The organism is Thiomicrorhabdus heinhorstiae (assembly GCF_013391765.2).
GTDB lineage: Bacteria > Pseudomonadota > Gammaproteobacteria > Thiomicrospirales > Thiomicrospiraceae > Thiomicrorhabdus > Thiomicrorhabdus heinhorstiae.
This window is the reverse complement of record NZ_JACBGI020000002.1, coordinates 171,859-220,910: the sequence shown is the minus strand read 5'-3', so window position 1 is coordinate 220,910 and position 49,052 is coordinate 171,859. Positions and strand designations below refer to the sequence as shown.

The following is a 49,052-nucleotide window of genomic DNA, read 5'->3' as shown; positions in this document are numbered from 1 at the left end:
TTTTAAAACTCGCTTCATTGCTTATTATTAATTCCCTTTAATTTTGTTGTTTTTTAATGGTTTACTTTTGTTTAAAATCATGAATAATGAAATTGTGCAATTCGATTATTAATTTGGAGACATTCTCATGAAAAAATTAGTTGGTTTATTTTCAGTTCTAGCTCTATCAATGGCTATTTCTGCCCCTTCACAAGCAGCTCCTGCTGCGCCAGGTGCAGCTGCAGCGGGTTCTGCGGGTATTGGCGCTGGTGCGATTGCAATGGGTGCGATTGTTGTTGGTGCTGCTATTGTTGCGGCTGATAACGCTGATTCTAGTGGAACTACTGGAACAGTTGACTAAGTTTTATTAAGTTCTAAGAAAGCCGCGTCATTGCGGCTTTTTTTTTACCCGAGTGCTTTTATACTATGCTTAGATCGATATTAATTTTTTGTGCGTTAGCCCTTCCGGGCTGTACTTCTGTTGGAACTGAGGAGAGTGCATCTACTGTAATGTTTGGATCCATTGGTGAGCTGGCCAGTGGTGTCGATCTGACACAGGATGAAGCAAAGTCTTTGAAGTACGCCACCATCCTAGCATCCTTCAATAATAGTTCTGGTTTTACGATGGTAATGGGCTATTTAAATTCAAATAGTCAGGATTGGTTCAATCGGAATCTGGCAGGTTTGAGAACTTCGCACGGCAGAATGCTGCATTTACTAAATACACATGATCATTCAGATATCACAGTTACCTTTAGTGATGAATTGATGAATTGGTCGTGGAAAAAGTTTATAGCCGATAAAAAAAACGTGCATTCTGATGTAAAAATTGATTTTCTGGCCAATAATCATTTTGGCGTATCAGGAACCTTAGGTATTTCATTGGATGGCATGGAAGAACGTCAGTATTTGGACCAGACGGTTAGTCTGCTTCGCGTGAAAGAGCATTTATTGATTCCGTCGTTAAACTTTGCGTACGATAATTTTTATTGGGTGGATCCAAGCAGCGGGTTTGTGTGGCAATCGCTTCAAAAATGGGGGCCGGATACTACCGAGCTATACTATCAAGTTGCGCAGCCTTGGTTGGATGTAGAGTGGCCAAAATGATGAAAAAATTCTTGTTGTCATGTTTAGCATTGATTTCATTTTTTCCGGTAGCAACCTTTGCTCAGATTAACGTCAGCTATTCGGGTTGCGTTGAACAGCCTGGGGTTTTAGGGTTTCAAACCTCTCCGACTCTATTGCAGGCTGTCAAACAGGTAAAAATTAAGCCGTGTGCTTATCTTTACGGGGCAGCCTTAATGCGTCCCGCACTTTCTGAAAAACAGAAAGATCAGAAACAAAATTTACTTACCGCGCTCAGCGCTTCCCTTTCTCAAACAGATCTGTCGCAAGAATTACATGATTATTTGCAAAAGCTGATTTCTATTATCCGGTCGCAGCCGGTTACGGGGCGGGATATCCGTTATGGTCTGTTTCCGACGTTAGTCGAAGTGAAAAAGAACGCCAATCCAATTATCGATGAGCCGATTAGCATCCACTATCCGCAGAGACCAACGACAATCGATTTGATCGGTTTTGAGCAGAGTCGAACGCAATACAACCCCGACTTGAGTGTCGAGCAAATGGTTAATGAATTGACGCTGTTGCCTGTTTTAGAAAAAGGCTACCTCGTTGTTATTCAGGCAAACGGGCTGGCTAAAAAAATCCGAATCGGAAGTTGGTCAAACGATGTGAATTATGTTTCTCCTGGCGGTTGGTTGGTCGGCCTGCTGCCAAGCAGTGTTATGGGTAATGAGCGCCAGCAATTAAACTCTATGTTAATTTACTGGTTGTCAACGCAGGTTATTAAAGAATGAAAAAGATTGCTCTATTCATCGGACTGTTAAGCGGCTCGGTAATGAATGCTTCTGCGGAAGGATTACCGGTTTCTCAAACTGCAACTGGTGGTGTTGGCTTGATTGAAATGCCGTCGGCAAGAATGGATCAAGATGGCGAGTTCGGAGTTCATCTGTCTTCTACGGATCCGTATAGTCGCGTTGCTATTTTTGCCCAGCCGTTTCCATGGTTGGAGGCGTTGTTTAAGTATACGGATGTTTCCAATCGTGATTATGGAACGGCCGGTAGTACCCAAGGTTATAAAGATAAATCTGTTGATGTAAAACTTCGTCTATTGGAAGAGGGTTATTACTGGCCTGAAATCGCTTTAGGTATGCGTGATGTTGGCGGTACCGGATTGTTTTCTGGTGAATATATCGTTGCATCCAAGCAGTGGCATAACTTTGATTTCTCTGTGGGGATAGGCTGGGGCTACCTTGCGGGCCGTGAGCATATTGATAACCCGTTGGGTTTAATAAGTGATTCCTTTAAAGATCGTAATGAAAGTGTAACTACAGCTGGAAGTTTTGATAGTTGGCGGCCTTTTCATGGAGAAAAATCTGCGTTATTTGCCGGTTTGAGTTATCAGATAAGCGGGTTACCTTTGGTGCTTAAGTTTGAGTACGATGCAAACGACTATCAAAATGAGCCTTTAGGGAATCATTTTAATGTTGACTCACCATTTAATGCTGCGATTGTTTATCGTGTTAATCGCTTCTTTGACCTTCAGTTGGGTGCGGTAAGAGGCAACACTTTGATGGTTGGTGTAACCTTGAAGAGTAATGTGTTGGATGAGGGAAGCCCGAAATACCTGGATCCGAAACCAGAAGCAATTCAAACTGAGCCAACCTCTGCAACCTGGCCGGAAATTGCCAAGACTCTGGATGTTGACGCCGGTTATGATGTTGAATCGATTTATGCTTCCGAGAATAAGGTTTCAGTGATTGCAACTCAGCGAGATTATCTTCAGGATGCGAAGGGGATCGGACGTGCCGGGCGGGTGTTGAATAACCGTTTACCTGAATCGGTTGATAAAATTTCAATTGTTGAAAGCGTTGGCGGTATGCCTGTACAGAGCGCGGAGCTTGACCGGGCGGCGTTTGTCGATGCGGCTAGTCTAAAGTTAAGCGCCAAGCCTGTGCTTGAAACAACCCATCTATCCCCGGATCCTGACTTAAGTGAACAGCAATTGGTTTACCAAAGAGAGTCGGATTTTGGTTATAGAATTACTCCGGAACTTTCCGGAAGTTATGGCGGGCCGGATGCATTCTTGCTATACCAGCTTTCCCTGGCAGCTAATGCCACTTACCGCTTTCGTCCGAATACTTGGCTTTCGGGAGGGCTGGAACTAGGCTTGCTGGATAACTACGATAGCTTTAATTATGTGTCTCCTGCGTCTGCTCTTCCTCGGGTTCGAACTGATATTAAAGAGTACTTGAAAACTTCGAGGTTGCGTTTAAACAATTTGCAGCTTGTTGATGCGGAAAAGCTCGCTTCGGATTGGTTTGCAATGGGATACATTGGCTATTTGGAATCGATGTATGGCGGTATTGGTGCCGAAATTCTCTATCGACCATTCGGTGAAGATTGGGCTTTGGGCGTTGATGCCAATTACGTTAAGCAAAGAGATTTTGATCAGCGTTTTGGTTTCCGTGATTACAGTGTGCTAACCGGGCATATGACGGCGTATTACGAAGGTTTCAAAGATATTGCCATTAAGTTAAGCGCCGGACGATATCTCGCTAAAGACCGGGGTGTGACTCTGGATATGAGTCGCAAGTTCCAGAATGGAGCTAAAATGGGCTTCTGGGCGACGAAAACCAACGTTTCGGCAGAGCAGTTTGGTGAAGGCAGTTTTGATAAGGGGTTGTATATTACTTTCCCATTCGATTTGTTTACCTTTAAGTCGACCAAGCAAACGGCCGATATGCGTTGGCAATTCTTGACGCGCGATGGAGGTCAGAAGTTGAATCGCCGCTACAACCTCTTCGATATGACGGAAGGGCATGATTTGAAAAATACCGAACAGAGCTTCGAGCATGTTTTAGATTAGCAACGATGCTTGTAGTTTTTTCAGTTGTCGTTAGCTCTGTATTGAATAATTTCAAGCTTCAATAGTCTTCCTCTGATCCTTAAGTGCTTCAAGTTAAGTGTTTAAGGATCAGCATTTCTTTTGATTTATCTCTTGGTCGTTTATTTACAGGAATTCAAATCATTTCAAAAGGCTTTCTAAATCGGTTTTACGATAACACTTAGTAGAGTTTGGTTAGAACAGGATGGATGGAAGTAAGCCGCCAGCAGGGGATTGAGAAATTTTTGAGTTGCTTTGTCGGCTAGCGGATTGAAAAATAAAATTTTTAGTGTGTTAAGGGCTATTTCATATGTCATTTCATAAATTAGGTTTAAAGCAAGCGTTTTATCTACTTGTGTTTAGCATGGTTTGGAGCTCTCCGAGCCTGTCTAAAGCTTCAGAATTGTACGATAGCCCCGAGTGGAAGGCATTAATTCATTATGAAAATGGAGGCTTCTTATTTCTGGACAATCGTTTCTTGTTGAGCATGCCAAATCCAAGCCCAAAGGCAGAGCTTGAACAAACTCTTGCGGGGATGTCGAGCAACGGAAATTTGGATGATTCACATGCCATGTGCCGTTTTCCGGCACGCGCCAGATGGTTAGCGGAAAAACTGCAGCTTGATTTATCAGCTCTACCTAAACCGGAATGTAAAGCCTATCAAGAGACCATTGGGAAAATTCCGACCGGTAAAATTGAGTTGATGGTTCCTGAGGCGAATACGGCTCGATTTGACGAAGCCTTCAGTCACGCCGCTATCATTTTTAGAGAAGATGATGGGAGTGACGACAATGCTTATATGACTTATTTGAAGATTATTCCGGATGACGATACTCGAGTCGATCACACGTTTGATTTTTTAGCCAGTTCGACCGTGATTGATGTTTTACCCTATTCTGAATATGTCAGTTTTTATCTCAATGAGCGTAGTCGGAATGTTTACTTGTATGACATCAAATCTTCCACCCAAGATCGTTTGATTATCCGAGATCACCTCTGGGAATTAAACGACATTTATAAACGATACAGTCCCTATACATGGAATTGCTCTAATTCCGTTCGAACCTTGTTGGCTATTAAGAACCCGCAATTACTGAACTATTCGGGGATATGGGATACGCCTGCGGATTTGGCTAGAGACGTTAGTCGTGATGGCATGGTTTCGAAAATAGATGCCGTTCAATCATTGGATTGGAGAATTGAGTTGGCGGCTGAGAAAATTCCGGATAGCGAGTTAGACAAAATTGAACAGTATGATAGTGATTATTCTTTACTTCCTCTGGAAGGCTTCAACGCTGACGAGGTAGAGTTATTGCAAGCTTTAAATGAACGGAAACATGCAGATAAAACTCTGTCCGATTCGGAGTTTGAAGTGAATCTGAATTGGTTGAAACATCAAGCCACTTACCAAGAACAGAGCTCAAAAACATTGGATGATTTCGAATTGCCGAGCAACGATTCTCAAATTAGTTTGGGATGGCGCTCAGATCCGAGTCAGTATACCCTCAGTTTTTTGGCGGCAGGTCACAGAGTGCGAGATAGTCTAGGGTCTTATTTATCACAGCAAATAACTCAGCTGATGGACTTGAAGCTGAATTATGATGTTGATAGTCAAAAACTGAATATTGAACATTTCACCGCTTATCAATATCAAACATTCGTCCCTTGGAATCGATTTACTCAGCGCTACTCCGAACAGTTGGCATTTGGAATTAAAAAGCTTTATACCAATGTGCCTCTGACTCAAAAAGCGATGTATGCTGAAGCGGCTAGAGGGATCACTGTTCAGTTAAAAGATCGTGTGGCAGCATTTGGTTTTTTGAAGGTTGGTGCCGGCTGGGAGTCAAACCAGAGGCATTTTGAAGCTTATTTGACTCCACAAATCGGCTTGATCTTGGATCAAGGCAATGGCTGGAGAACCAATGTGCTAGTTGAATATACGGCCTTCTACGACCATGATGAATCTTTAGTGAAAGCGAAGTTGACGCAAGGTATTCGTTTGGGCGCTGACTACTCGGCATTTGTTGAATTGAGTCATGAAGAACAAGGTAATGCCGAAGACCAGAGCGTCGAACTGAGCCTTACCCGCTATTTTTAAAAGGTTAGGTGAATTCTAGGGGTGGAGCTCGAAAAAACTTGCCTGAATTAAATCAGGTTCTATTGGTTGGATTTGAGTAGGCTAGGACAGCATTTGAATTAATGTATCGTGCCATTCCTCTAAGGGTATTGAACCCGTTTTATCTTTTAAACGCTTTTTATCAACGGTACGCACTTGGTCTAAAAGAATTCGGCCTTTCTTTCCTTTAAAAACGACTTCTGGACGACAGCCAAGTGGCTGGCCTTTTGATGTGATTGGCGCAATAATCACCCGAGGCAAAACTCCATTCATATCATCGGGTGAGATTATTAAGCAAGGGCGTGTTTTTCTTATCTCTGTGCCAACGGTAGGGTCGAGTTCCACCCAATACACATCGCCTCTCTTCACCATTCCCAATCCTCTTGCTCGCTCTCTAAATCGGTCATCTCTGATAAAGGTTCAACATCGTCATTAGAATTATAGTTATCAAACCATCCTTTTCTAAGCGTATTGGATGGCTTTAAAACTAAAGTACCATCTTTGATATTCATGTCGACTTCATTTTCAATATTAAGCTGTTCTATGATCGAGGATGGAATAATGATCCCACGGGAATTCCCTATTTTTCTAAGCATTGTTTGCATTCTCATTACCTGCAAGTAATAACATTGTTAAAACATATCTTATTTTAATTCTGATAATTAAGCAATGATGTTTTCCTTCTCCAACCAACTTTTGCACATCTCGCCAGACAATACTGCGATATCTTTTCCTTAACTTTCTCATAAAATTATCTGTCAGATGTTTTTGCAGTCATTCCAGCAATTACAGTGAATTATCTCCTTTCTCGGTACTCCTGTTTTTTCTCAGATCCTTCTCTTGATTAAGTTTCAAACTACCTAATCTTTATTTGTAATGTTTGGTGATAAGCAATTCTTATTTTACCTTTCATTTCTTTATCTGGTATATTTTGTTACGTATTAATGCTTATAATTTCTGTAACGCATTTGAAGAGGATCGTACTATGAGATACATGATATTGTGTTTTTCCATATTGGGAGTTTTGGCCTGTAATAGTGTCTATGCTGCGCCGGTTAATGTAAACAAAGCCGCTGCTCAAGAAATTGCGGATTCCTTAAATGGGATTGGACTGAGCAAAGGGAAGGCTATTGCAGACTATTGCCACAAAATGATCTGTAAAACCCCTCAGGACTTATTACAGGTAAAAGGAATCGGCTCGAAAACTCTGCAGAAAATTGAAGCTGACCTGCGTTTTGCTGACGATTAGGTCATGCTCTTATGAAAAGAGTTAGTGCTATTTGCCTGATATTTCTGTCAGGCTTTTTTATTTCTTTAAGCCATGCCGCAGATTCAGCTTCCGAGAAGGAAATACAAGGATTGATGCTCTTGGATAACTATCAGCCGGGTCAATCTTTGATCGGTTGGTTAATGAGTGAAAAGCTGGATGGTGTCAGAGCCTATTGGAATGGAAAGCAATTGCTGAGTCGTAATGGAAACGCCTTTGCTGCGCCAGAGTGGTTTACGGCCGATTTTCCGGATTTTCCGTTAGACGGTGAATTGTGGATGGATCGTAACCGTTTCTCTGAGACGGTTTCTGTCGTTAAGCAAAAGACGCCGCATATGGGCTGGATAAAGATTGGCTATTATATTTTTGATGCACCTTCTCAAGAGGGAGGTTTGATTAAACGTTTGTCGCAGGTCCATCGCTTTTTAGGCGGGCATTACAGCTCTTATCTGCATGTTATTCCGCAAACGAAAATTTTGTCCGAAGAACATTTTAAGGGGCGTTTGAATCTGGTACTGGCTCAGGGTGGAGAAGGGCTGGTTGTCCGGCGAGGTGATTTGCCATATCAAGATGGTAGAAGTTCAGCGGCATTGAAGGTCAAGGCCAAACAGGATGCTGAATGTATCGTTAAAGGTTATAAACCGGGGCAGGGACGTTTTCAGGGAATGGTTGGCAGCTTGCGTTGCGAGTTGTTGCCAGATCAGCAAAAACGCTTGTTTCCGCAGTTAAAAGATGAACCGGTCCAAATATATATCGGAAGCGGGTTGAATGATGAGCAAAGAAAGATTCCTCCCCAAGTGGGATTGGTAATCACGTTTCAATATATGGGGACCACCCGCAATGGTTTACCGAGATTTCCGGTTTTTTTAAGAGTGCGCGATCAATAATAGAATCTAGAAGGAAGGTAATAAAAAAGCCTCCGTGGCAGAGAATCTGGCGGAAGCTTTTATCGTTTTTTGCGATTAAAAAAGGACTTAGAACTTACTGCATAAACTCTTCGACACGATCCAACGCGGCGGTTAAAGCTTCCATGCTGGTAGCAAAAGAGAATCGCAAGTGGTTATCGCTTCCAAATCCGGAACCAGGAACGGCTGCAACCAGTTTTTCTTCTAACAGTGCGCCGGCAAACTCGGTATCGGTCGCATAACCTTTTATTTTTATAGCTTCTTCAATGTTCATAAACGCGTAGAAAGCACCGTCTGCGTGCAGGCATTTGAAGCCTGGAATCTTATTGATGCGCTCAACCACATATTCGTGACGCTTTTTAAATTCGGCCAGCATGATCTGGATACACTCTTGCGAGCCGTTCAAGGCTTCGGTCGCAGCGACTTGGGAGATAGAACATGGATTCGAGGTGCTTTGCGATTGAACTTTGCGCATACCGGCAATAATCTCAACCGGCCCACCGGCATAGCCGATGCGCCATCCCGTCATGGAATAAGCTTTGGAAACGCCGTTCAATACGATGGTGCGTTCGTAAAGATCCGGGCAAACTTCCAGAATGTTGGTGAACTTCATATCACTCAGCATAATGTGTTCGTACATATCGTCTGAAGCGATCAATACCTGTGGATGTTTACGCAATACTTCACCCAAGGCTTCAAGTTCTTCGGCACTGTAAACTGCCCCAGTCGGGTTGGATGGGCTATTCAATACCAGCATTTTGGTTTTCGGCGTAATGGCGTCTTCAAGCTGCTGCGGAGTAATTTTGAAGCCCTGCTCGATACCTGCTTCGATAATGACCGGCTCGCCACCGGCAAGCAGTGCCATATCCGGATAGGAAACCCAGTAAGGCGCCGGAATGATCACTTCATCACCATCGTTCAACACGGCCTGGCATAAATTATAAAAACTCTGTTTGCCACCCGATGAAACCAGAATCTGGTTCATGCCGTATTCCAGGCTGTTGTCGCGTTTAAATTTGGCGATAATAGCTTCTTTTAATTCGGGAATGCCATCCACTGCGGTATAGCGTGTTTGACCGTTGCGTATCGCGTTAATCCCTGCATTTTTAATATGCTCAGGCGTGTCGAAATCAGGTTCGCCAGCACCTAGACTGATAATATCTTTTCCGGCACGTTTCAGTTCGGCGGCTTTGGCTGTAATGACAAGCGTTAAGGACGGTTTTACTCGGTTGACACGGTCTGATAGGGGGCTCATCGATAGTTTTTCTCCGCATGTAAATGAGCTTGTATAATACGCTATGGCATCAAAGCGGATACCACGGTGGACGCAAATTTTGCTCTGAATTCGAGAAGACGCTGAAGGTGATTCAGCATTGATATAGAACATGTATATCAATATAGGCTTTAGTTGCATTTTACTGGATTTTAGCCGTTGATTTAAAGGAATTATTCAAGGAATTATCGTGTCGGTTAACGCAAAGAAATTCGATTTGGTTTCACAATACGCGCCGAATGGCGACCAGCCGATTGCTATTGGCGAGTTAGTCGAGGGCTTGGAAGACGGCGAAGCCTTTCAAACTCTGCTTGGCGTGACCGGTTCCGGTAAGACATTTACAATTGCCAATGTCATTCAGCAAGTACAGCGTCCGACGATCATTATGGCGCATAATAAAACGCTGGCCGCCCAGTTGTACGGCGAGATGAAGGGATTCTTCCCAAACAATGCCGTCGAATATTTCGTTTCCTACTACGATTATTATCAGCCTGAAGCCTATGTACCAGCATCGGATACCTATATTGCCAAGGATTCTTCAGTTAACGAGCAGATCGAACAGCTGCGGCTTTCCGCAACCAAAGCGCTGATGGAACGAGAAGACGTAATTCTGATCGCTACCGTTTCGGCGATTTACGGTTTGGGTGATCCGGAAATGTATCTGAAAATGATTTTGCAGGTACGTTTAGGCGATCGAATCTCGCAAAGGGATATTCTGACGCGTTTGACCTCCATGCAGTATACGCGCAATGATATTGAACTCTGGCGTGGAACCTTCCGTGTCCGGGGCGATGTGATCGACATTTTCCCGGCGGAGGCCGAAGAGTATGCGGTGCGCATCGAACTGTTCGACGACGAAGTGGAATCGATCGCCTGGTTTGATCCATTAAGCGGCGAAGTGTTAAGCCGCCCGACGCGAGTAACGGTTTATCCGAAGTCGCATTATGTCACTCCGCGAGAACGGATTATGGAGATGATCGAGCAGGTCAAAGTCGAGCTTAAACAGCGGCTTGAAGAATTGCGTTCAATGAATAAGCTGGTAGAAGCGCAACGTCTGGAAGAACGGACCAAGCTCGATATTGAAATGATGATGGAACTCGGATATTGCCAGGGAATCGAGAACTATTCTCGCTACCTTTCCGGTCGAGATGCCGGCCAGCCTCCACCGACCTTAATGGATTATTTTCCGAAAAATGCGCTTCTAGTCATTGATGAAAGCCATGTCACTATTCCACAGATCGGCGGCATGTACAAAGGTGACCGCTCACGCAAAGAGAATCTGGTTTCTTATGGTTTTCGTCTGCCGTCGGCTCTGGATAACCGGCCTTTGATGTTCAACGAATTCGAGCAGCTGATTCCGCAAACGATCTTTGTATCCGCGACTCCTGGAAATTATGAAGCCGATCACGCATCGAAAATCGTCGAACAGGTGGTTCGTCCGACTGGTCTGGTGGATCCGGAATTGGAAGTGCGACCGGCTCTGACCCAGGTAGACGATTTGCTTGGTGAAATTAAATGGCGTGCCGAGGAAGGTCAACGAATTTTGGTAACCACTCTGACTAAGAGAATGGCGGAAAACCTGACCGAGTATTTAGAGGATCATCAGGTTCGCGTCCGCTATATGCACTCGGATATCGATACCGTCGAGCGAATTGAAATTATCCGCGATTTACGTCTGGGTGAATTTGATGTCTTGGTCGGGATCAACCTGCTGCGGGAAGGATTGGATATCCCGGAAGTTGCTCTGGTTGCCATTCTCGACGCAGATAAGGAAGGCTTTTTGCGTTCCGAGCGTTCTTTGATTCAGACCATCGGGCGTGCGGCGCGAAACGTTCACGGTAAGGCAATCCTGTATGCCGACAAGATTACACGCTCGATGCAGGCGGCGATCGATGAAACCGAACGGCGCCGCGCTAAACAGATTGCCTATAACGAGGCTAAAGGTATCGTTCCGCAACCGTTGAATAAGAAGGTCAGTGATATTTTAGAAGATTCGCCTTATGCCTCCAAAGGAAGACGGGGTGCAAGTAACCTGAAAGCGGCTGAACAAGGTGCCGAATACACGGCAATGGAAACTCTTAGTCCGGCTGAATTAGCGCAAAAAATGAAGCAGGTTGAAAAACAGATGTATCAAGCTGCGAAAGAATTGGATTTTGAACGTGCTGCACAGCTGCGGGATCAGCTAAAAACACTGAAAAGCGGCATGGTTGGTATCGGCGATTTACGTTAGAATAGACGTACTTACAATAATTTACGGCTTTTACGAGATTAGATAAGGCTTATGCAGGCTCATTTTTCATTCAATTTTCAGCATTCCATTTTTTCCAAGACTTCTTTTCGCATGTTTTCTGCAGCAGCTTTTCTGGGGGTGTGTCTTTCTTTGGCTACCCCGGTCTCCGCTTCCGATGTGAAGGGGCTTTCACCGCAAAAACAGCAGCAGCAATTTGAATACGGTTTGGATGCAGCCAAGCGTGGAGCCTTGGATAAAGCTTATAAAATTTGGATGGATTTGAAACGTAACCCGACTAATTCGCTTGAGTTGCAACGTGCATTGCAGAATAACCTGGCGGTGATCCTGATGCAGCAACGAAAATATGATGAAGCCGAAAGAATTCTCGATCAATCGTTGCAGTCCGATAAACAGATCGCGACGACTTTGGATAACTTAAACCAGATTTACGCCTATCAAGCTCAAAAGGCCTATAAAAGTGTATTTAGCAAGAGTAAACTGGTCGAACCAAAAGGGGAGTGGTTGAGTTATGCTGCCCCGCAAGGCTCTGATATTGCAACACAAATTGCTCAAACTAAGCCGGTGGCAAAACCGATAGTGAAGCCGGACAGCAAAGAGCCTGAAGCAAATAAAGAGTTGGTTATCGCGATAGCCGGAGACCAGAAAAGAAGCGAATCGGAACCTGAGATCAGTAAGCCTAAGTTTAATTTAGCCGATTCGATTAATGCATTGGAAATGACCGGTTTGGTTGAATCCTGGCGTCAGGCTTGGGCATCACAGGATGTTGATCGTTACCTGAGTTTTTATGATAGCGAGGAGTTTGTGCCTAAGAGTGGCATGAGCTATTCTGAGTGGGAGCGTTCACGTCAGCGAATTCTGAAAAGACCGAAGTTTATCCGCATCTATCTGGATGATATTCATGTTGAGGAAATTTCTTCCGACGAACGCAAGGTAATGTTTACCCAGCGTTATCAATCGGATCGTTTTAAAGACAGCATGCATAAGACTTTGGTGTGGAAAGCAAAGCAAGGTGATTGGAAAATCATAAAGGAGCAGGCAAGCGATGAAGAATAAACTCGGGAAGCGTTTTCGCTTAAGAGCCGGTCTTTTGTCGATGGCGATTTCTTCGCTATTGCATAGTGTTCCCGCTTCGGCTGACGATGTGGCTGCTGCCGAGCAGAATCTGTTATCCGGTCTGGAGTCCATTCAAGGGCTGGCTTTGGATAAAGCCTTATCGCATTTTGAAGAGTTAAGTGACCAATATCCGAAGTATAAACTGGCGCAGTTGATGAAGGCTGACCTGCTGGCGTTAAAGGCCGGTGATACTCAATTAATGGACGAGATTCGCAAGCGTTATGCTAACGAAGTTGCCAAGTTAGAAGATGAGGCCCGTGTTCGTTGGGACTTTGCCCAGTCTGCGATGCGCGAAGCTCCGGGATTGGATAAGTATGTTTTGAAAAGTGCCGGCCAGTCGCATTTGCTGATTGTCAGTTTGAATGAGAGCCGTCTTTACCTTTATGAACGTAATGCGAAAACCGGACATATGCAGCGTGTTGCTGACTATTATGTGACCATTGGTCGCAAAGGCAGCGGCAAGCAAAAAGAGGGTGACCTGCGCACGCCGCTTGGTGTATACCACGTTGTCGATCTGTTGCCGGGAGCGATGCTCCCCGATTTGTATGGCGTTGGAGCGCTGCCGCTAAACTATCCGAACAAGTGGGATCGCAGTCAGGGGAAAACCGGCTCCGGTATCTGGCTGCATGGTGTCCCGAGTGATACATATACTCGGGCGCCGCGTGCCAGTCGCGGCTGCGTGGTATTGAATAACAATGCCATGCAGAAATTGCTCAGTGACTATAAGCTCTCTTATGCGACACCGGTTGTTATTGTTGATGAAGATAAGCAAGCCTTCAGTTTCAGCGATGACAAGAAAGTGGTTTTGAAAGAAGTGAAGGCATGGTTAAGCGATCATTATGCAAAAGTGCCGTGGAAATCGGTCAGCGTGTATCGTTATCCGAATGAAAAGAATCTGTTCTACGTGACTTTTCCGTCACACAATAAAACCGAGTTGGTACACCAGTTCTGGCAAAGGGATCCGGAAGGTGACTGGCGTATGGTATTGCAGTCTGAAGAGCCGGTACAGGTAAAAACTCGAGTCTGATTTGCAAATCTAATTCATATCAGCGTCAAGTTGTGCGAGGAATATTTCTCATGCTCGGCTTGGCGTTTTGATATCTGCCAAGCGCTTATTTTGCCTAAGCTTTCCAGAACCTCAGCTTTCTTTACGGCTGTGGTGAATTTGCCTGATCCGGTTTGGCATTAAGGGCCGTTGTTCCTTCAGGAGATCGTCGTGCTCGTAAAGTCGGCATCTGTTTTTGAACCCAATTCTCTATGTCCTGCCACATCTGAACGATTTCCGCCTCACCCGGCATAGAATTGGCAGCTCTTAGTTCCAGAGTCAATACCGGTATTTCCAGATACTCTCCGGCATAGCGTCCTAAAGACCCAGGAAAGGTGCCTAGCTCACGATGTTTTAAAATCCCGATTTTATTTGGAGTGGCATACTCAGGCCCATCGTAATCCAGCAGGCCATAAGGAGCATGCACCGAAATAATGGCATCCGGCCGGAATTTTTTGATTACTTCGACCATCCATTTGGTTTCATTTTCCGAAGCGGCACTCGGGCCAGGATAACGGCGAGGGTTTTTCGCATAACGGTGTTTCCAGTATTTCAGTGCCCAACGATCCCAGTCAGGTGAAGGAAAGTTGCGGTTTAGATCAACGCCATTGGCATTCATACGAGTGGCGGGATTTTTACCCAATAAACCGTCGGGATTGGCTAATGGCATAAACAGCCAGTGCTGGCTGCTTCGGTATTGGTGTTTTAGCATCGCCTGCATCCACAGATAGGTGATACTGATCGCTGTGTACTCGTCGCCGTGTATGCCGCTGATAAATAGAATACGTCCGTTATGCGCCGGATTGCTTGGATCGTCCGGTTTAAACTCACGGTAGGTAAGAAGGCGGTTTTCCTTGCTGCGCAGTTCGGCTGTTTTCAGGTCGAAATTCATGCAGCCCTGATATTTTACCGTACGCAACTTTTTGGAAAATTCCTGACAGAATTCGGAAACGGTTGGTTTCGAAACGGTGTCAGCATGAGACACACCTGGAAAAAGTATGCTTAGCCCGATCAGGGAAGAAGTCAAAAGAAAGTGATAACAGGTTTTCATTGATATGAGTTTAGAGCAAACCACGCGGACTGAAAAGCCCCATTATCGCAGAAAAGGCCTATCCGCGGTTAATGAAGTTTTAGAGAAAATACCATTATTAGAAAGAAGCGAATGATTTACTAACCGGTTTAAAAACCGATTTTGTGAACGGTTGGCTGTATGCCATGCTGCTTATAAGCCTTCCAGCGCTCCCGTCCCATTTGAATCAGGTACTCCGATTGATCCAAAACTTCGATGGTTCGGCGATAAAGCTTAAAGTTATCAAAAAACTGTGGGTGAAGGTTGATCAGGACATCGCCGCGAGATTCGGCGATGTTCCCGTCATACAAGCGGATTGATGAGTGGTGCTTGCCGATTCCATGCGGAATAAAGCTCTGCGGTTTGAAATCCCATAATGCAAGATCATAGCGTCTGGCATCATCCAACGTTTCAAAACGAACATCGCATTGGCGGCGTTCCTGCCATATTTTATTGACCAGTTTATGCAGGAATGCTTCGCGTTCCTGCGGCAAATGGCTGTTTAAAACATAAAATAGAACATCTTGTTGTCCACTCATTTTTTTACAGCCGTCTCTTTTAGGCTTGCGCCATCAAAAACTCGACCAGCGCCGGTACAGGTCGGCCGGTAGCACCTTTATTGTCGCCACTGACCCAAACGGTTCCGGCAATATCCAAATGCGCCCATGGCAGGTCTTTGGTGAAGCGAGCCAGGAATTGGCCCGCAGTAATCGTACCTGCCGTGCGCCCGCCGATGTTGGCCATGTCGGCAAAGTTGGACTTCAATTGTTCATCCCACTCTTCGCCGAGAGGTAATTGCCAGAAACGATCATAGGTATTCTGCCCCGCTTGCAACAGATCGTCGGCAAGAGCCTGGTCGTTCGCCATTAAACCGGAAACGTGGTGACCTAGAGCGATAATACAGGCACCGGTCAGAGTTGCCATATTGATAATTTTGGCCGGCTGGAATTTTTGTTGAGCGTAAGTCAAGGCATCGCACAGGATTAGGCGCCCTTCGGCATCGGTGTTAAGGATTTCAATGGTTTGTCCGGATAAAGAGGTGACGACATCGCCCGGCTTGATTGCATTGCCGGAAGGCATGTTTTCCGTTGCCGGAATAACGCCGACTACATTGATTGCTGGTTTAAGTTGCCCAAGGGCTTTAAAAACACCCAGGACGGTTGCGGCACCACCCATGTCATATTTCATTTCATCCATCGCAGCCCCCGGTTTCAGGGAGATGCCGCCGGTATCGAAAGTTACCCCTTTTCCGACCAAAGCGATTGGCGCTTCGTCCCCGCCACCGTGGTAACTGAGAGAAATCATTTTAGGAGGGGTGTCGGTGCCTTGGGCAACGGCCATAAAAGAACCCATGCCCATTTCGATCATCTGTTCACGCTCAAGCACTTCCAACTCGAAGCCGTATTCCTCGGCAAGCTGCTGTGCCGTTTCAGCCAGATAGCTTGGAGTACAGAAGTTACTCGGCATATTGGCCAAATCCTGAGTTAATGCCATTCCGAATGCGGTTGCCTGACCCTGCTCGACAACACTTTGCTTTTCCTCGCAAGGAAAGCTCATGCTCTCCAGTTTCGGATCTTTTGGGGTATGTTCGCCACGACTTTCATGGCTATAGTCGTAGAAGCTGCGTTGGAATTCTTGGGTGTTTTGTGTTAGAGACCAGTTCAGGTCGCGATCAGCCGGGTAGACTAGCGGCAAGGCATTCAGCACCGATAAGGCTCCACAGTGATCCAAGGCCGAAGCCGCGGATTTTATGCAGCTCAAATAGGTTTTTGCAGAAAGTTTTTCGGCGTCGCCAATTCCGACCAGAATCAGACGGCGAGCATCGATCCCCGCTGGAGCAATAAGCAGCTGTGTTTTGCCGGCCTTGCCGGAAAAATCGCTGTTTTCGAACAGTTCAGAACTGATGGCTTGAATCGCGGCAAAGTCCGGCAGCGCTTTTAGGCTTTCTGAAAGCTGACCTTGTTGGTCAACCGGAATCAGGAGTGTATCGATATTTTGTAAATTGGTTTGGAATTGAAATTGAATGGATTTCATGCAGTGTGTACCTGAACTCTAGTCGGTTATGTCATAATTTCGTCTTGAGCGCGTGACCGGAAGTAATAAAAAGCTGGCAGGCGGCTATGAACAGCAAGAACGATCAGCTTTGTTTGTATAATGGGCATTTGAGAAATCAGGTTAAAAACCTTACCCATTTCCGATTCACAAGGTTCGACGGTTTAAAGTATTTTAAGAAAGTTACCTTTATTCTAACGCGGAGAGACCCGATTTGCGAATTCTCGATAAGACTTTAATGAAAGAATTAAGCGCGACCTTTTTGGCGGTCTTAATCGTGTTGTTACTGATCGCATTTGGTACCGAAGCGACCAAACTGCTGGCGATGGCGGTGGAAGGGAAGTTGCCGGCATCGGTGGTATTGCAGGTCTTATTCTTAAAAATTCCGGCAGCTTTGGAAATCCTGCTACCTCTGGTGGCTTTAATCAGCGTATTGCTGGTATTTGGAAGAATGTATCAAGACCAGGAGATGGTGGTCTTGCAAAGTTGTGGGATATCCAGCGGGTATTTCAAGAAGCTGGTTGCTTGGTTTTTCATCCCTTTGGTGATTTTTACGGCGTGGATCACATTATATGTGACACCTTGGAGCTATCAAACCGAACGAGAACTAATTCGAGAAGCCCAAGAGATTTCTCCTGTTGCCGGTTTAATTCCCGGAAAATTTAATGTGCTGCCGAATGCAGCCGGGGTGCTGTACGCAAAAACCATCGATGCGAAAGGGGGGATGAAGGGCGTCTGGATCCAATATGGTGACGAAGAAATTCCTTGGGTTTTGGTGGCAGAGAAAGGACGTTTTATTCAGCAGCAGAACCAGATTATTTTGCGTTTGGAATCCGGTTGGAGTTACCGCGGTCTGGGAAGTGATACTGATGAACTGCAAGTTCAGACCTTCAGTCGTTTTGAAAGCGTGCTGCCGGCACTGTCGATCGCAGCTGCCAAACCGAGTAAATTTGAAGCGGCGACAAGTGAATTGTGGCATTCGGATCACTTACAGGATCAGGCGACTTTACAATGGCGTCTGGTGACTCCGGTTGGTTTACTGGTATTTGGACTTCTTGGACTAAAGTTGAGTAAATCCAATCCGCGTGAAGGGCGTTTTGCCAAGTTATTTGTCGCGCTGGTTGCTTATATTGTCTATAACCAATTGCTGGTGTACGGTCAGGATTTGATGAAGGAAGGTGCTTGGCCTAACTGGATTGGACTGTGGCCGATTCCCGCACTCTATCTTGTTTGGGCTTTATGGCAGAAGACCATTCCGATGCCCGAGGTTTCTGCTTTACAGAGAAAGGGACTGAGCTTCGGAGGTAGCAGCAAATGATGAATCGAATCGAACGCTATCTAGGGCAAACGGTTCTGCTGCATACCATTCTGGTCATGTTGGTTTTGCTGGTCATTCTGTCTTTTTTTGAGTTTATGAACCAACTAGGCAAACTTTCCGATGGTTATACCCTGTCAAAGGGAGTGTTATATACCCTGCTCAAAGTGCCTGTCTACGGCTATGAAATTTTTCCGATTGCACTTCTAATCGGTACTTTGATGGGGCTAGGGGGGCTTGCAAATCGTTCCGAATTAACGGTTTTACGTGTGACAGGTTGGTCTATTAAACGTATTTTGTGGGCGGTGTTGAAAACCGCGTTGCTGATGTGGCTGGTGATTGCGTCTTTAGGAGAGTGGTTGGCACCGCAAAGTGAGGCTTATGCGGTGAAAATGCGTGCGGAAGCGTTAAATAAGGATATTGCCGTCGGTAGTGGTCAGGGGTTCTGGGTACGTCAGGATAGTGAGTACATCCATATCGGACAGGTCATCTCGCAAAATGAATTACGCGATTTAACTTTCTATCGCCTACAGGGAAATCAGATAAGCGGGTTTGAAAAAGTTGCCAAGGCACGTTTTCGTAATGGTTCCTGGGCTTTTTACGATACCAAGAATAGTGAGTTAAAGTGGACGGATTCTCCGGTAAAAGATTTTCCGCCACGTTTGAGTTTGCAGCAGAGTTTGTTTGATGAATCGAGCGGGAGTTTGCCTTTGGGGCCGGAGGATTTCGTTAAGCTTGATTTGGAAACTCGCTATCTTGGAGTTTGGGATCTCTATCAATATATTAATTTTTTGAAGGAAAACGATTTGGATGCCGGTGACTATGAATTGGCTTTCTGGAAAAAAGCCGCCATGCCGTTGGTGGTGGTAGCCATGATTTCTATCGTCTTCCCGCTAATTTTCGGTTCGATGCGCCAGGTCAGTATGGGACAGAGGGTCTTTTTCGGTGTATTGATTGGAATGGGGTTTCATTTACTCAATCAATTACTTGGAAATTTAAGCGTGGTTTATCACTGGCCGGTTATGTTGGGGGCTTTTTCGCCAGCGCTGGTCTTACTGTTGATCGCCATTTTCTGGATGCAAAGAACGCGTTAATATGGCGTTATCGGTGAAATTAGTGCAATAAAAAGCCGGTAAATAGGAAATCTATTTACCGGCTTTTTGTTAAGAGCGGTTAGTCTGAAATTTTAAGCGTTGATCATGCTTTCAATTTCTTCAACCTTAGCCCATACCAAATCTTTTTCGCCGCGAGATTCGACATTCAGTCTTAAAAGCGGTTCTGTATTGGAAAGACGGATATTCATGCGCCAGGTCGGAAATTCCATACTTAATCCGTCGGTACGGTCAATCTGCGGATCCTGCGTTGCATAGAATTCTTCCACGCGAGCAATGATTGCCGCACTGTCTTTCACCCGATAATTGATCTCGCCGCTGCATGGATAGGCCGCCGCTCGTTCTTCAATTAATTCATTCAGTGTTTTACCGCTTTTGCTCATGAGTTCGGCAATCAACAACCATGGAATCATTCCGCTGTCACAATAGGCGAAATCGCGGAAGTAATGGTGTGCCGACATTTCGCCGCCATAAATCGCATCTTCAATGCGCATACGCTCTTTGATAAAAGCGTGTCCGGTTTTTGACAGAATCGGTACACCTCCGGCTTGTTCCACTTGCTCGATGGTGTTCCAAGTCAAACGCGGGTCATGTACGATTTTCCCGCCGGGATGTTTTGCCAGTAGTGTTTCAGCCAGTAGGCCGACCAGGTAGTAACCTTCGATGAAGTTACCTTGATTGTCAAAAAGGAAGCAGCGGTCGAAATCGCCGTCCCAAGCAATTCCCATATCGGCGTTTTCTTCAATAACGGCATCCGAAGTGGCAGTACGATTTTCGATGATCATCGGGTTCGGAATACCATTAGGGAAGTTGCCGTCAGCCTGATGGTGAACTTTAATGATTTTGAAAGGGAGGTGTTTTTCAATTTCATCAAAAGTCGGACCTGCAGCACCGTTTCCAGCGTTGACAACAAATTTAAACGGCTTTAATGCATCTAGTTCGACATAGCCGAGTAGATGCTCGACATAAGCCGTTTTGTCATGCTTCTCGGAAAATTGACCTTTCCGGTCGGTGAGTGGTGCGAAGTTATCTTCAATAATTCGCTGTTCCATTTCTTTCAGACCTGAGTCGCCGCTAATCGGTGCCGACCCTTTGCTGACCAGCTTCATGCCGTTGTTCCCTTTCGGGTTATGGCTGGCAGTGATCATAATGCCGCCATCGGTTTGATAGTGGCTGGTTGCGAAGTAAACCTCTTCGGTTCCGCATAGTCCCAGGTGAAAAATATCCACACCACTATCCATTAAGCCGCTGCACAGGGCATCGGATAATCCAGGGCTTTCCAAGCGGATGTCGTGACCGACTACGACAGTTTTCGGGTTGAATTCACTAGCATAGGCTCGGCCGATTTTGTAAGCAAGTTCTTCGTTTAAATCATCCGGAACTTGACCGCGAATATCGTAGGCTTTAAAAGCGGAAAGTTTTTTGTTTGACATGAAAATAGTTACCTAAAAATTAAAAAATATTCAAAGAACAAAAAGAACTACTAACGACCGACGCCATAGTAAATCATGCCTTCTTCTTCCATCCATTGCTTGTCGTAAATATTACGTCCATCAAGGATCATTGGTACATTCATGTTTTCCTTCAGGCGTTTTAAATCAGGTGACCAGAATAGTTTTGCTTCCGTCGTAACACACAGTGCATCGGTGTTACGAATCGCTTCATACATATCCAGATGAATATGAATACGCGCTTGTTGCGCAGCATCAAAAGTCTTGTTAACCCAATTGTGGAAGCTGCTGCCAAGGTTCGGATCGTAAAGATGCAGGTGACAGCCCTGATGTATGAAGGCTTCAATTAGCGTCAGACTTGGTGCTTCTTTAATAACACTTGAGTTCGGTTTATAGGTAACCCCCCACATAGCGATATGCCGACCGTCCAATTCGCAGCGGTAATGTTGCCATGCCTTGCGGAACAACAGTTCTTTTTGCTGTTGGTTGATATCGTAAACGGTTTTTAATAAGCCTTGTTGTGAACCGGACTTATCAAGCAATTTTTGCATTCTCTGCAGATCGCGTGAGAGGTGTACACCGCCGAAGCCGATTCCAGGATAGAGGTAGGTAAAGCCGATTCGTTTGTCACTTCCCAGCCCCTGACGGATTTCTTCGATATCTGCGTGGGTACTTTCGGCAACGCGGGCAAGTTCATTCATAAGGCTGATTCGAGTTGCGATCAGCACGTTAGTGGCATATTTGGTCAAAACCGCTGCCTGCGGTGTCATCTGAATAAAGATATCGCGGTTTCGGTTGAATGGTGCAAATAGCAATTTAAAACGTTTTAGCGCTTTCTCGTCGTCAGAGCCGACAATAATACGATCCGGTTTTTGGAACCCGCTGATTGCCTGCCCTTCGGCCGTGAAATCAGGGTTAACAATCACCGGCATATTGGCTTTACGCTCGATTTCTTGAATGGTTTTTAAATCCAAATTAGAACGAATAATCAGGCAATGGTCGGGATTAGCTGAATCGGATAGTCGCTCGGCGATTTCCAGAGCTTTTTTATCTTTGTCGGCACTAAGAGACAGGATGTGAACATCTGCTTCCAGATCGTAATCCGAAGAGATGTTTAAGCGCCCGCTGGCCGTCTGTTCGCCGATTAACTTGGATAATCCCGGTTCCGGGCTGCCCGTTTTAGGTTGGCCGACAAGGGTGACTTGGTTACCGGTTTCGGCCAGGCACGCCGCACAGACCATCGCGCTGATATTGGAGCCGAATACATTAACATTCATTGTTGTCTTTCCAAATGGTTTTTAGAATACCGACGGTTGAACTATCCAGACCTTCGGAATCGCAAGTTTGAATACGGTTAAGGATGTCGAGAGCGATTTTTTTACCCAATTCAACACCCCATTGGTCAAATGGGTTGATGTCCCACATCACCGATTGTACAAACACTTTATGTTCGTACAGTGCTACCAGCATTCCCAGTTGATAGGCATCTACTTCATTCAATAGAATCGTGTTCGAAACCTGATCACCAGGATAGACTTTATTAGGGTCTTCGCTATCCTGACCAACCATCATTGCCCGGCTTTGAGCCAGACAGTTGGCGATGTTTAGGTTATGGTGGAACTGGCCGCGTTCGTTTTTAGTTTGGCCGTGGATAAACAGGATAAAATCGGCCATGACTCTTTCCGTGCCTTGGTGAAGCAATTGATAGAAAGCGTGCTGCGCATTCGGTCCAACTTCACCCCACAGGATCGGGCAGGTTCGGTAACTGGTTTTTTCTCCGTTACGTCGTACGTGTTTACCGTTACTTTCCATCTCTAGCTGCTCAAGGTAGCTGGCGAAATATTTCAAGCGAGAGTCGTAAGGAAGAATCGCTTGTCCGGAAAGGTCAAGGAAATTGGTATTCCATACGCCAATTAGCCCAACCATTACCGGAATATTTTCTTTGAACGGCGCTGTACGGAAGTGAGTGTCCATCGCATAGGCACCCGCCAGCAATGATTTGAAACCTTCCATGCCTAGTTCAAGCGCAATAGTCAAGCCGATGGATGACCACATGGAATAGCGGCCGCCAACCCAGTCCCAGAAGTTGAGTTGCAGATTTTCGGCGATACCCCATTCGGTCATCTTGGCAGGATTAGCCGAAATGCCGATAAAGTGGTGTTGTAAAGCCCTCGGACAATCGGTACTTTGTTGTATCCAGAATTTTGCCGTGTCTGCCAAGGAAAGGGTGTCGATGGTTGTGAAGGACTTCGAAGCAACCACAAAAATCGTTGTAGCAGGGTTTAATTCTACTAACAGCTGTTCAAGTTGTCGGGCGTCCAAAGTGGATACGAAATGGAGATGAGGAGCCTTAGGGTGTTTTTGCATTTCCAATGCATGCGTCACCATCAGTGGCCCAAGGTCGCTACCACCGACACCGATGTTTACAACATCCGTGATTGGACTGCCTTCGTAACCTCTTAACTGTCTATTGTGTAGTTCGTTAACGATGGTTTCCATCTTTGTCCACTGTTCGGACACTTCAGGAAGTGGGTTTTCGATGTCTCTTAAGGCGGTGTGCCAGGCGGCACGGCCTTCGGAGGTATTGATTTTTTCACCTTTGAATAGTTTTTCTATCCATTCCGATAGCTGCATTTCATCTGCCATTTGCAGCAGATTGTCGATGATTTTATGATCAACTTTCTGCTTGGAGAAGTCGTACAGCATTCCCGGAATATGAATGTGAAACTCGTCAAAACGCGGATTTCCATCACTGAACAGTGTCTTTAAGTGCGTTTTTTTATACTCAGGTGCCAGTTGGGATAAAACTTGAAATGCGTTGGTGTTGATCATATCTCAAAATTCTTTAACCATTGTGCAAACTCTTCACCCAGTTCAGGATGTTTGAGTGCAAATTGAACGGTTGCTTTCAGATAGCCTAGCTTGTCTCCGCAGTCGTAGCTTTTTCCGCCAAGACAGTAGGCTTCTGCTCCTTTTTCATCCATTAATTGAGCGATGGCATCGGTCAATTGGATTTCGTTACCTGCTCCGCGAGGAGTGGTTTTAAGAATCTCTAAAATTCTGTTATCGAGGATATAGCGTCCGGTTACCGATAGGTTGGACGGGGCTTCTTCTCTCTTGGGTTTTTCAACGATGTTTACCATTTTGCATGAATCGTGCCCACATAAATCATGCCCTAAGCAGTCAACGATACCGTATTTATGCACTTCGCTTTCTGGAACCGGTTCAACCATAATCTGGCTTTGGCCACTTCGTTTAAAAGCCTCAACCATGTTTTTCAGATCTTGAGATTCTTCATTCAGAATAACGTCCGGTAATAGTACCGCAAAATCATCATCACCGATTGCCGAAGCCGCGCACAAAACGGCATGCCCTAAACCTAAAGCGGTTGGCTGACGAACGGCCACAATATTGATATCTTCGGGAATAATGTCAGCCAATTTTTGCAATTGGGCAGTTTTTCCGGCTTGAGTCAGAAGAGTTTCAAGTTCGAAGTTTTTGTCGAAGTGGTTTTCGATGGCTTGCTTGTAGGAATGGGTGACGAAAATGATGTCGGTAAAGCCGGCTCTGACAGCTTCGGTGACCACATATTGGATGAGCGGTTGGTCAACCAAAGTAATCATCTCTTTAGGGATTGCTTTGGTAGCGGGAAGAAAGCGGGAACCAAGCCCGGCAACTGGGATAACGATTTTTTTCATAGTTATTTCTGCGAGTTTTCTTGTGTGTTCTTTTACTTAATTACGCATCCATTTTAAACATATTTTTTAGAGAAATGTGAAGCTATTATTTCGATTTTTCTCACCTTGATTTGGAATAACTTTTTAAGGATGGGGTTAAAAAAAGATTTAGGATTCGCAAACCATGCCGAAAACAATTGTAGATTGAATGAATCTGCAATTACTCAACTGACGTGTTTGATAGAAAAGTTGGGCGGCTCTATTTTAAGGTATGGGAGATATATTATGTCGAAACCAATCACAGGGAAAATTGCCAATAAATATTTTTACAGCTATTTATTGGTTTCTATTTTGGTAGGTGTCATCGGTTTGTTTTTGATTGGGGCTACCGGAAGTTCACAAATTGTAGGCGTAGCGGTATTAGTCGGTTTTTTAGCCATATTTCATTGGTTATCGATTGAATTGTTCCTTAAACCAAACGTAGTTGAACCTTTTAATCAAGTTTTGGATATTACCGTAAAAGACTCTCAGGAATTGCAAAAAGAGCTGGCATTCGTAGATAGCATAAAAACGGTCGTTGATCAGGACGAGTCCAATATCATGCTTGCTGACGAGGATTTAAATATCACCTACATGAATCCGTCAATCCTAAAGACGTTGAAGAAAGTTGAAGTAGATATTCAAAAAATGCTGCCGCATTTTGTCGCTGATGAATTGATTGGTAAAAATATTGATATTTTCCATGTTAATCCCGCCCACCAAAGAAAACTGTTAGCGAACCTGACAGAAACCTACACTGCAAATCTTATTTTGGGTGAATTGCACCTGCGTATTATTGTTAATCCTTTGTGGGGTAAGGACGGCAAGCGCGACGGTTTTGTCACGGAGTGGAAAGATGTTTCCGAGCAGGTGAAGCTGGAAAAAATGCAGCGTGATGTTGAAGAAAATTTGAAAGTCATGGTTGAACGTGCGGCGATCGGTCACCTTGGCGAACAAATTGATGTTTCTGCACTGGACGGTTTTATTCATGATTTAGGCTTGCAGATTAATAATATGTCTTCGGCCATCCAAGATGCCAATGACAATATTTCCGCAGTGGTTATGCGACTATCGGCAGGGGATCTGACCAGCCGAGTCGACGGCGCCTACGAAGGTGGTCTGGGGGCGATGAAAGACGCAATTAATACCTCAATGGATAATTTGTCGAGTATTCTTGCTCAGGTTAACGTAGCGATTGAAGATATTGCCAAAGATACTCAGGCGACTGCGCAGCGCAACAGTGATCTGTCGAGCCGAATTCAACAGCAGGCGGCTTCAATCGAAGAGACGGCCGCGACGATGGAAGAGATGACCGCAGCGGTGCGCAACAATGCTTCTAACGCTCAGCAGGCAAATGACTTGACTATCAGCGCTTCGCAAAAAACTCAGCAGGGCGCAGAAGTCATGAAGCAAACCATCGAAGCTATGGAGCAGATTAAAGACTCGTCGGCACAGATTGAGCAGATTATCGGCTTGATTGACTCTATTGCTTTCCAAACCAATTTATTGGCGTTGAATGCCGCGGTAGAAGCGGCAAGAGCCGGAGAACACGGTCGTGGGTTTGCGGTAGTCGCTGGAGAAGTTCGTGCTTTAGCAGGAAAATCCGCCGAAGCGGCAAAAGATATTAAATCTTTGATTGATCAGTCGGTTGATAAAATTCAATTGGGAACCAAACTGGCGCAAAACTCCGGCGAGTCCCTGAGTGAAATCAATCATGCAATTCAACAAGTGACTGAAATCGTTTCTGAAATAGCGGCTTCCTCTAACGAGCAGGCTCAAGGTGTTGAGCAACTGAACCAGGCGATTGCTTCACTTGATCAAAATACTCAGGAAAATGCCATTCTGGTGGAAGAGTCGGCTCACAGTGCTGCGGGGATTGAACAGCAATCTCTTGAGCTGGTCGATCAAATGAAGAACTTCGAAATTTCCAGTCGTTATGTGGAAGAGGTTAAAGGGCGCAGACATCAGGAAAAATCTCCAGTCGAACTTCCTCGCCCAAAGCGGATTGAAGTCGAAGAAGTGCCTCGTATTCGCACTGCAAAACCGGCCGCAGCTAGCAGAAGCGAAGTCACTGACGAATGGGAAGAGTTTTAATCTCTTTCTAAAGTGCTAAAAGCGATACTTAACCCCAAAATTGATAAACAATTTTGGGGTTTTCTTTTATGTAGTCATCAAAAACTCGTCATAAATTTTTCAAACAGTACACTAGACCTGATTCCATATTTTAAGCTACAGTGAAACTTAGGCCTAATCGGCGCGAATTACAAGAGAGGTTCGGGCTGGCATTCATATAACAGGCTCAATTGGAAACAGATAAAAGGAAAATAAATATGAAAAAGTCTATTGCCGTGTTTTTGCCGGTAGCAGCATTATCCGCTGTCTTTTTGAATGCGCCTGCTCAGGCGGCTAACAGCGACTCCGGTTATGTCTTAGACTCAAACGGGCAGGTTGTTCGAGATCAGTTCGGTGGTTGTGTACGCAACAGCAACTGGGTTAAGGATAGCGAAGCATGCGGTGGAGAGCCGGAAGCGAAGCCGGTTGCCAAGGTAGAGCCTAAGCCTGTTGTCCAACAGAAACCTGAGCCAGAACCGATTGTCGTTGAAACGGTAGTCGTTGAAGATGCGCCAGCGGCTTTTGTCGGTTTCTTTGCTCTGGATAAGGCTGAGCTGACTGACGACGCTAAAACCAAGTTAGATGCTTATGCAGAATATATGCAAAACCATCCGCAAAAGAGTTTAGCGATCCAAGGTTATACGGATAGCCAGGGTAGTGAAGCATATAATATGGAGCTATCGCAAAAACGTGCCGATGCGGTAAAAGCGTATTTAGTTTCCAAGGGTATTGCGGCTGAGCGTATGGCTGCAGTTGGTGAAGGTGAGTCAAATCCGGTTGCCGATAATTCTACGCCGGAAGGTCGAGCGCAAAATCGCCGTGTAGAGCTTGCTTTACTGGATTGATTAAGAGTGCAATAGAAAGCGACGTTTAGGCGTCGTTTTTGAATAAGATTTCGGTAAATAAAAAAGCCGGGTTTGATATTTCAAACCCGGCTTTTTAGTATTTGGCTCCCCAACCTGGACTCGAACCAGGGACATACGGATTAACAGTCCGGTGTTCTACCAACTGAACTATTGGGGAATAGTCCGTTCAAGCTAGTCGCTTGATGTGTGCGTATTATAGGGAGAAATTTAGGGTTTGCAACAGTTTTTTAGAAAAAAATTGCATTTTTGTGACGTTTGAATTCCGTGCTTTAAAACACAAAATGATTAGGTGCTTGAAGGGGTGGTTTTAAATGCTATGTTGGGTTTATTTTTTGTGTCGATTGTTTTTTGATTAAGACTTTGATTGAGGCTCCGGTGTCCGCGGAGTTTTTACTTTTAGTATTAAATAAGGAATAATGATTATCGCTATCTTGTTAGTTGAGGAGGAGCGATGAAAAAAATAATAGGTATGAGTTTACTTTTAATGATGATCGGTACGCAGAGTGCGTTTGCACAAGATGAGTATGTTCCGGGGACGGCGACTCAGCAGGCTGCTGCTGCCGGGGGAGCCGGTTTAGGAACGGCGGGGGCGACGTTGATTGGTATCGGCTTGACGGCCGCAGTGATATGGGCAGTTGAAGCCGCAAACGATGAAGCAAATGGGACCACTGGTACGACAGATTAATTCGCGTGTTTGAGATGACGTGAGAATTTATAAAAAGTCGCTATTTAGCGGCTTTTTTGTTTATTGGCACAAGGGCCAATTCAGTTGTTTTCAGTGTTGTATTTCTGCATTGCCCAAAATACGGAGATCAAAAACTCTCCTAAAAAGTTATCAGTTTTGCTTTCTCAGGACAGCCTGCTTTTTCTGAAAGGGGGCTCGATTGCTGGGATCTGAAGCGTCGTTTTATGTATTGGGTGGTTTTTAGAGTGATTTCTCGGGGAAGCCAGATTAGGAAACCCATGACCCGATACTGAGTCATGGCAGAGGAAATGAAAGAAAGGTTTACTTGGTAATCTTAGCTTGGGATTGTAAGGATTGAATATACTCTTGAATATTCTTCTGTTCGATGAACCTGGTCAGCTGAGGTTTGATTTTCTCTAGAGTCGGCAGCTCGTCGCTCCGAGTGTCTTCAAGTTTAATGACGTGCCAGCCAAATTGAGTTTGCACAGGAGAGGTGGTGTATTCACCTTTGTTCAATTTTGCGACGGCACTTGTAAATTCCGGAACCATTTGATTCGCTTTAAACCAACCAAGTTCTCCGCCGTTTTTCGCCGATGGACCGGTAGACCTGTCTTTTGCCAGTTGAGTAAAGTCGGCCCCTTTTTTCAATTCGTCGATGAGCGCTTTGGCTTCATCTTCGGTTTTAACTAAAATGTGGCTTGCATGGTATTCATGCCTGGAGGCTTCAAGTTGCGGCATGATTTCCTTGTAGGCTTCTTTTAATTCCGTTTCGGTAATCGGGTGTGTCTGTTGATAGGCTTTCACAGCTTCGCTCACAAGAATATTGTTTGTGACCTGTTGAATTTTTTCTTGCACCTGAGGACTTTTGTCTAAGCCTTTTTTTTCAGCATCTTGAACCAGCAGTTGGCGGATGATTAATTCGTTGATTACCTCGTCTTTGTTCATTCTTTTTTCTGGTGGGAGCTGCTGGATATAGCTCTCAACAAGTGAATCAGGAATTTTTACGCCGTTAACGGTTACGGCATCTGCTGCCATACTCATTGAGCTGGCAGACAGAAGCATCAGGCCAAGCAGGGCGGATTGGAATTTTGGGTGTTTATTCATTATGTGGGGACTCAGCTAATATCTTGGTATTGATTTTTAATGAGGGTGATCTCAGGTTTTGGGTAAATATAATATATAACCCTGATACCTATCGTACTAAGTCATGAATATTTTATGGAGAATTCCTTAATGTGGAGACTGTTAAACGCTATTTTGGCTATGTCGCCACCTTATATTTAGAACCGCCCCGTCGGAAGTTTTACCGGTGCTGCCATGGAGCGTATCGAGAGCGCTTATCACTGTTCGCAGGGAGGAGGCAGGTTTATGTTCATCTTGCCGATCGGGCAAAGTTATGGTGCTTAAGTTCGGACAGTGAGTCGCATAAAAGCTTAAGAAAGAGAAATGGCTGGGTTTGCTCGGGAGGGCAAAGTATTTAATGGAGTGGTATTGTTTTTGGAAAATTAACCGGGATCACAAATACGTTGATTTGCTGTCTGGCGGAAATTGAAAATAATTAATGTTCGACAGAATAACTGTAATTAATTAGTTTTCAAAAAATTGGTACGACCGAGTGGACTCGAACCACCGACCCCCACCATGTCAAGGTGGTGCTCTAACCAACTGAGCTACGGTCGTAAAATAGAATGTTAGGCGAATGCCTATAAAAAGTAATGGTACCAGTGGGCGGACTCGAACCGCCACGGTGTCACCACCAACGGATTTTGAATCCGTCATGTCTACCAATTTCATCACACTGGCGCTGTACCTTGTGGGGGCGTATTTTAGTGACGGGGGTAAGGCTTGTCAATAGCGCTTATTTAAAAAACTGTAAAATTTACCCCTGATTCGATCATGTATATGACGAAAGCCAAATGAGGGCTCGGTTGCATGTTTGGATTTACGTACTGGGAAAGGTTTTAAAAAGGGTAAATGCTTGAAAACACACGAACAATCAGTGAAAATAAGCGCCCTTTGAATTTTATTGGCTGGTTGAATGAAACTGCTTCAGTCAAAGTAAGGTAGGTTTTTTGAAACGTCAGGATTTTTATTTCGATCTTCCGGAAGAGTTGATTGCCCAAGCCCCGACTGCCGAGCGTCGCGGTAGCCGCTTGTTAATGATGCAGGCGGATGGCAGTTTGCAGGATTATCGCTTTCCGCAATTGCTGGATATCGTTCGCGAGAATGATCTTCTGGTTTTCAACGACACCAAAGTGATTCCTGCGCGTTTGTTCGGGCAAAAGGAAAGCGGCGGTAAAGTCGAATTGCTGATTGAGCGTGTTTTGGACGAGAGCACCTTGTTAACGCACATACGCTCAAGCCGTTCCCCAAAACCGGGTACTAGATTGATCATTGAAGATGCTTTCGAAGTCGAAGTGCTCGGACGTCAAGATGCGTTATTTATCGTTAAGGTTGTCGGGGGAAATGCTTCTGCACTGGATTTGGTCGAGCGCTACGGGCATATGCCGTTACCGCCTTACATTGAACGTTCGGAAGATCAGGAAGAGGACAAACAGCGTTACCAAACCGTCTACTCACAAAAACCCGGTGCAGTCGCAGCACCTACGGCCGGATTGCACTTTGATGAAGAGATGTTGTCAGCCATTCAGGCCAAAGGTGCAAAAATCGGTTTTGTGACTTTGCATGTTGGTGCAGGAACCTTTAAGCCGGTTCAGGTGGACGATATTTCCGAGCATGTGATGCATTCGGAATATCTGGAAGTGGACGATGAATTGGTTAAACAGGTGGCTGAGACACGTAAAGCCGGCGGGCGAGTCATTGCTGTAGGGACGACTTCGGTTCGTTGTCTCGAGAGCGCGGCTCAGTTTAGTGAAGACGGCAGCCTGCAACCGTACCAGGGTGAAACCGATATTTTTATTACACCGGGCTATCAGTTTAAGGTGGTGGATGTGCTGTTAACTAATTTCCATTTACCGGAGTCGACGCTGATTATGCTGGTATCGGCTTTGGCCGGTTATGAACGCACCATGGCCGCTTATCGTTATGCGGTTGAACAAAATTACCGCTTTTTTAGTTACGGAGATGCCATGCTGGTGTTTCCTCCCCAAGATATAAAACAAGAAGAATGATTGCATGGAATTTGAATTAGATACTACCGATGGTCGCGCGCGTCGTGGACGCCTGAAATTTACTCGTGGCACTGTCGAAACCCCGGCATTTATGCCGGTCGGCACCTATGGCTCGGTAAAAGGAATGACGCCGGAAGAGGTGCAGGCAACCGGTGCACAGATTATTTTGGGGAATACCTTTCACCTGGCTTTGCGTCCGGGAACCGATATTATTGAACTGCATGGTGATTTGCACGATTTCACTCATTGGCAGGGCCCGATTTTGACGGACTCCGGTGGATTTCAGGTGTTCAGTCTCGGCAAAATGCGAAAAATCCGTGAAGAAGGCGTGACGTTCAACAGTCCGGTCGATGGGGCGAAAATCTTTATGGGTCCGGAAGAATCAATGGAAGTACAACGCAAGCTCGGCTCGGATATCGTGATGATTTTCGATGAGTGTACCCCTTATCCGGCCAGTCATGAAGTGGCTAAGGAATCGATGGAGCTGTCTTTACGCTGGGCCAAGCGTTCCAAAGATGCGCATGGTGATAATCCGTCGGCTCTGTTTGGTATCGTGCAGGGTGGAATGTATGAGGACTTGCGTCGAGTGTCGGTCGAAGGTCTAAAAGAGATTGGATTTGACGGTTACGCGATCGGCGGTTTGTCGGTTGGCGAACCGAAAGAAGAGATGATGGCGACGCTGGATTTCACCGAACCGCATATGCCGAAAGATAAGCCGCGTTATCTGATGGGCGTTGGTAAGCCGGAGGATATCGTTGAAGCTGTGCGCCGCGGTATCGATATGTTCGACTGTGTTATGCCGACCCGTAACGCTCGCAACGGTTTCCTGTTTACCCGTGAGGGGGTGGTGAAGATTCGCAACGCCAAGCATAAGACCAGTCTGGAACCGTTGGATAAGCAGTGCAGTTGTTATACCTGTCAGAATTATACCCGTGCCTATTTGCACCACTTGGACAAGTGTCGTGAAATCCAGGGTGCTCGTTTGAATACCATTCATAACCTGCACTATTATCAGGACTTGATGAAAGGCTTGCGCCAAGCGATCTCCGAACAGCGTTTGGATGAATTCGTTGTCGAGTTCTATGAAGGGATCGGGCAGCCGGTTCCGCCTCTGGATTAAATTGTCGATCAAGCCGAATTTTTTGAGATTTTTAAGTTAAGCTGTGCCAAAATACAGCGATCCGTTTTTTGAATATTATAAATATTGTCTTTAGGAGAACACGATGAGCTTTTTTATTAGCGATGCTCTAGCCGAAGGTGGTGCAGCGGCCCAAGGTGGCGGTTGGGAAGGTTTGATTCCTCTGGTTTTGTTATTTGTTATTTTCTATTTCTTGTTGATCCGTCCGCAACAAAAGAAAGTAAAAGAACACAAAGCTTTGGTTGAAGCGCTGAAGAAAGGTGATGAAGTGGTTACTTACGGTGGTCTTGGCGGTAAGATTCGCGAGATCAGCGATAATTTCTGCGACGTAGAAATTGCCGACAATGTTGTCGTTAAGATCGAGCGTCAAAATATTGCGCGTTTGCTTCCGAAAGGAACGCTAAAAGGCGAATAATCGGCGAACGGTTAAGAAGAGGGGCATTTGCCCCTTTTGTCGTTTTTAAGCAAGCTGGTTTACTTGCATAAACAGCTTGTTGATCGAAGTGAATGGAATCGAATCTATGTTTCAAACTCAACAAAAATTGATTACCAATCAATATCCGGCATGGAAATATCTACTGCTGGTAGTGGCGACGGTGATCGGTATTCTGTATGCCATGCCGAACTTGTTCGGTGATGATCCGGCGGTACAAATTTCCCCGGTAAAATCGGTGGTATTTAATGCCGAAACCGAAAAGCAGGTGGAGCAGACCCTGCAGAAAGCACAATTGGATGTGAAGTCGAGTGTGTTTGAAAACGGTAAGTTTCTGATTCGATTCAAGAACACCGAAGATCAGCTGAAAGCCAAATCCTTGTTGAAAGACGAGTTGGGCCGTCAAGCAGTGGTTGCTTTGAACCTGGCTCCGGCGACTCCGGCCTGGCTGCAGGCTTTGGGTGCACAACCGATGTATCTGGGGCTGGATTTGCGCGGTGGGGTGCATTTCTTGATGGACGTCGATATGGAGGCGGCCGAGAAGAAAGCCTACGAACGTTATATTGACGAAGTCAAAGCGGCTTTAAGAGATGCAAAAGTACGCTATCTGAGTGTAGAAGTCGAAAACGGCGGCTTGGAAGCCAAGTTCCGGGATATTGAGACCGAAAAAACCGGTATGCAGGTTTTAGCCGGACAGTATAGTGATACCTTTATCTTAAGCTCGGTTGAAGATTCGGCTGCGCCTAAGGTCACCATGCGCTTAACGGATAAAACGGTCGCCGAGATTAAAAAGTACGCTTTGCAGCAGAACATTACGACCTTAAGAAACCGTATTAACGAGCTGGGTGTTGCCGAGCCGGTGATTCAGCAGCAAGGTGATCGTCGTATCGTCGTACAGCTGCCTGGTGTGCAGGATACAGCGCGAGCCAAAGAGATTCTGGGGGCAACGGCTACACTGGAATTCCGTCTGGTCGAGGAGAAAGGTGACCCGTACCAAGCGGAAAAAACCGGCTATGCTCCGAATGGTTCTCTGTTATACCACTTCCGTAACGGTACGCCGATTCTGTTGCAACGCCGAACGATTGTAAGCGGTGAAAACGTGGTGAACGCACAATCGGGCATTGATCCGCAGCAGGGTTCATCGATGGTCAGCGTAACATTGGACGGAGCTGGCGGGCGCAAGATGCTGGCCACCACCAAACAAAATGTCGGCAACCGTATGGCCGTGGTTTACATTGAAAACCGGGTAGAGACCATCGAAGAGAATGGTCAGAAAGTTAAAAAACGCTTTACGACTAAGGACGTTATTAACGCGGCAGTTATTCGTGGGCAGTTTGCGGATCGCTTCCAGATTACCGGTTTGGATTCACCCCAGGAAGCGCAGGACTTAGCTTTGTTGTTACGTGCCGGTGCTTTGGCCGCACCGATGGAAATCGTCGAAGAGCGTACTGTCGGACCTAGCCTGGGTCAGGACAATATCGATCAAGGATTTATGTCGGTTGTCGTCGGCTTTATTCTGGTGTTGATTCTGATGGGATGGCGTTACAAGTTATTCGGTATGGTCGCGAATGTCGCTTTGACCTTGAACCTGGTGATTATTGTGGCAATTCTATCGATGCTGCAAGCGACGTTAACTTTACCGGGGATTGCCGGGATAGTATTGACGGTCGGTATGGCGGTGGATGCCAATGTACTGATTTTCGAACGGATTCGCGAGGAGCTGAAAAACAGCTCAGTGCAATCGGCGATTTATGCCGGTTATGAGAAGGCTTTTGTCACGATTGCCGATGCGAATATCACGACGCTGTTAGCGGCGGTCGTGTTGTTCAGTTTTGGTACCGGGCCGATTAAAGGCTTCGCGATTACATTGTCGATCGGGATCTTGACCTCTATGTTTACCGCAATTTTAGGAACGCGCGCCATTATCAATATCATGTATGGCAACAAGCGTGTCGAAAAGCTTTCAATTTAAGGCCAGATCAATGAGTAACGAAGTACAAACAACCAATATTAACTTTATGGGGCAGCGCCATTTGGCGATGGTGCTTTCAATTGTCTTGATCATTGGCTCATTTGTCGGCTTATGGTTGAAAGGGCTGAACTTTGGGATCGACTTTACCGGTGGAACTCTGATCGAAGTCTCCTATCCGAAAGCGGTAGAGCTGCCGTCACTGAGAAAGCATCTGACTGATGCCGGTTTTGACGAAGCGGTTGCCCAGCACTTCGGTTCCGCCGAAGATGTATTGATTCGCATTGCTCCTAGAGAGGGAATGAATTCGGCACAGCTGAGTAACCAGGTTATGGATGCTTTGAAATCTTCGAGTGGTGAAGATATTACCCTGCGTCGTGTCGAGTTCGTCGGGCCGCAGGTCGGTGACGAGTTGACGGAAGACGGCGCTTTGGCGGTGCTATATGCTTTATTCGGGATTTTGATCTATGTTGCCTTGCGTTTCGAATGGCGTTTTTCGGTCGGCTCGGTGACTGCGTTGGTGCACGATGTCATTATTACCGTCGGGGTCTTCGCCTGGACGCAGATGCAATTCGATCTGACGGTTCTGGCAGCGATTCTGGCCGTTATCGGTTACTCGCTGAACGATACCATTGTTGTCTTTGACCGGGTGCGTGAAAATTTCCGCACCATGCGGGACGGTGATCCGGTGCATGTTACAAACGTGGCGGTCAACCAGATGCTGTCGCGTACCATTATGACCTCTTTGACGACTTTGATTGTTTTGTTGGCTCTGTTTTTCCTCGGGGGCGAAGTGATTCACGGTTTTGCCGCGGCTCTGATTGTCGGGATTGTGGTCGGAACCTATTCATCCACCTATGTCGCCAGTGCGATTGCGATTTTGCTTGGTGTGTCTAAGGAAGACTTGATGAAGGCTCCGAAGGAAGAACGTGATACCGAAGCGGAAGAGGCTGAGTTGCAGCGTATTTTCCTTGAACAAGAAGCGCGTCGCGAGGCTCGTGAAGTAGAAAGCAACAAGTCTTAATTTATCGATATAAATTTACATAGCCGGCGTGTTCGTAAGGACACGCCGGCTTTATTGATTGTAGTAAGAGCAAAACCATGGTTTTGCACAAAGTTTGAGAATAGAAATGTCTTTAATGTTAGAAACCAGTAAGCGCAGAACCTTTGCGATTATTTCTCACCCGGATGCAGGTAAGACGACCGTTACCGAAAAATTGCTTCTTTATGGTGGAGCGATTCAGATGGCTGGTGCGGTTAAAAGCCGTAAGACCGATCGTGGTGCAACTTCGGACTGGATGAAGATGGAGCAGGAACGTGGAATTTCGGTCGCTTCTTCCGTTATGCAGTTTCCTTATAAAAACGTCATGATGAACCTGTTGGATACTCCGGGTCACGAAGACTTTTCAGAAGATACCTATCGTGTTTTGACCGCGGTGGATTCAGCTTTGATGGTTATCGATGTTGCCAAAGGGGTTGAGGATCGAACCATCAAACTGATGGAAGTTTGCCGTTTGCGAACCACTCCGATTCTAACATTCATCAACAAATTGGACCGTGAAGGGAAAGAGCCGATCGATTTACTGGATGAAGTCGAAGACGTTTTGAAGATTGCTTGTGCACCAATGACCTGGCCGATCGGAATGGGTAAGCGCTTTAAAGGGATTTACCATCTATACAACGATACGGTGCGTTTATTCGCTCAAGCGGAAGGACAAAAAGCTTCGGCCGGAGAGTTAATCGAAGGTTTGGAAAATCCTCGTTTGGATGAGTTGCTTGGTGACCAGGCTGAAGAGTTGCGTGAAGAGATCGAGTTGGTACGCGGCGCCAGCCATGAGTTCGATCTGGAGCTGTTTCTGGCCGGTGAACTAACCCCGGTGTTCTTCGGTTCGGCGGTCAATAACTTTGGTTTGCAAGAGTTGTTAGACGGTTTTGCCGAATATGCTCCGGCACCGAAAGGACGTGATACTGAAGGGCGTTTTGTCGATGCCAATGAAGACAAGATGACCGGCTTTGTGTTCAAGATTCAAGCGAATATGGATCCGGCGCACCGTGACCGCGTAGCCTTTATGCGTATAGTTTCCGGTAAATACGAAGCGGGTATGAAGCTCAAGCATGTGCGGATCGGCAAGGATGTGAAAATTTCCAAAGCGATCACTTTCCTGGCGAATAAGCGTGATCATGCCGAAGAGGCATATCCAGGCGATATTATCGGTCTGCATAATCATGGAACCATTAAAATCGGTGATACGTTTACTCAGGGTGAAGATTTAAAATTCACCGGGATTCCAAACTTTGCTCCGGAATTGTTCCGCCGTGCGCAGTTGAAAGATCCGATGAAAATGAAAGCCTTGCAGAAAGGGTTGACTCAGCTTTCCGAAGAAGGGGCGACACAGTTGTTCCGTCCGGTGAATAATAATGATCTGATTCTCGGTGCCGTTGGGGTACTGCAGTTTGAAGTGGTCGCACAGCGCTTGAAAGACGAATATAACGTCACTTGCCTGTTTGAGCCGGTAAATGTCACCACCGCCCGTTGGGTGATCGGAGATAAAGCGGAGATCGATAAGTTTACCGATAAGGTGCATGAAAACGTTGCTTACGATGCTGCCGACCAGTTGGTGTATATCGCTCCGACTCGCGTCAATTTAAGTTTGACGGAAGAGCGTTGGCCAAACCTGCAATTTGTGGCTACTCGCGAGCACTAAGCCGTCACTATCTAAACGTTGATGTAATAAAAAAGCCCGATACCATTTGGTTCGGGCTTTTTTATTGATTTTCGTTGGATGTTTAACGAAAGTGATTAGATTTCACTGATCAGGAAAGTTACGCGGCGGTTCATGCGTTTTCCTTCCGCTGTTGCATTACTGGCAATCGGACGGCTTTCGCCGTAACCGTAGGTAACGATGCGGCTGGAGCTGATACCATTGTTGATCAGATACATGGCAACGTTTTTAGCACGGTTTTCAGATAGTTGCTGGTTGTAAGCTTCGCTACCGTCGGAGTCGGTATGTCCTTCGATATGCACGCGCGTATTAGGGTGTTTTTTCAGTGTGTTTAGAACCGGAACCAAGCGGTTTAGCTCTTCAGGGTCAAGCTGTGCGGAACCTTTTCGGAAGTTGACGTCCTTAACATTGACCTGGATGTATTCCTGTCCGTTAATTTTGACCGCTTCAACATCGGTATTAGGATCGTTGGCGGTATCCTGATTGACTTCTTCATAAACTTTACGAGCTGTTACACCTGCGATAACGCCCACAACCGCTTTACCGGCGTTGCTGTCCATGCCTAAGGCATTAGCTGCCAAGGCACCGCCAATCGCCGCTACGGCGGTGATAACGTTTTTTTCGGTTTCTTGTTCTTCTTTGGTTTGTGCAGTTCCACAACCTGTAAGGTTTAGTGTTGCTGTTGTAGCAAGGATGGCTGCTAATAGAGTATTTCGAGTCATTATCTGTCCCCAGCTTTAATGTAAATCGTGATGGATTTAATGCTATGCCACTTCTCTGTCTATTACAAGCGTGAAGGATTAACTTTCACGCTGTTTGCAATTTTCATTAAGAGTTGGTGATTAACGCTATTATTTGGTTTTTCGTTATAGCAGAACGATGGTTGCCAGGCCTAGGAAAACGAAAAAGCCGAGAGAATCGGTCACGGTGGTGAGCATTAATCCGGATGCCAGCGCTGGATCGATTTTCAAGCGCTGCAGTACTAAGGGGATCATGGCTCCGGCAAAGGCGGCTGCGATCAGATTGATTAACATGGCGGTTGCAAAGATCGCGCTTAAAGCGGCATCTTGGAACCATAGCAGTACCGCGGTTCCGGTTAAAATTGCCCAGATCAGGCCGTTGAACAGGCCGACGGTAGTTTCTTTGATCAGTAGCGATCGACTGTTACTTTTGGCCAGTTTTCCCGTCGCCAGGGCACGAATAACGATGGTGGCGGTTTGCGTACCGGCGATACCCCCCATGCTGGCAATGATCGGCATCAGAACGGCAAGAGCGACGACTTTCTCAATCGAGGCATCGAACAAGCCGATAACGATCGAGGCGAAAATGGCGGTAAGCAGGTTAATACCCAGCCAGAAAGTACGGCGTTTCGCCGCCCGTCTGGCCGGTGCGAAGATATCTTCGTCTTCATCCAGACCGGCGCTGGCCATTTGTGCGTGCTCGGCTTCCTCACGGATTATATCGACCACGTCATCGATGGTGATACGGCCGAGAATCTGATTGTTGTCGTTAACTACCGGAGCGGAAATCAAGTCGTTTTTCTCAAATAGGTGCGCTACGGTTTTGGCCGGTAAGTACGCACGAACGGCTGGAATATGGGTGTTGACCAGCTCTTCGACTAAGGTTTCGCCGTCATGTACCAATAAATCGGTGATTTTCAGGGTACCGACATAGTGGTCGTCACGGTCACGGACAAAAAGGGTTGTGGTTGAGGCCGGTAGTGAACCGAGTTGACGCAAATAACGCAAGACAACGTCAAGGGCGATATCCGCACGTACCGAAATAAAGTCGGTACTCATCAAACCTCCGGCGGTGTCCTCAGGAAAGGATAAAGCGGTTTCAACGGCCGTTCTTTCTTGTTCGTCAAGAGAGGAGAGTAGGGCTTCCTGTTCTTCCGGTTTAAGAGATTGGGCGATGTCTACGATATCATCGGTTTCCAACTCTTCAGCCAGGCCGGCGATTTCATGGCTCTCCATGGTGGTAAGCAGGTTGGCACGGACTTCTTCATTGGTATGGGTAAGAATTTCCCCCTGCTGATCCGTAGGAATTGCTTGCCATAGAACTTGTCGGTCTTTGGACGGTGTCGCTTCAAGCAATTCGGCGATCTCTTCCGGAACCAGATGTGAGAAGAGCGCACTAATTTGTTCAAGGTCGCCTTTAGCTACGGCATCCAGTAAATCTTCCGTTAGTTTTGCTTTATCGATATTTGGATTATTCTGGCTCATATCGTATCTTGTGCCTTTAGAGTCGTGAGAAGGCTTGCTTGCATGAAGGTTTGATGCTGCGGCGTTTTGCCTTGATTATTGTAGAGTATTCTAGCAGGCCGTGTAGCGGGAATTGTGACCTTTTTATCAAATATGGAAGAGAGTTTGACGTGGTTGGATCGAGGCGAAAAAGGACAAAAAAATACCCCGTCGCACGGGGTATTTTAGTTGGAGATATTTGTTAGGCTTCAGCACCCATGTTTTTTACCCCACCGGATTTTTGGCGGTGGTCACTGACTTTTTCTTTATGTTTGATAATTTGACGATCCAATTTATCTACCAAACCGTCGATAGATGCATACATATCTTCTGTTTCGTGTTGAGCGAACAAATCTGCACCCGATACATGAACATTCGCTTCTGCTTTCTGATTCTGTTTTGACACTGTCAAAATGACATGTACATTCGTAACGTGGTCGAAATGTCTTTCCAATTTTTCCATTTTTTCGGAAACGTAACTGCGAAGTGCGTCGGTGATGTCGATGTGGTGGCCAGTGATATTGATTTGCATAGTATCGCTCCTTTATTTTTTGTGATTTGCGATCAGTGATGTGGGCAGAGTCGACTCTTTATGGAGTGAGGTTTTTTCTGCTTCAATTTCAGTATACCACTCGAAGTCAGAAAGAAAAGAGCCGGAATCATAGAAAAACTTGAGAAAGTTTGAATCCATGATTTCGGTTAAGAAAAGTTTTGTTTCTCGGGAAAAATATGGTTTTTATTTGAAGTCTTCGCCAAGATAAACCCGCTTAACATCAGGGTTTCTAAGAATTTCTTCAGGGCTGCCGGAAGCCAGAATTGTTCCCGCATGAAGAATATAGGCTGCATCGCAGACGCCTAAGGTTTCGCGCACATTGTGATCGGTAATCAGAACACCGATGTTTTTATCTTTGAGATGGCGAATAATGTTCTGAATGTCTTTGACGGAAATCGGATCGACACCGGCAAAGGGTTCATCCAGAAGGATAAAGTTTGGTTCCATTGCCAAGGCTCGCGCGATCTCAACTCGGCGTCGTTCACCACCCGAGAGGGCTTGACCGGGCTGTTGCAGAATATGTCCGATTTGCAGATCGTCGATCAGATTCTCGAAGAGCGCATTGCGTTGGTCTCTGGATAGCTCGGGGCGCATTTCCAGAATGGCCATAATGTTCTCGGTGACGGTCAACTTGCGAAAGACCGATGCTTCCTGCGGCAGGTAGCCGATTCCGAGTCGCGCTCTTTGATGGATGGCAAGCTGGCTGATTTCAGTGTCGTCGAGGAAAATCTCTCCACCGTCGTTGGTGACCAGACCGGTCATCATATAAAAAGTGGTGGTTTTTCCGGCACCGTTCGGGCCGAGCAGGCCGACAACCTGGCCGCTGTAGACGTCCAGATCGACACTGGTCACGACCTTGCGTTGTTTGTAGCTTTTCGCGAGTCCTCGAGCGTAAAAATGCGGCATGGATCAATTCTCGGTATCAGGTGTTAGAGTAACCGAAATGCGCTGTTTCTGGCTTGGTGAACTATTGGCTTGCAAAGTCTGTTTCTCGATGTCGTAGATGAGTTCCGGGCCGCTGATTCTATGTTTACTGCTCTGCTCGACTGACGCATTGCCAGTTAAAGTGACAATACGGCTTTTTGCATCGTAGGTAATCTGTTCCGCCTGGCCTTTGACCCAGGTCTTTTCTTCCTGTATATAACGTTGGAAGTTGGCTGGTTTGCCTTTAGCGGTCAGGGTTTTCAGCTGATTGTTTGGATGTTTGACGATCACTTCGTCGCCGCTCAATTCGAAAGAGCCCTGTTTGATTTTAACCTGACCCTGATAAATACTGGTTCCCTGCTGTTCCATTACCTGCAAGCTATCGGCACTGATTTGCACAGGCGCCTTGCTCTCATCCTTGTCTGCGGCATATACGGATTGGCTGAATATCATTGCCAAGCAGAGTAGAAAGGTGTTGGTTATTCGCATTTACGGACCTTTTTAGGGAGTCGGTGAATCTGAGGGAGGGATTTCGGCCTCAGACTGCATATGATAAGTAGCTTTAACCTGAGAAAGCAACCGGTATTCTGCGTTTTTTAAATCGGCCTCAAGACCGATAGCCTGTGTGGTGCCGTAGTCGTTTTGGATGATGACTTTCTGTTCGGTTTGCAGAAAATCGCTGGCCGCGTTGTATTTAATGCTGCTGGTATCCAGTTGCCCGATAAGCCGGTTTGGGGATTGGTCGTTGAATTGTTTCATCTCGACATTTTCCGACAGATTGATGACCTGATTTTTATCGGTAATGCCTTTTTCGGCCTGGATGCTGGTTGAGCCTCGTTCATTGATGAGATAAAGATTCGGTTTGGTTAATTTGCTGAATTCACCGTCGTTTTCAATTTTGTCGGCATGAACGATGGTCTGTTGTTCCGGTTGGTAACGCCAGAGAGTTGCGTTTTCCGTTAACCATTGGTGCTGACTCTTTTCCGGCGATTGGGTGGTTTTTTCGTCGGATGAAGATTGTGGCCCGAATCGATTGTGTAGCACGATTGCGATAATAGCGAGCCCAAGTGTGAACAGATAAAGAGCCAGTCGAGATGAAAGCATTATGGCCTCCGCGTGAATTGACCGAAGCTAAACCAATTTTAAGTATAGAACGGTTGAATGGGGTCTCGCAAGGCAGGGTGAAACCGGCTTTTTGCGGTTTAGATGCCTCGCAAATAAAAATCCATATGTTGTTGCCAGCTATCCTGGCTTTTCATTAAGAGTTCGCACATTTCTCGTACACAGCCATGGCCGCCGTTGAATGTTGAAATATGGTCGACTCTTGATTGAACTTCCGGATCACCGTCAGCCGGGGTGGCACTGAGCCCGACACGCATCAGGATCGGCAGATCAAGAATGTCATCGCCGATATAGGCGATTTCGTCAAGTTCCAGCCCCAAGCGGGATACCAGATCTTGAAAGCTGGGGAGTTTGTCCGGAACGCCCTGATAAACGTGTTTAACCTTTAGATCGCGCATGCGTTTATCAATCAGCGGTGATTTTCGGCCGGTGATAATGGCGATTTCAATTCCGCTTCTTTGCAACATGACCATGCCATGACCGTCGCGGGTATAAAACGCTTTCAACTCAATACCTTGATCGCTGTAGATCAATTTATTGTCGGTCATGACGCCGTCAATATCGAGAATCAACAGTTTGATTTTTTTTGCTTTATCTATCAGTGTTTGTGGGAAGTTCATTAAGCCACCTGGGGGTTGTATTGTTTTGCTGTATGCGTTAAGCCCCAGTCGAGCGGACGTAAAGCAAGCCTAAATATGCCACAAATAGTGAAGTAAGTAAAAGCCCTTTCACTTTAGCGATTTCGGTTTTTCCTCGCAGGGGAAGAGCCAGTACCAGCATTAGCAGTGTGAAGCCGAGCATGACCGGATAGTCGATCCAGAGAACGTCTTTTTCCAATGAACCCGGAGCAATCAGAGCCGGAACAGATAAAACTGCAAGAATATTAAACAGGTTTGAACCGACGATGTTGCCGATCATCAGATCGGCTTCATTTTTTCTGGCTGCCGCAATGGCTGCCGCCAGTTCGGGGAGACTGGTGCCGATGGCGATAATAGTTAGACCAATAATGACATCCGGTACTTCGAAGTAGCGAGCGATATGTTCCGCTCCCCAGACCATCATTTGTGCACTGCTCATTAGAATTATCAGGCCGATGAGCAAGAACAGAAGGGATTTGTTCATGCTTAAGCTCTGCATGCTTTCGATTTCGTGTTGGGTCTCACTGGCAATCGGATCGCTCGGGTCGATTTCTTTGTTGACGCGAATCATCCAGAACATCGCAGCGACCAGAGCGGAGACCATAATTATGCCGTCAAAAAAATCCAGCGAACCATCGCTGAGCAATAGGAATACGCCAAGCGAGATCGCCAGCAGCATAGGGAGTTCGCGTTTCAGAATCGATGATTTTACGATGATTGGTGCAATTAATGCCGTTACGCCGAGAACCAGGCCGACATTGGCGATGTTGGAGCCTATGGCATTACCGATTGCCAATCCGGGGCTGTTATCTAAAGAGGCGATGCTGGATACGACGATTTCCGGCATGGAGGTACCGAAACCAAGAACAACAACACCGATAATAAGTGGGGATATCTGTAGATGAACTGCAGTGCTGGCAGCACCGTCGATGAAAATATCCGAACTCCATACCAGTAAAGCTAGGCCAACTAGTAAGACAAGGCTAGGAATAAGAAGGGAACTGATCATAATGAGGTGTTGAGTTAATCCTAAATAATTTGGAAGAAGATTATACTGCAAACCACTAATAAATAAAACTTATAAGCACCTATAGAGGTATTATGGGGTGTAAGCAAGTTTGTGTCATCTCTATGTGCTAGGTGTATCGAGTCTCCTTCTTCCCTTTGTGCCTTGGCGAATCGCGGGCCGAAGGGAAGTGAAAATTGTCATAGTGTTTTACTGAATGGGTCTGTGAAGAGAGGCGTACAACCGCTAAAATGCTCAGAAACATTAGATAAGGCGGTTTTATTTTCTATGGAAAATCTGACATTGGGCGCCAAGGGATGGCAGCGTGAAAACTGGTTGGGAACATTTTATCCGGATGATATGCCGGAAGAATGGCAGCTGGATTATTACGCCAACGAGTTTCGTGCACTATTGGTGCCGTTTTTTGTGTGGTCTCAGTGGGATGATGAGCAAATTGAAGAGATTGATGGTGCTCTGGAAAACCCCTTTGCCTGCTGCTTTGAATTGTTGGATTTGCCTGATATTGAAGTGACTCGCAAGTTGGAAAGCCTGAAAACGGTTTTAGGTTCTCGAGCATTTGCGGTAGTGTTACGCTCCGATGAGGTTGACCTGCAAAAGTTGGATCAGGATGTCGCCGGATTGCCGGTGACGTTGGTTGCAAAACAAAGCGCCTTGCCAGGTTGGCAATGGCAGTATAATGGCGCGATTGTTTCGGGACAGCCGCTGGGATATGTCGATAGTCTGCCGGAAACAGCCAAGGAACGAACGGAGCTTTTACGCAGTTTCGTTGCCGGCTTGCCGGAAACCGTCGGAACAGTGTTTCTGATCGATGTGGATGAATTGAGTATCGACAGTTTGCGACAAATGAAATTGATGGCGGAATTACTCGGCTATTAGAAGAATTCTGGTGAAAAATCCAGAAATGACTCGCACATTTTTCGCGGGTTCTTATTTGGGAAAAGTATGAATAGCGATAATTTGATTGAAATAAAAAATCTGAGTTTTTCCCGCGGGGATCGCAAAATCTTCGACGGTGTGACTTTGTCGATCCCAAAAGGCAAGGTGACGGCGATCATGGGGCCGAGCGGTACCGGTAAGACCACGTTGCTAAAGTTAATCGCCGGACAGCTTAAACCGGACAGCGGCGAAATCTATGTTGAAGGTCAAAATGTACATAGTTTGTCGCGAGGCGATTTGTACCGACTGCGCAGAAAAATGGGGATGCTCTTTCAAAGCGGCGCCTTGCTGACCGATTTAAACGTATTTGACAATGTCGCTTTTCCGCTTCGTGAGCACACCAAACTGCCGGAAAGCTTAATCGATCCGTTGGTGTTAATGAAGTTACAGGCAGTCGGTTTGCGCGGTGCGCGAGATTTAATGCCGTCTGAATTGTCCGGTGGCATGTCGCGTCGCGTCGCGTTGGCTCGCGCGATTGCCTTGGATCCGGAGATGATTTTTTACGATGAACCTTTTGTCGGCCAAGACCCGATTACCATGGGTGTGCTGGTGGCTTTGATCCGCAAGTTAAACGACAGTCTGGGGGTCACCAGTATTGTGGTTTCGCATGATGTCGACGAAGTCTTGTCGATTGCTGATAATGTTTGCGTCATTTCCGAAGGGCGCATTGTCGCACAAGGAACCAAGGAAGAGATCGCCGAAGAAAATAGCGGCTATGTTCATCAGTTTGTACACGGCCTTCCGGATGGTCCGGTTCCGTTCCACTATCCGGCAGAGCCATATATTGAGGATGTTCGCCAAAGATTGGCTAAAAGAGGGCGCCGTAAATGATCAGTAAATCGCTATCTTATATTCAATCGGTCGGCAAAAACACGCTGGGGATCATTTCCAGCTTCGGACGTGGCGCACTGTTTTTATTGTCGCTAATCCCGGCATTGCCGTTTGCGGTTTTGCGCTTTGATCTTTTGGTTAAGCAGGTTTATGTGGCAGGTGTACTGTCTTTGCCGATTATTCTGACTGCGGGATTGTTTGTCGGCATGGTCTTGAGCTTGCAGGGTTACAATGTGCTGGTCGACTATAACTCGGAAGAGGCGGTTGGAACCATGACGGCCTTGTCTCTGTTGCGTGAGTTGGGGCCGGTGGTCGCGGCACTGTTATTTGCCGGGCGTGCCGGTTCTGCTTTAACGGCAGAGATCGGTCTCATGCGTTCGACCGAGCAGGTTTCCGCTTTGGAAATGATGGCTATCGATCCGCTTAAATTTATTTATGCACCGCGCTTATTGTCGGCGATTATCGCTTTACCTCTGTTGACTTTATTGTTTACGGCCCTGGGTATTTTGGGCGGTTATATGGTTGCCGTCGGATGGCTGGGGGTCGACGAAGGTTCCTTCTGGTCACAGATGCACAGCCATGTTGATTGGAATGATGATGTTATCAACGGCATTATCAAATCCGTGGCGTTTGCGATTCTGATTGCAGTGATCGCATTGTTTCAGGGGAATGATGCCATTCCGACCTCCGAAGGGGTCAGTAATGCGACGACACGCACAGTGGTGCATTCCTCATTGGGTGTTTTAGGACTGGACTTCGTATTGACCGCTTTAATGTTCGATTAAGGTTGAGATGACAGAATTCGCATAAGCGGCCGAAAGCAAAGAATTTACATATTTAGGGTTTATCAAAATGAAAAAACAGGCACGGATTGAAATTTGGGTTGGCATTTTTGTTTTAATGAGTTTGGTTGCGTTGTTAATGATCGCTTTTCAAGTGAGTAATTTCAGCGCTTTGAAAGAGCGTCCAAGTTATCAGATCAGTGCGCAGTTCGACAATATCGGCGGTTTGAAGGTACGTGCACCGGTCAAGTTGAGCGGTGTGGTGATCGGGCGTATCGATGCGATCAGCGTCGATAAAAGAACATTTCGCGCCAAAGTGGATATGAGCATCTATTCCGATTTTAACGATCTGCCTAACGATACTTCGGCATCGATTTTGACATCGGGGCTGCTCGGAGATCAGTATATCGGTTTGGAGCCGGGCGGAGAGGAAGAAGTTTTGCACAACGGTTCCGAAATCAGTTTGACTCAGTCGGCGTTGGTGCTTGAGGAGTTGATCGGTCAGTTCTTAGTGAAATTTAGTGAAAGTGGAGATAAGTAATGACTTTATCTAGGACAAACAGAATTTTTGCCTGGCTGGCAGCCATGTTAATGGTAGTGAGTCTTTCGGCTCAAGCCGATGTGATCGATCAGAAGGATCCGCAAAAAATGATCGAATCACTGTCGGTGATGCTGGTTGATAAGTTGAACGAGCAGCGTGCCGAGCTGGAACAAAGCCCGAAAATGGTTCGTGAATTCGCGCAAGAGAATGTATTGCCTTATGTCGATACCGAAAAAATGGCGCGTTATGCGATGGGTAAATATTGGCGTACCGCCAGTGATGAACAGAAAAAAGAGTTCAGCGATGAGTTCACCACCACCTTGATCCGTTCGTATTCGCAAAGTCTGTTGAAGTTGAATATTTCCTCCGTGAAAGTAAGTGGCATGACTGAAGAAAAACCGGGGCGCGTGACGGTTTCTTCAACCGTAGTCCAGGCCGACGGCAACAGTTCGGATGTGATTTACCGTGCTTATCTGGATAACGACAATAACAAATGGATGATTTACGACGTTACTGTAGAGGGCATCAGTATGTTGCTGAACTACCGTAAGGTCTATATTGCCGATATCAGTCGTCGCGGTTTGCAAGCGGTGATTGACGATATGAAAGAGAAAAATAAAAGTTTTTTGCAGTCGGCCGCGTGAGCGGTGAGTGAATAGAGAAGTCAAACGATGCAGATAGAATGGATGCCGCAATCGAAAATCGTTGTTATGCCGGAGGAAGTTACTCTGAAAACTTTGCCGGGATTATTAAAAGCGCACTCCCAATGGTGCGATTTTGCTGTTGAGACGGTCGATTTTTCTAAAGTTACTCATGCCGATAGTGCTGTTTTGGCTTTGCTTCTGGCTTGGCGCACGCGTGCTTCCAAGCCGATTCGGGTGAAGAATTTACCGGATGAATTGTCGACTTTGCTCGGCCTGTATGATCTGGACGATGTGCTTGAATCAATGTCTGAAGGGTAATGGATGAGTAACTCGGGAATTGCGGTCAGCTTTAAGAACGTCCGCAAAGAATACAAGGATGTAAAGGCTCTGCAAGGCGTCTCTTTTGACGTTGAGCAGGGCGCTTTCTTCGGTCTTTTAGGGCCGAATGGTGCAGGTAAGTCGACTTTAATCAATTCTATGTCGGGCTTGGTGATTCCGACTTCCGGCTCAATCGAAGTCATGGGTGCGGATGTGCAAAGCGAATTCCGTAAGACTCGTCGAGCTTTGGGGTTGGTGCCTCAGGAGCTGATTTCCGATCCGTTTTTTTCCATTCGTGAATTATTGGAGCTACAATCGGGCTATTTCGGTTTGAAAGGGAGCACGCAAACTCGCTGGATTGATGAGCTGCTGGAACGCTTGGCACTTGCAGACAAGGCCAAGGCCAATGCCAATACCAATCAGCTATCCGGAGGCATGAAGCGCCGAGTGTTGATTGCCATGGCTCTGGTGCATCGCCCGCAGGTGATTGTGCTTGATGAGCCGACCGCCGGGGTCGATGTCGATCTGCGCCGTACTTTGTGGGAGTTTACCAAGGAGTTGCACAAGCAGGGCCATACCATTATTTTGACCACTCACTATCTGGAAGAGGCGGAAGCTTTATGTGATCGGGTTGCGATTATACAGAAGGGACAGTTAAAGGCTCTGGATTCGACCGAGGCTTTGCTCTCCAAGCACCCGTTCCGCTATTTGAAAGTGCGTGTCGAGAAGCACTCTCCGGAATTGCCGGAGGCTTTGACCAGTCGTTTAGTTGATCAGGATGCCGGCGGCCTAACCTTTAAGGTGGAAAAAGAGACTTCGATGA

General features: G+C 46.2%; 47 protein-coding genes and 3 tRNA genes (1 of these 50 running past the window's edge). 28 read left to right on the top strand and 22 right to left on the bottom strand.

The features are described from left to right. The first annotated feature begins 127 nt into the window (after positions 1-127). The 5 genes from H8792_RS02840 to H8792_RS02820 all read left to right on the top strand — a co-directional run bounded on the left by H8792_RS02840 (position 128) and on the right by H8792_RS02820 (position 6,026). On the top strand, positions 128-340 hold the full coding sequence (locus H8792_RS02840; protein WP_194947630.1) for a hypothetical protein: 213 nt from the start codon (positions 128-130) through the stop codon (positions 338-340). Between the two features lie 149 nt (positions 341-489). Beyond that, complete coding sequence (locus H8792_RS02835) at positions 490-1,086, top strand: YjbF family lipoprotein (protein WP_194947629.1); 597 nt, start codon at positions 490-492, stop codon at positions 1,084-1,086. Beyond that, positions 1,083-1,838, top strand: coding sequence for a capsule biosynthesis GfcC D2 domain-containing protein (locus tag H8792_RS02830; protein WP_228766907.1), 756 nt, complete (start codon positions 1,083-1,085; stop codon positions 1,836-1,838). Before H8792_RS02835 ends, H8792_RS02830 begins: the two co-directional genes overlap by 4 nt. Next, complete coding sequence (locus H8792_RS02825; protein WP_194947627.1) at positions 1,835-3,910, top strand: YjbH domain-containing protein; 2,076 nt, start codon at positions 1,835-1,837, stop codon at positions 3,908-3,910. Before H8792_RS02830 ends, H8792_RS02825 begins: the two co-directional genes overlap by 4 nt. A gap of 328 nt (positions 3,911-4,238) precedes the next feature. Further along, positions 4,239-6,026 carry a DUF7840 domain-containing protein gene (locus H8792_RS02820; protein ID WP_194947626.1) on the top strand — a complete coding sequence of 596 codons (1,788 nt, stop codon included), beginning with the start codon at positions 4,239-4,241 and terminating at the stop codon, positions 6,024-6,026. 81 nt (positions 6,027-6,107) lie between these two features. Here H8792_RS02820 and H8792_RS02815 read toward each other — a convergent pair whose 3' ends face one another. Further along, positions 6,108-6,416 carry a type II toxin-antitoxin system PemK/MazF family toxin gene (locus tag H8792_RS02815; protein ID WP_194947625.1) on the bottom strand — a complete coding sequence of 103 codons (309 nt, stop codon included), beginning with the start codon at positions 6,414-6,416 and terminating at the stop codon, positions 6,108-6,110. Further along, complete coding sequence (locus tag H8792_RS02810) at positions 6,410-6,649, bottom strand: AbrB/MazE/SpoVT family DNA-binding domain-containing protein (RefSeq protein ID WP_194947624.1); 240 nt, start codon at positions 6,647-6,649, stop codon at positions 6,410-6,412. The genes H8792_RS02815 and H8792_RS02810 overlap by 7 nt, the downstream gene beginning before the upstream one ends. 380 nt (positions 6,650-7,029) lie before the next feature. Here H8792_RS02810 and H8792_RS02805 point away from each other — a divergent pair, with 380 nt between their 5' ends. Continuing rightward, positions 7,030-7,293, top strand: coding sequence for a helix-hairpin-helix domain-containing protein (locus tag H8792_RS02805; protein ID WP_194947623.1), 264 nt, complete (start codon positions 7,030-7,032; stop codon positions 7,291-7,293). A gap of 11 nt (positions 7,294-7,304) precedes the next feature. Then, on the top strand, positions 7,305-8,198 hold the full coding sequence (locus H8792_RS02800; protein ID WP_194947622.1) for a DNA ligase: 894 nt from the start codon (positions 7,305-7,307) through the stop codon (positions 8,196-8,198). Positions 8,199-8,292: 94 nt separating this feature from the next. Here H8792_RS02800 and H8792_RS02795 read toward each other — a convergent pair whose 3' ends face one another. Further along, a complete protein-coding gene (locus H8792_RS02795) occupies positions 8,293-9,471 on the bottom strand; it encodes a pyridoxal phosphate-dependent aminotransferase (protein WP_194947621.1) in 1,179 nt (392 codons plus the stop codon). 208 nt (positions 9,472-9,679) lie between these two features. Between H8792_RS02795 and uvrB the strand changes: the two genes are divergently transcribed. The 3 genes from uvrB to H8792_RS02780 all read left to right on the top strand — a co-directional run bounded on the left by uvrB (position 9,680) and on the right by H8792_RS02780 (position 13,880). Further along, the gene (gene uvrB, locus H8792_RS02790) at positions 9,680-11,719 is read left to right on the top strand and encodes an excinuclease ABC subunit UvrB (RefSeq protein WP_324187586.1); all 2,040 of its coding nucleotides are present in this window, start codon (positions 9,680-9,682) and stop codon (positions 11,717-11,719) included. Between the two features lie 111 nt (positions 11,720-11,830). Then, positions 11,831-12,793 carry a L,D-transpeptidase Cds6 family protein gene (locus H8792_RS02785; RefSeq protein ID WP_194947620.1) on the top strand — a complete coding sequence of 321 codons (963 nt, stop codon included), beginning with the start codon at positions 11,831-11,833 and terminating at the stop codon, positions 12,791-12,793. Further along, complete coding sequence (locus tag H8792_RS02780; RefSeq protein WP_194947619.1) at positions 12,783-13,880, top strand: L,D-transpeptidase family protein; 1,098 nt, start codon at positions 12,783-12,785, stop codon at positions 13,878-13,880. The genes H8792_RS02785 and H8792_RS02780 overlap by 11 nt, the downstream gene beginning before the upstream one ends. 121 nt (positions 13,881-14,001) lie before the next feature. Here H8792_RS02780 and H8792_RS02775 read toward each other — a convergent pair whose 3' ends face one another. The 3 genes from H8792_RS02775 to H8792_RS02765 form a co-directional block, all read right to left on the bottom strand. Continuing rightward, complete coding sequence (locus H8792_RS02775; RefSeq protein WP_228766896.1) at positions 14,002-14,817, bottom strand: M14 family zinc carboxypeptidase; 816 nt, start codon at positions 14,815-14,817, stop codon at positions 14,002-14,004. Between the two features lie 260 nt (positions 14,818-15,077). Continuing rightward, positions 15,078-15,506 carry a DNA polymerase III subunit chi gene (locus tag H8792_RS02770; protein ID WP_194947617.1) on the bottom strand — a complete coding sequence of 143 codons (429 nt, stop codon included), beginning with the start codon at positions 15,504-15,506 and terminating at the stop codon, positions 15,078-15,080. 19 nt (positions 15,507-15,525) lie between these two features. Beyond that, positions 15,526-17,001, bottom strand: coding sequence for a leucyl aminopeptidase (locus H8792_RS02765; protein ID WP_194947616.1), 1,476 nt, complete (start codon positions 16,999-17,001; stop codon positions 15,526-15,528). 232 nt (positions 17,002-17,233) lie between these two features. Here H8792_RS02765 and lptF point away from each other — a divergent pair, with 232 nt between their 5' ends. Further along, positions 17,234-18,337: an LPS export ABC transporter permease LptF gene (gene lptF, locus H8792_RS02760; protein ID WP_267463296.1), complete on the top strand. Its 1,104-nt coding sequence runs from the start codon at positions 17,234-17,236 to the stop codon at positions 18,335-18,337. Next, entirely contained in the window at positions 18,334-19,428 is a 1,095-nt protein-coding gene (gene lptG / locus H8792_RS02755) for an LPS export ABC transporter permease LptG (RefSeq protein WP_228766895.1), read from the top strand. Before lptF ends, lptG begins: the two co-directional genes overlap by 4 nt. A gap of 92 nt (positions 19,429-19,520) precedes the next feature. Here the strand turns inward: lptG and H8792_RS02750 are convergent, their stop codons facing one another. From H8792_RS02750 to galU, 4 genes are read right to left on the bottom strand one after another with little or no spacing between them, the layout of a single operon-like run. Next, a complete protein-coding gene (locus H8792_RS02750) occupies positions 19,521-20,879 on the bottom strand; it encodes a phosphohexomutase domain-containing protein (RefSeq protein ID WP_194947614.1) in 1,359 nt (452 codons plus the stop codon). 50 nt (positions 20,880-20,929) lie between these two features. Next, the gene (locus tag H8792_RS02745; protein ID WP_194947613.1) at positions 20,930-22,174 is read right to left on the bottom strand and encodes a nucleotide sugar dehydrogenase; all 1,245 of its coding nucleotides are present in this window, start codon (positions 22,172-22,174) and stop codon (positions 20,930-20,932) included. Further along, positions 22,164-23,729: a glucose-6-phosphate isomerase gene (gene pgi / locus H8792_RS02740; protein ID WP_194947612.1), complete on the bottom strand. Its 1,566-nt coding sequence runs from the start codon at positions 23,727-23,729 to the stop codon at positions 22,164-22,166. Before pgi ends, H8792_RS02745 begins: the two co-directional genes overlap by 11 nt. Next, positions 23,726-24,595 (bottom strand): UTP--glucose-1-phosphate uridylyltransferase GalU, encoded by an 870-nt coding sequence (galU, locus tag H8792_RS02735; protein WP_194947611.1) that lies wholly within the window; start codon positions 24,593-24,595, stop codon positions 23,726-23,728. The genes pgi and galU overlap by 4 nt, the downstream gene beginning before the upstream one ends. A 264-nt stretch (positions 24,596-24,859) precedes the next feature. On the opposite strand from galU, the gene H8792_RS02730 reads away from it, so the two are divergent. Then, entirely contained in the window at positions 24,860-26,707 is a 1,848-nt protein-coding gene (locus tag H8792_RS02730) for a methyl-accepting chemotaxis protein (RefSeq protein ID WP_194947610.1), read from the top strand. A 236-nt stretch (positions 26,708-26,943) separates the two neighbouring features. Then, complete coding sequence (locus H8792_RS02725; RefSeq protein ID WP_194947609.1) at positions 26,944-27,570, top strand: OmpA family protein; 627 nt, start codon at positions 26,944-26,946, stop codon at positions 27,568-27,570. 102 nt (positions 27,571-27,672) lie between these two features. Here H8792_RS02725 and H8792_RS02720 read toward each other — a convergent pair. Next, a tRNA-Asn gene (locus H8792_RS02720) sits at positions 27,673-27,748 on the bottom strand. Between the two features lie 294 nt (positions 27,749-28,042). Between H8792_RS02720 and H8792_RS02715 the strand changes: the two genes are divergently transcribed. Next, a complete protein-coding gene (locus H8792_RS02715) occupies positions 28,043-28,276 on the top strand; it encodes a hypothetical protein (protein ID WP_194947608.1) in 234 nt (77 codons plus the stop codon). A gap of 321 nt (positions 28,277-28,597) precedes the next feature. Here the strand turns inward: H8792_RS02715 and H8792_RS02710 are convergent, their stop codons facing one another. The 3 genes from H8792_RS02710 to H8792_RS02700 all read right to left on the bottom strand — a co-directional run bounded on the left by H8792_RS02710 (position 28,598) and on the right by H8792_RS02700 (position 30,079). Further along, on the bottom strand, positions 28,598-29,311 hold the full coding sequence (locus H8792_RS02710) for a peptidylprolyl isomerase (protein ID WP_194947607.1): 714 nt from the start codon (positions 29,309-29,311) through the stop codon (positions 28,598-28,600). A 568-nt stretch (positions 29,312-29,879) separates the two neighbouring features. Then, positions 29,880-29,956: transfer RNA gene (locus tag H8792_RS02705), tRNA-Val, on the bottom strand. A gap of 36 nt (positions 29,957-29,992) precedes the next feature. Continuing rightward, positions 29,993-30,079, bottom strand: a tRNA-Leu gene (locus tag H8792_RS02700). Positions 30,080-30,348: 269 nt separating this feature from the next. Between H8792_RS02700 and queA the strand changes: the two genes are divergently transcribed. The 6 genes from queA to H8792_RS02670 all read left to right on the top strand — a co-directional run bounded on the left by queA (position 30,349) and on the right by H8792_RS02670 (position 37,652). After that, positions 30,349-31,407, top strand: coding sequence for a tRNA preQ1(34) S-adenosylmethionine ribosyltransferase-isomerase QueA (gene queA / locus H8792_RS02695; RefSeq protein WP_194947606.1), 1,059 nt, complete (start codon positions 30,349-30,351; stop codon positions 31,405-31,407). 4 nt (positions 31,408-31,411) lie between these two features. Then, the gene (tgt, locus tag H8792_RS02690; protein WP_194947605.1) at positions 31,412-32,527 is read left to right on the top strand and encodes a tRNA guanosine(34) transglycosylase Tgt; all 1,116 of its coding nucleotides are present in this window, start codon (positions 31,412-31,414) and stop codon (positions 32,525-32,527) included. A 103-nt stretch (positions 32,528-32,630) separates the two neighbouring features. After that, entirely contained in the window at positions 32,631-32,960 is a 330-nt protein-coding gene (gene yajC / locus H8792_RS02685) for a preprotein translocase subunit YajC (protein WP_194947604.1), read from the top strand. Between the two features lie 106 nt (positions 32,961-33,066). Next, on the top strand, positions 33,067-34,950 hold the full coding sequence (gene secD, locus H8792_RS02680; RefSeq protein ID WP_194947603.1) for a protein translocase subunit SecD: 1,884 nt from the start codon (positions 33,067-33,069) through the stop codon (positions 34,948-34,950). A 10-nt stretch (positions 34,951-34,960) separates the two neighbouring features. Continuing rightward, entirely contained in the window at positions 34,961-35,971 is a 1,011-nt protein-coding gene (gene secF / locus H8792_RS02675; RefSeq protein ID WP_194947602.1) for a protein translocase subunit SecF, read from the top strand. 106 nt (positions 35,972-36,077) lie between these two features. Beyond that, positions 36,078-37,652, top strand: a complete 1,575-nt coding sequence (locus H8792_RS02670; RefSeq protein ID WP_194947601.1) for a peptide chain release factor 3 — start codon at positions 36,078-36,080, stop codon at positions 37,650-37,652. Between the two features lie 95 nt (positions 37,653-37,747). Here H8792_RS02670 and H8792_RS02665 read toward each other — a convergent pair whose 3' ends face one another. The 8 genes from H8792_RS02665 to H8792_RS02630 all read right to left on the bottom strand — a co-directional run bounded on the left by H8792_RS02665 (position 37,748) and on the right by H8792_RS02630 (position 44,159). Further along, positions 37,748-38,392, bottom strand: a complete 645-nt coding sequence (locus H8792_RS02665) for an OmpA family protein (protein WP_194947600.1) — start codon at positions 38,390-38,392, stop codon at positions 37,748-37,750. A gap of 144 nt (positions 38,393-38,536) precedes the next feature. Further along, the gene (mgtE, locus tag H8792_RS02660) at positions 38,537-39,895 is read right to left on the bottom strand and encodes a magnesium transporter (protein WP_194947599.1); all 1,359 of its coding nucleotides are present in this window, start codon (positions 39,893-39,895) and stop codon (positions 38,537-38,539) included. 220 nt (positions 39,896-40,115) lie between these two features. Beyond that, the gene (hpf, locus tag H8792_RS02655; RefSeq protein WP_194947598.1) at positions 40,116-40,445 is read right to left on the bottom strand and encodes a ribosome hibernation-promoting factor, HPF/YfiA family; all 330 of its coding nucleotides are present in this window, start codon (positions 40,443-40,445) and stop codon (positions 40,116-40,118) included. Between the two features lie 204 nt (positions 40,446-40,649). Then, entirely contained in the window at positions 40,650-41,372 is a 723-nt protein-coding gene (gene lptB / locus H8792_RS02650; protein ID WP_194947597.1) for an LPS export ABC transporter ATP-binding protein, read from the bottom strand. Between the two features lie 3 nt (positions 41,373-41,375). After that, positions 41,376-41,879, bottom strand: a complete 504-nt coding sequence (gene lptA, locus H8792_RS02645; protein ID WP_194947596.1) for a lipopolysaccharide transport periplasmic protein LptA — start codon at positions 41,877-41,879, stop codon at positions 41,376-41,378. 12 nt (positions 41,880-41,891) lie between these two features. Continuing rightward, positions 41,892-42,494, bottom strand: a complete 603-nt coding sequence (gene lptC, locus H8792_RS02640) for an LPS export ABC transporter periplasmic protein LptC (protein WP_194947595.1) — start codon at positions 42,492-42,494, stop codon at positions 41,892-41,894. 98 nt (positions 42,495-42,592) lie between these two features. Continuing rightward, entirely contained in the window at positions 42,593-43,132 is a 540-nt protein-coding gene (locus H8792_RS02635; RefSeq protein WP_194947594.1) for a KdsC family phosphatase, read from the bottom strand. A 37-nt stretch (positions 43,133-43,169) separates the two neighbouring features. Then, entirely contained in the window at positions 43,170-44,159 is a 990-nt protein-coding gene (locus H8792_RS02630; protein ID WP_194947593.1) for a calcium/sodium antiporter, read from the bottom strand. Positions 44,160-44,444: 285 nt separating this feature from the next. Here H8792_RS02630 and H8792_RS02625 point away from each other — a divergent pair, with 285 nt between their 5' ends. The 7 genes from H8792_RS02625 to H8792_RS02595 all read left to right on the top strand — a co-directional run. Continuing rightward, positions 44,445-45,053: a hypothetical protein gene (locus H8792_RS02625; RefSeq protein WP_194947592.1), complete on the top strand. Its 609-nt coding sequence runs from the start codon at positions 44,445-44,447 to the stop codon at positions 45,051-45,053. A gap of 66 nt (positions 45,054-45,119) precedes the next feature. After that, entirely contained in the window at positions 45,120-45,944 is an 825-nt protein-coding gene (locus H8792_RS02620) for an ABC transporter ATP-binding protein (protein ID WP_194947591.1), read from the top strand. Beyond that, positions 45,941-46,729, top strand: a complete 789-nt coding sequence (mlaE, locus tag H8792_RS02615; RefSeq protein ID WP_194947590.1) for a lipid asymmetry maintenance ABC transporter permease subunit MlaE — start codon at positions 45,941-45,943, stop codon at positions 46,727-46,729. The genes H8792_RS02620 and mlaE overlap by 4 nt, the downstream gene beginning before the upstream one ends. 67 nt (positions 46,730-46,796) lie before the next feature. Continuing rightward, a complete protein-coding gene (gene mlaD, locus H8792_RS02610; protein ID WP_194947589.1) occupies positions 46,797-47,267 on the top strand; it encodes an outer membrane lipid asymmetry maintenance protein MlaD in 471 nt (156 codons plus the stop codon). Next, positions 47,267-47,911 (top strand): MlaC/ttg2D family ABC transporter substrate-binding protein, encoded by a 645-nt coding sequence (locus H8792_RS02605; RefSeq protein WP_194947588.1) that lies wholly within the window; start codon positions 47,267-47,269, stop codon positions 47,909-47,911. The genes mlaD and H8792_RS02605 overlap by 1 nt, the downstream gene beginning before the upstream one ends. Positions 47,912-47,938: 27 nt before the next feature. Further along, a complete protein-coding gene (locus tag H8792_RS02600) occupies positions 47,939-48,229 on the top strand; it encodes an STAS domain-containing protein (RefSeq protein ID WP_194947587.1) in 291 nt (96 codons plus the stop codon). A gap of 3 nt (positions 48,230-48,232) precedes the next feature. Then, positions 48,233-49,052, top strand: partial view of an ABC transporter ATP-binding protein gene (locus H8792_RS02595; protein WP_194947586.1) — the 5' portion only. It continues 116 nt past the right edge of the window; 820 of the gene's 936 nt are visible here — the first part of the coding sequence; its start codon is at positions 48,233-48,235; its stop codon lies beyond the right edge, outside the window.

Excerpts from the sequence above, each read along its gene's own strand:
- H8792_RS02840 (WP_194947630.1), top strand. The coding sequence starts at position 128 with ATGAAAAAATTAGTTGGTTTATTTTCAGTTCTAGCTCTATCAATGGCT.
- H8792_RS02835 (WP_194947629.1), top strand. The coding sequence starts at position 490 with ATGTTTGGATCCATTGGTGAGCTGGCCAGTGGTGTCGATCTGACACAG.
- H8792_RS02830 (WP_228766907.1), top strand. The coding sequence starts at position 1,083 with ATGATGAAAAAATTCTTGTTGTCATGTTTAGCATTGATTTCATTTTTT.
- H8792_RS02825 (WP_194947627.1), top strand. The coding sequence starts at position 1,835 with ATGAAAAAGATTGCTCTATTCATCGGACTGTTAAGCGGCTCGGTAATG.
- H8792_RS02820 (WP_194947626.1), top strand. The coding sequence starts at position 4,239 with ATGTCATTTCATAAATTAGGTTTAAAGCAAGCGTTTTATCTACTTGTG.
- H8792_RS02815 (WP_194947625.1), bottom strand. The coding sequence starts at position 6,416 with ATGGTGAAGAGAGGCGATGTGTATTGGGTGGAACTCGACCCTACCGTT.
- H8792_RS02810 (WP_194947624.1), bottom strand. The coding sequence starts at position 6,649 with ATGCAAACAATGCTTAGAAAAATAGGGAATTCCCGTGGGATCATTATT.
- H8792_RS02805 (WP_194947623.1), top strand. The coding sequence starts at position 7,030 with ATGAGATACATGATATTGTGTTTTTCCATATTGGGAGTTTTGGCCTGT.
- H8792_RS02800 (WP_194947622.1), top strand. The coding sequence starts at position 7,305 with ATGAAAAGAGTTAGTGCTATTTGCCTGATATTTCTGTCAGGCTTTTTT.
- H8792_RS02795 (WP_194947621.1), bottom strand. The coding sequence starts at position 9,471 with ATGAGCCCCCTATCAGACCGTGTCAACCGAGTAAAACCGTCCTTAACG.
- H8792_RS02785 (WP_194947620.1), top strand. The coding sequence starts at position 11,831 with ATGTTTTCTGCAGCAGCTTTTCTGGGGGTGTGTCTTTCTTTGGCTACC.
- H8792_RS02780 (WP_194947619.1), top strand. The coding sequence starts at position 12,783 with ATGAAGAATAAACTCGGGAAGCGTTTTCGCTTAAGAGCCGGTCTTTTG.
- H8792_RS02770 (WP_194947617.1), bottom strand. The coding sequence starts at position 15,506 with ATGAGTGGACAACAAGATGTTCTATTTTATGTTTTAAACAGCCATTTG.
- H8792_RS02765 (WP_194947616.1), bottom strand. The coding sequence starts at position 17,001 with ATGAAATCCATTCAATTTCAATTCCAAACCAATTTACAAAATATCGAT.
- lptG (WP_228766895.1), top strand. The coding sequence starts at position 18,334 with ATGATGAATCGAATCGAACGCTATCTAGGGCAAACGGTTCTGCTGCAT.
- H8792_RS02750 (WP_194947614.1), bottom strand. The coding sequence starts at position 20,879 with ATGTCAAACAAAAAACTTTCCGCTTTTAAAGCCTACGATATTCGCGGT.
- H8792_RS02745 (WP_194947613.1), bottom strand. The coding sequence starts at position 22,174 with ATGAATGTTAATGTATTCGGCTCCAATATCAGCGCGATGGTCTGTGCG.
- pgi (WP_194947612.1), bottom strand. The coding sequence starts at position 23,729 with ATGATCAACACCAACGCATTTCAAGTTTTATCCCAACTGGCACCTGAG.
- galU (WP_194947611.1), bottom strand. The coding sequence starts at position 24,595 with ATGAAAAAAATCGTTATCCCAGTTGCCGGGCTTGGTTCCCGCTTTCTT.
- H8792_RS02730 (WP_194947610.1), top strand. The coding sequence starts at position 24,860 with ATGTCGAAACCAATCACAGGGAAAATTGCCAATAAATATTTTTACAGC.
- H8792_RS02725 (WP_194947609.1), top strand. The coding sequence starts at position 26,944 with ATGAAAAAGTCTATTGCCGTGTTTTTGCCGGTAGCAGCATTATCCGCT.
- H8792_RS02715 (WP_194947608.1), top strand. The coding sequence starts at position 28,043 with ATGAAAAAAATAATAGGTATGAGTTTACTTTTAATGATGATCGGTACG.
- H8792_RS02710 (WP_194947607.1), bottom strand. The coding sequence starts at position 29,311 with ATGGCAGCAGATGCCGTAACCGTTAACGGCGTAAAAATTCCTGATTCA.
- tgt (WP_194947605.1), top strand. The coding sequence starts at position 31,412 with ATGGAATTTGAATTAGATACTACCGATGGTCGCGCGCGTCGTGGACGC.
- yajC (WP_194947604.1), top strand. The coding sequence starts at position 32,631 with ATGAGCTTTTTTATTAGCGATGCTCTAGCCGAAGGTGGTGCAGCGGCC.
- secD (WP_194947603.1), top strand. The coding sequence starts at position 33,067 with ATGTTTCAAACTCAACAAAAATTGATTACCAATCAATATCCGGCATGG.
- secF (WP_194947602.1), top strand. The coding sequence starts at position 34,961 with ATGAGTAACGAAGTACAAACAACCAATATTAACTTTATGGGGCAGCGC.
- H8792_RS02670 (WP_194947601.1), top strand. The coding sequence starts at position 36,078 with ATGTCTTTAATGTTAGAAACCAGTAAGCGCAGAACCTTTGCGATTATT.
- H8792_RS02665 (WP_194947600.1), bottom strand. The coding sequence starts at position 38,392 with ATGACTCGAAATACTCTATTAGCAGCCATCCTTGCTACAACAGCAACA.
- mgtE (WP_194947599.1), bottom strand. The coding sequence starts at position 39,895 with ATGAGCCAGAATAATCCAAATATCGATAAAGCAAAACTAACGGAAGAT.
- hpf (WP_194947598.1), bottom strand. The coding sequence starts at position 40,445 with ATGCAAATCAATATCACTGGCCACCACATCGACATCACCGACGCACTT.
- lptB (WP_194947597.1), bottom strand. The coding sequence starts at position 41,372 with ATGCCGCATTTTTACGCTCGAGGACTCGCGAAAAGCTACAAACAACGC.
- lptA (WP_194947596.1), bottom strand. The coding sequence starts at position 41,879 with ATGCGAATAACCAACACCTTTCTACTCTGCTTGGCAATGATATTCAGC.
- lptC (WP_194947595.1), bottom strand. The coding sequence starts at position 42,494 with ATGCTTTCATCTCGACTGGCTCTTTATCTGTTCACACTTGGGCTCGCT.
- H8792_RS02635 (WP_194947594.1), bottom strand. The coding sequence starts at position 43,132 with ATGAACTTCCCACAAACACTGATAGATAAAGCAAAAAAAATCAAACTG.
- H8792_RS02630 (WP_194947593.1), bottom strand. The coding sequence starts at position 44,159 with ATGATCAGTTCCCTTCTTATTCCTAGCCTTGTCTTACTAGTTGGCCTA.
- H8792_RS02625 (WP_194947592.1), top strand. The coding sequence starts at position 44,445 with ATGGAAAATCTGACATTGGGCGCCAAGGGATGGCAGCGTGAAAACTGG.
- H8792_RS02620 (WP_194947591.1), top strand. The coding sequence starts at position 45,120 with ATGAATAGCGATAATTTGATTGAAATAAAAAATCTGAGTTTTTCCCGC.
- mlaE (WP_194947590.1), top strand. The coding sequence starts at position 45,941 with ATGATCAGTAAATCGCTATCTTATATTCAATCGGTCGGCAAAAACACG.
- mlaD (WP_194947589.1), top strand. The coding sequence starts at position 46,797 with ATGAAAAAACAGGCACGGATTGAAATTTGGGTTGGCATTTTTGTTTTA.
- H8792_RS02605 (WP_194947588.1), top strand. The coding sequence starts at position 47,267 with ATGACTTTATCTAGGACAAACAGAATTTTTGCCTGGCTGGCAGCCATG.
- H8792_RS02600 (WP_194947587.1), top strand. The coding sequence starts at position 47,939 with ATGCAGATAGAATGGATGCCGCAATCGAAAATCGTTGTTATGCCGGAG.